Consider the following 57,671-nt stretch of genomic DNA (forward strand, 5'->3'; position numbering starts at 1 on the left):
GATTCTGAACATTTTTTACTATTTCTCATGTAGATTTTAGATTTATTTAGAAATTTTCAAAGAATCTTTTTTCTGAATTTTAGCAGAATCTGCCTTTACAGTGTCTTTCTTAAGAACAGGTTTTTCTACAATTCTATGAGTAGATGTTTTAACACTGATGTCAAAAGATTTTTTACCGAAAATTTTGTCTTGATAATTGATGGCTAAAAAAACAATTGCGCCAACTGGTATAATAAAAAGGAAAATCCAAAGAATAGATTTATTGAAAACATAATCGTCTTCCGTATCTTTTTTCTCCGAAATTACTTTGTTTTCTTTAATTTCTTTTAGGCTAATTTCTTCCAAACCAAAAAAAGCAGGATTTTCTGTAATTTGATTTTTCGAGATTAATTTTATTTCTCCGTTTTCTTCAAAAAAATCTCCTATTGCCTCTACAGAAACGGTTTTCTTGTCTTGTAACTGTTGGTTCCAAGATTGTATAGTTTCTTTAATTTCTGTTTGAACAATAAAAAGATTTTCGCCCGTTTTTTCAGCAATATATTTAGAAAAATCAGAATTAAAAACTTCTGAATTTTTAACAAAAGTAACTTCAAAAGAAGGTGGAAGCAATTTAGCTTCTGCTTCGTCTAAAGTTGCAGATTTTTTCTGGATAGAAAATATACCAAAACCAGGAAGATCTGCACTTCCTTTTTCTTGTAAATAACCGAAAAGATATTGTCCTAAATTCATTTCGGCACAAATTTAATATATTTTCTTGAGTTTTTTCATAAAAAAAAGCTGCTAAAATTCAGCAGCCTTTTCTTTAATTTATCTTATTTAGTAAGCAATTTTTACTACTTCATTATTTATTTTAACAATATAGTTTCCTTTTTTTGGCAGATTAAGTTCTACACCATTTCTAGTAGCTAAAACATTAATTTTTTTCACCATTTTACCGCTAAAATCATAAACCTGAATGTCTAAACTTCCTTTTTGAGAAGTGTATAGTTTCCCTTCCGAAACAAAAGATTTAAAATTTGATTTATTAATATCTATAACACCTAAAGAACTCGTTGTTGTAGGTGTAAAACCATATACAGACGCTAAATAATCTGGCGTTTTATGCGAATTATTCCCAGCTGGAGAATCTGTAAAGATAAAATGCAATTGATTTACTGTTGTTCCTGCAGGCAAAACTCCACCAATATTATTAAAATTATGAGTATTTAAATTAATCGTTCCTGTATAATTTGTCCCATCCCAAGTAAGTTGAGTTGAAATATTAGACCAAGAATCATTATAAAGAGAATTGGTAGAAGTATCTGAAGAATTCAACCAAAGATAAACTCCGATTGGCTGGCTATTAGGATTAAAAAATGCCCAACCATTGGCCGCATCGTTGTATGTTATAGTATAAATTCCAGAATTTGCCGGTGTTTGAATGATTGATAAAGTTGCTTGACTAAAATGAAATGAATAAGCAAAAATCAACAAGAAAACAAAATAAAGTTTTTTCATAGCTTATAATTTTTTAATTAGTAAAATTATAACTTTTATTGCATTTGTTAAAATAAAATTAACATAGATTAAATCAAAGCAATCAAAACGTTTAAATCATTTACAATCAAATAATTACAATTAAAAACAAATAAAAAACATAAACTAAATATATATTTTCATTATCTCTAATTTAATTTCATTATTATCATTTTATCCTAGTCAAGCTCTTTAAATTACAAAATTCTCAAAATTTATTATTGAATTTTAAAACTAAATCCAAGCATAAAATTTCTACCGGCTTGTGAGTAATAATAAGGTCCTTCGTAAACAAAACCGTTGTTCACATATTTCTTATTGAAAATATTGTTCAATAAAAACTGTACGCTTAACTCTTGTTTTGCAATTTTGAATTCGTATTGAGCATTAAAATCTGTCAAGAAATAATCTTTCAGTTGCAATTCCTTCGTTTCGGTATTGTCTAAATATTGTTTTCCAACGTATTGATTGTTAAAATTCAACTGCAATCCTTTTACTGGTTTATACTGTACTATTGCATTGGCAATAATATTTGGAGAAAAAGAAATTTGAGTATTCCCAAGATTTGTTACAGATGTATTTTCTTCAATTTTAAAATCAACATTTTTATTTTGGCTCAAAGTAAGATTACCGATAAGGTTCAATTTTTCTGAAACTTTGGCTACAGTTCCTAGCTCAATTCCAAGTCTATAAGATTTACCCGAATTCATTTTGATAAATTCTCCCACCATATTTATTTGCCCACTTAAAACCAATTGATTTACATAGTTCATGTAATAAGCATTAGCAGTGAAAGATACATTACCAAAAGTTTTTTCTAATCCCAACTCAAAATCGTGTAATTTTTCTGGTTTTGTATTAGGGTTGGCAAACAAATCGTCTCTGTTTGGCTCTCTGTGAGCGTGAGCATAAGACAAGAAAATTTTACCATTTTCAATTTGATAATTCACCCCAAATTTTGGATTAAAGAAATTCCATTTTTGAGATAAATCCATTCCTTCTTCCGCATTAGCATCTATTACATACGTTTTATAATCTATATTTCTGAGTTGTAAATCTCCGAAAAACTCAAATTTATTGAGTTTATAAATTGCTTTTACAAAACCAGAAATTTCATTTTTCAGAGCATTATTTCTATAATATTCGTGCTCGTAAATATTGGTATAAGTAACTCCAGAAACATTACCATAATGCCTACCAAAATATTGATTAACAGCAACTCCGAAATTTAAATTCAAATTTTTGAAATTCCCATACAAATTAGAAACCACACCATAAAAATCATTATCTAACCATTTTTTTCTAATAAAATCTGTTCTGGTAATTGTGTTTCCGTTTTCAGTAATGTCTGGTAAATCATATTTAGAAAACTTAGCGTCTTGTTTATAATTTTCGTAATAACCTTCTCCGTGCGTTAGGTGAAAAGTGGTTTCCTGATTCCATTTTTCAGAGAATTTTTGTTCCCAAAGCAAGTGATAATGATTTTGCCAATAATTATCCGTTTCATTATCATAAAACTTCTCTTTGCCAGTAACAAGATCCGTATATTGACCAGAATAATTAAATTTAGGATTGGTTTCCCAAGTTGCCTTGTCTATTCCGTTCCAAGCTTGGTAAGTTTTTTCTTTTCCTCCGAAAGTTAAAAATCTAATTTTAGTATTTCCTTTTTCGAACAAAGCATTAATATTAAAAGAACGCAATTTAGAAGAAGCTCTATCAATATATCCATCCGAATTAATAAGAGAATATCTCGCCGAAACCGAAAGCATATTATTAAGAATTTTACCTGTTCCTGCTTCGAAAGAATGCTTATAAGTGCTAAAACTTCCTACACTTTGATTGGTCAAAAAATAAGGTTTTGTATCTGGATCTTTCGTCAGAATATTTACACTTGCCCCAAAACTTGCCGTTCCGTTGCTAGAAGTTCCTACACCTCTTTGTATAACAATCTGCGAAGCAGAACTTGCCATATCCGGAATATTCACAAAAAAAGTTCCTTGACTTTCCGAATCGTTATACGGAACACCATTTAGCATCACATTAATACTTGTTCCTGCAGTACCTCTAATCCTGAAACCTGTGTATCCAACGCCATTTCCTGCGTCTGATGTGGAAATTACAGACATTTGATTTTTAAGCAAAATTGGCAAATCTTGTCCCAAATTTTTTGCTCCTAAATCCTTTTGAACATTAATAATTTCTTTGGAAACTGGCAACCTTCTCGTAAAGCTAACCTCCTGAATTTCTTTTATCTGCGTAGAATCTGTTTGTGCAGACAAAATAGAGCTAGCGCCTAGCCCTAAAATAATAAATCCTTTCATTCTGATTTTTTAAAAATTAAACAAATCGAACAAAAGGATGCTACGTGCGAAAAATACATCAAAGACGAATCCATAAACAGCATTACCTGTTCTATGTTCTTTGGGTATAATCTCAGCTTTTTACAGCACCCCTTTTTCTTGCGACAAAGGTAACAAAATTTTTTATTGCGCAATAAAATTCATTCGTAATTTACAAATTCCTAATAATTCCGAAAAGAATAATAAAAATCAATAAAATAAGTAATGTTTTATCTCCAAGTAAAAATTGCCTCAATTTTTGGTACTTTTCCTTATTAAAACTGGTATAAAAAACAATTAAAAAATATGGAATTGCAAGCAAAAACAATGCATTTTGCTTCAATGCTTCTAAAAAATGAAAGTGCAAAAGTTCGTGAAATGCTCTTTGGCTTCCACAACCAGGACATTGGTATCCTGTAATTTTATAAAACGGACAAGAAATAAAAAAATCCTTTTGTTCATAAGGGTTGAGAAAATAATAATAACCCGCTATAACCAAAATTACAACAACAAAAATCCACTTTTTTTTACCCTTGTACATAAAACAAATGTAATTCTAAACTTTATATTTTACAAGATTGATTTAAAAAATATGCTTTATTTATAAAATTTTTTGAAAATATATCCTCTGAAAATTAAAATTTCTTATTTTTGAAAACCTTATAAAAGGATTGATGATTATAAAAATTTGAAAAGCCAGAGAAAATTCTAAATATAACAACTCGTTTAGAAAACAATCAATTTTTCATCAAAACATTAGCTGTTAAATAACAGTAAATCATCTAATTATTAAGTTTAAAAAGACTTCAAAAATTATGAATATTTATCAGGATTACATCCAAGAAATCGAAGAAAGAAAAGCACAGGGACTTCACCCAAAACCTATTGATGGTGCAGAATTGCTAAGCGCAATCATTGAGCAAATTAAAGATTCAGCCAACGAACACAGAGCTGATTCTCTACAATTTTTCATTTACAATACATTGCCAGGTACAACAAGCGCAGCTGGTGTAAAGGCTAAGTTTTTAAAGGAAATCATCCTTGGTGAATCTGTAGTTGAAGAAATCACTCCAACTTTCGCTTTCGAATTATTGTCTCACATGAAAGGTGGACCTTCTATCGAAGTTCTTCTTGATTTGGCTTTAGGAAATGATAAAGCTATCGCAAAACAAGCTGCTGAAGTTCTTAAAACTCAGGTTTTCTTATACGATGCTGATACTGCTCGTCTGAAAGAAGCTTTCGAAGCGGGTAATGTAATCGCTAAAGACATATTGGAAAGCTATGCAAAAGCAGAATTTTTCACTAAACTGCCTGAAGTTCCAGAAGAAATTAAAGTAGTAACTTACATCGCTGCTGAAGGTGATATTTCTACCGACTTATTATCTCCGGGAAATCAGGCACACTCTCGTTCAGACCGTGAATTGCACGGAAAATGTATGATGTCTCCTGCTCAACAGGAAGAAATAAAAGCTTTACAGGCTCAACATCCTGATGCAAGTGTAATGCTTATTGCAGAAAAAGGAACAATGGGTGTTGGTTCTTCTCGTATGTCTGGTGTAAACAACGTTGCACTTTGGACAGGGAAACAGGCAAGTCCTTACGTACCTTTCGTAAACATCGCTCCGATTGTTGCAGGAACTAATGGTATCTCTCCAATTTTCTTAACAACAGTTGACGTAACCGGAGGTATCGGAATCGACCTTCAAAACTGGGTTAAGAAAACAGACGAAAACGGACATCCAGTTCGTAACGAAAATGGCGACATCGTTTTGGAAGAAAAATATTCTGTTGCTACAGGAACTGTTCTTACAATTAATACGAAAGAGAAAAAATTATACAACGGAGAAACTGAATTGAAAGATATTTCAAAATCATTTACTCCTCAAAAATTAGAATTTATCAAAGCTGGCGGTTCTTACGCTATCGTTTTTGGTAAGAAAATCCAGACTTTCGCAGCTAAAACTTTAGGGATTACAGCTCCTCTAGTTTTCGCTCCTTCTAAAGAAATTTCTATCGAAGGACAAGGTTTGACTGCCGTTGAAAAAATCTTCAACAGAAATGCAGTAGGTGTTACTGAAGGTAAATTATTACACGCAGGTTCAGACGTTCGTATAGAAGTAAACATCGTTGGTTCTCAGGACACAACAGGTTTGATGACTTCTCAGGAATTAGAATCTATGGCTGCAACGGTAATTTCTCCAATTGTTGACGGAGCTTACCAATCAGGATGTCACACGGCTTCAGTTTGGGATAAAAAAGCGCAGGCTAATATTCCTAAATTAATGAAATTTATGAACGATTTCGGTGTAATCACAGCTCGTGACCCGAAAGGTGAATATCACGCAATGACAGACGTTATTCACAAAGTTCTTAACGATATTACGGTTGACGAATGGGCAATCATCATCGGAGGAGACTCTCACACAAGAATGTCTAAAGGTGTTGCTTTCGGAGCTGATTCCGGAACGGTAGCGTTGGCTTTGGCAACAGGTGAGGCTTCAATGCCGATTCCTGAATCTGTGAAAGTGACTTTCAAAGGTGAAATGAAAGAGCATATGGATTTCCGTGATGTGGTTCACGCAACTCAGGCTCAGATGTTGAAGCAATTTGATGGCGAGAACGTTTTCCAAGGTAGAATTATCGAGGTTCACATTGGGACTCTTCCTGCTGACCAAGCATTTACATTTACAGACTGGACTGCAGAAATGAAAGCAAAGGCTTCTATCTGTATTTCTGAAGACGATACTTTGATTCAATCATTGGAAATTGCAAAAAGCAGAATCCAAATTATGATTGATAAAGGAATGGACAATAAAAATCACGTTCTTCAAGGATTAATCAACAAAGCAAACAAAAGAATTGAGGAAATCAGAACAGGTGATAAACCAGCTTTGACTCCAGATGCTAATGCTAAATATTACGCAGAAGTAGTTGTAGATCTTGATGTAATCGTTGAACCAATGATTGCTGACCCGGATGTAAACAACGACGACGTTTCTAAGAGATATACTCACGACACCATCAGAGACCTTACTTATTATGGAGGTGAGAAAAAAGTTGACCTTGGTTTCGTAGGTTCTTGTATGGTTCACAAAGGTGACCTTAAAATCGTTTCTCAAATGTTGAGAAACCTTGAAAAGCAAAATGGTAAAGTAGAATTCCAAGCTCCATTGGTAGTCGCAGCTCCTACTTATAATATCATCGATGAATTAAAAGTTGAAGGTGACTGGGAATTATTAGAAAAATATTCAGGTTTTGAATTCAACGATGCAGCTCCAAAAGGCGAAGCTCGTACTCAATATGAAAATATGATGTACCTTGAGCGTCCGGGTTGTAACCTTTGTATGGGTAACCAAGAAAAAGCTGAAAAAGGAGACACTGTTTTGGCAACTTCTACCCGTCTTTTCCAAGGAAGAGTGGTTGAAGATTCTGAACGTAAAAAAGGAGAATCTTTATTGGCTTCAACTCCAGTTGTTGTATTGTCTGCAATCTTAGGTCATATCCCAAGTATTGATGAGTACAAAACAGCCGTTGAAGGAATTAACTTAACGACTTTCGTTCCATCTATCAAAGAATTGGTAACAGTTGGTCATTATTAATAGATTTTAAACTAAAGCCGAAAGGCTTATTAAATATAAATGGAAGATTTCAAAAAAAATCTTCCATTTTTTGTTTTAAAACATTACAATCCATTAAATATTATTAATTTTAGCTTTACATAAAATTCAATATCAAATGTGAATTAATAGGTATTAAAAATTCAAACCATAGACTTTTTTAATATTTTATCAATCCCGTAGGAATAGAATTTGATGAGAAATAATAACATCTTTTTCCTGCCATTTGACTACCAAATGCAAACTTTATGACAAAAAAAATAAATAGATATGACATTCGACATCAACATGATTAAAAAAGTGTATGAGCGCTATCCTGAAAGAATTGCTGCCGCAAGAAAAGCAGTAGGAAAACCTCTTACATTAGCAGAAAAAATTCTTTATGCTCACCTTTGGCAAGGTAACGCAACAGAAGCTTACGAAAGAGGAAATTCTTATGTAGATTTCGCTCCAGATAGAGTAGCGATGCAAGATGCTACTGCGCAAATGGCTCTTTTACAATTTATGCAGGCTGGTAAAACCAAAGTTGCTGTTCCTTCTACAGCTCACGCAGACCATTTAATTCAAGCAAAAATTGGAGCAGATAAGGATTTACAAGAAGCACTAAATAAAAACAATGAAGTTTTCAACTTCCTTTCTTCTATTTGTAACAAATATGGTATCGGATTTTGGAAACCAGGCGCTGGTATTATTCACCAAGTAGTTTTAGAAAATTATGCTTTCCCAGGAGGAATGATGATTGGAACCGACTCTCATACTGTAAACGCTGGGGGTTTAGGAATGGTAGCCATTGGAGTTGGAGGAGCAGATGCAGTTGACGTAATGGCAGGTATGGCTTGGGAACTTAAAATGCCTAAACTTATTGGTGTAAAATTAACCGGAAAATTAAATGGTTGGACTGCTCCAAAAGATGTAATTCTAAAAGTTGCAGGCATTCTTACTGTAAAAGGTGGAACTGGTGCTATTGTAGAATATTTCGGCGAAGGCGCTAAATCAATGTCTGCGACCGGAAAAGGCACTATTTGCAACATGGGTGCAGAAATTGGCGCTACCACTTCTACTTTTGGGTATGATGATTCTATGAGAAGATACCTTGCTGCAACAGGAAGACAAGACGTAGTAGATGCTGCTGATAAAATTGCAGAACATTTAACAGGGGATGCAGAAGTATATGCAGAACCAGAAAAATATTTTGACCAAGTTATTGAAATAAACCTTTCTGAATTAACACCTCATCTAAATGGTCCTTTCACTCCAGATTTAGCAACTCCAGTTGCAGAAATGAAAGACAAAGCAATTGCTAACGATTGGCCTTTGGATATAGAATGGGCTTTAATTGGTTCTTGCACCAACTCTTCTTATGAAGATTTATCCAGAGCAGCCTCTATTGTAGAAGATGCTGTAGCAAAAGGAGTAAAACCAAAAGCGATTTTAGGAATTAACCCAGGTTCTGAACAAGTAAGATTTACCGCAGAAAGAGACGGATTAATAGATACTTTCAAAAAATTAGAAAACACAAGAATTTTCACCAACGCTTGCGGTCCTTGTATCGGGCAATGGGATAGAGAAGGCGCTGAAAAACAAGAAAAAAACTCTATCATTCACTCATTCAATAGAAATTTTGCAAAAAGAACAGATGGGAATCCAAATACCCACGCTTTTGTAGCATCACCAGAAATGGTAGCAGCTGTAGCAATTTCGGGAAGATTAGATTTTAATCCAATTACAGATACTTTAACCAACGAATCTGGTGAACAAGTAAAATTGAAAGAACCAATAGGTTCAGAATTGCCAGCAAAAGGTTTTGCTGTAGATGATAATGGTTATCAGGCTCCCGCCGAAGACGGTTCTTCTGTAGAAGTTATTGTCTCTCCGACATCAGACAGATTACAATTATTAGCGCCTTTCCCAGCTTGGGATGGTAAAAATATTATTGGCGCTAAACTTTTGATAAAAGCTGAAGGAAAATGTACTACAGACCACATTTCTATGGCTGGACCTTGGTTGAAATACAGAGGACATTTGGATAATATTTCTAACAATATGTTGATCGGAGCTGTAAATTTCTTCAACAAAGAAACCAATAGAGTTAAAAATCAATTGACAGGAGAATATAGTGAAGTTCCTGCGGTACAAAGAGCCTACAAAGCTGCTGGCGTACCTTCAATTGTTGTGGGAGACCAAAACTATGGAGAAGGTTCTTCTAGAGAACATGCAGCAATGGAACCAAGACACCTTGGTGTAAAAGCTGTTTTAGTGAAATCTTTCGCTAGAATCCACGAAACGAATCTTAAAAAACAAGGTATGCTTGCATTAACTTTTGTAAATCCTGAAGATTATGATAAAATTCAAGAAGATGATACTTTTGATTTCATAAACCTTGATAATTTCGCACCGAACACTCCACTTCAAATTCTAGTTTCTCACTCAGACGGAACTACAGATACAATTCTTGCTAATCACACATATAATGAACAGCAAATTGGATGGTTCAAAGCTGGTTCTGCTTTGAATTTAATTGCTCAAGAAGCTTAATTTAGAATTCTTTCTAAAATTGATAAAAGAAACCCGCTCTATAATTTAGAACGGGTTTCCTTATTGAATAACAAAATTATTTTTTTATTCCTTTTGCTGCAGCTTCGTCTAAAAACCAATGCAACTCTCCAGAAATTGGCTTAATGATTTGCGAAGGATACAAACTAGGATTATAATCTCCATACAAAACTTCGTGCAAGGCATTCACTTTATTTTCTCCTGAAACCAAGAAAGCAACTCTTGCTGCATGATTAGCAACGGGATGAGTAACTGTAACTCTGTACATATTTTGTGACTCTAACCAAAAGCTTGACGTCCATTTTGAATCTTCAAAAACTACAGGAAAACTAGGAAATAAAGACAAAGTATGTCCATCATCTCCCATTCCGAGAATGATTAAATCGAGACCAAAATCTTTACCTTCAAACCATTTTTTTAGAGTTTTTTCGTAATCATTAGCAGATTCTTCGGCAGATTTTTTCTCAGTATCAAAAAAATGTATTTGACTTGTTTGTACAGGAACGTGATTTAGCAAAGTTTCGTAAGCCATTTTTGCATTACTTCTTTCATCTGAAACAGGCACAAACCTTTCGTCTCCCATAAAAAAGTGCCACTTTTCCCAATCTATTCTATTTTTATATTCTTCAGAAACTAAAATTTCGTGAAGTTTTTTTGGGGTGTTTCCTCCAGACAAAGCTATTGTAAAAGTATCTTTTTTCTTTAAAACTTCATCGGCATAAGAAACAATCCACTCCGCAAACGAAATACTCAATTCTGAAATATCTTTTGAAATATGAAAATTTTTCATTTAAAATTCATTTAAAAATAATTAACTGCCTTTACTAGACCTTTGATTTGAAGTATTAATCCAACTTCTACCGTCTTTGGCTATCATGGCATCAGATTCTTCTGGTCCCCAACTTCCCGGCGAATAATTAGGGAAATCTACAGAAATTCTGTTTTGCCAAGATTCTAAAATTGGCATTACCACTTTCCAAGCAGCTTCTACTTGGTCGTTTCTCATAAATTGTGTAGAATTGCCACAAATTGCATCTAGCAACAAGGTTTCATACGCTTCTGGCTGAGGTTCTTTGAAAGTATCATTATAATTAAAAACCATTTCTACAGGATTAAGACTCATGGTCTGTCCTGGTCTTTTTGCCTGAAACATCAATCGAATATCATTTTCTGGCTGAATGGTAATAATTAATCGGTTTGCTCTCCAAGTTTCTGCAGCTTCTGAAGGAAAAGAATATTTTGGAGTTTCTTTAAACTGAATGATGATAGTGGTGAGTTTTTCGTGCATAAATTTCCCACTTCTTACATAAAACGGAACGTTATTCCAACGCCAATTGTCTATCATAAATTTTACTGCGGCAAAAGTTTCTGTATTAGAATTAGGCGACACATTGGTTTCTTCTCTGTAAGCTTTTACTTGTTTTCCCATCATCCAACCAGCGTTGTATTGCCCTCTCACTGCATATTCTCTAATTTCTTCTTTGTTATAAATTCTAATGGCTTTTAGAACATCTACTTTTTTATTTCGAATTTCGTTGGCATCAAAAGAAACTGGAGCTTCCATTGCTACCATACAAAGCACTTGCAAAATATGATTCTGAATCATATCTCTAAGTGCGCCCGAAGTTTCATAATATTCTCCACGCTCTTCTACACCTACTGTTTCTGCGGCTGTAATTTGAACATGGTCTATGTATTTGTTATTCCAAATAGGTTCGAAAAGTGCATTGGCAAATCTAAAAGCTAAAATATTTTGAACCGTTTCTTTTCCTAAAAAATGATCAATTCTGTAGATTTGCTCTTCATCAAAAAGTTCTTTCAGCAATTGATTAAGTTCTACAGCGCTTTCCAAATCATGTCCAAAAGGTTTTTCTATCACAATTCTACATTTGCTGCAATGATGTGTATCTTGAATTGTTGCAATTCCTTTTGCTATAACTGGGAAAAGCTGTGGTTTCACCGAAAGATAGAATAAAATATTAGGTTTCATTCCCCATTCTTTTTCTGTTTCTTTAATCTTTTTCTCAATTACAGAAAAATCTTTTTTTGCACCTGTTCCAGCATCCATTTGAAGATAAAACAAGTGTTCTTGAAAACTGTCCCAAGGCCCATCTTTTTCGTAAGGCCTTCTGGAGAAAGATTTAATTCCTTCTAAAAGATGACTGCGAAAATCTTGGTCGCTATAATCTGTTCTGCCAATCCCGAAAATTTTAAAATTAGCATCTAAAAAACCATCTGCAAAAAGATTGAATAATGCAGGTGTAAGTTTTCTATGATTCAAATCTCCACTTCCTCCGAAAATAAAAATCAGAGTGGGTGCTATATTTTTTTGGTCTTTATTTTCCATAATCATTATTTAGATTCCCAATCTGTATGGAAAACTCCTTCTTTATCTATTCTTTGGTAAGTGTGTGCTCCAAAATAATCTCTTTGTGCTTGTATCATATTGGTAGCCATTCTTTCTGTGGTATAGGCATCAAAATACGCTAAAGCTGTTTGTAAACCACCTACTGCAATACTGCTTTTGGCAGCATGAGCCACAACTTCTCTTAAACTGCTAACTTTAGAAGTAGCAAGAGTTGCAATTTTTTCGTCTAATAAGATATTGGCTAAATTTGGATTTTTGAGGTAAGCTTCAAAAAATTCTTCCAATAAAGTAGATCTAATGATACAACCACCTCTCCATATTTTTACTACATCTTTTAGAGGAATTTCCATATTTAATTCTTCTGAAGCTTTTACCAAAAGTGCCAAACCTTGAGCATAACTAATAATTACGGCAAAGAAAAGTGCTTCTCCTATTGCATCTACAAAACTTTCTTTATCTACCTCTAAAGCCGAATGTGTTTTAGAATAAATTTTTGATGCAATAACTCTCTCTTCTTTGTACGCAGATAAAGTTCTTAGAGAAACCGCCATATCAATTGTTGGAATAGAAACCCCTCTATCCATAGCATCTTGAGAAGTCCATTTTCCGGTTCCTTTAGCACCAGCTTTATCTAAAATAAGGTCTAGAAGTTCTTTGTTGGTTTCTACATCTTTTTTTAGAAAAATATCTCTGGTAATTTCAATTAAAAACGAATTAAGTTCTCCTTCATTCCATTTTGCAAAAATCTCGTACATTTCTTGATTAGTTAAACCAAGACCTCTATGCAACAAGTCGTAAGCTTCACTTATCAATTGCATAATTGCGTATTCTATGCCATTGTGAACCATTTTCACATAATGTCCTGCTGCATCTTTTCCCATGTAAGCCGTACAAGGCTCTCCATTCACTTTTGCTGTTACCGCTTCTAAAATAGGTTGAACAACCTTGAAAGCTTCCACATCACCACCAGGCATTATACTTGGACCTCTTCTAGCTCCTTCTTCGCCACCAGAAACCCCCATTCCCATAAAATGAAAACCTTTCTCAGAAACATATTTCACTCTTCTTACGGTATCTACGTAATGACTATTTCCTCCGTCTATTATGATGTCTCCTTTTTCTAAATGAGGAATTAAATTATCTATTACTGCATCTACAGGTTTACCTGCAGGAACTAACAACATTATCTTTCGAGGAACCGACAACTGACTTACAAATTCTTCAATTACTGTTACGCCTTTCACTTTAGTTCCTTCGGTAGCTCCTTTTTCTAAATTTTGAGCTTTTTCTGAACTTAAATCAAAACCAACAACACTAAAACCGTGATCTGCTATATTGTACAATAGGTTACTTCCCATAACGCCGAGACCTATCATTCCGAAATCATATTTTTGGCTCATTCTATTATTTTTTAAATTAATCTATGCAAGTTACTTCAATATCAACTCATAACCATTGACTTATGGTAATTTAATAAACAATAATAAAAATTGAATAAACTTTTTCTTTAATTCTGAAAAAATCTGAAACTTACACGCAACCTTTTTAGAATTGAACACTCTTAATAATAAACAAAAACTATGAAAGGATTAAAAATTATGCTGTTTTCTCTTTTATTATTAAGTTGTAGAGAAAACATAGACGAAACAACAATTACAGGAACATGGAAACTAACCGAACAATTAGTTGACCCTGGTGATGGAAGTGGAAAATTTACACCTGTAAGTAGCAATAAAACAGTTACTTTCGTGACGAATGGCACTTATACTTCAAATGGTAGTTTCTGCTCAATCAATACAGATTCTAACCAAAATACAAATGGAAATTACACTTATACAAACTCCGAAAAAAGTATGACTCCATTAAATTGCAATACTACCTTATTCTCTGTAGAAAAACTCAGTATAGAAATACAAAACGGAAATTTAATTATCTCGAACTTTGGATGCATAGAACCTTGTGCCCAGAAATTTGTAAAAATAAAAAATTAGAATTTATGAAAAATTTATTTAAAGCTTTAGGCATTTTCGCCTTGTTTATTGGTTTACAATCTTGTTTAGACAGAGAAAACGTAGAACCTATAGAAATTAATAGAATTAAAATAGACAGTGTGAAAATTCCGCTGCAAACAATGAATTTGTACGACGTACAAACCATCAAAACATATTCTAACTATGGCTCTGGCTGTCATAAATTCTATGATTATGATTACAGAACAGATGGTTTCAATAGATTAATTACATCTTATTCTTATGAAGTAAATGAAAACTGCACTCAAGCAACTTATGTAGGAGCAAGTCAATTTAATTTTAGACCAATAGAAAAAGGCACATATACTTTTAAATTTTGGAACGGAAAAGACACCGCAGGAAATGACCTTTGGATTGACAAACAGATTATTGTACAATAGTTATTAGCAATAAAATTAGTATTTTAGAAAAGTATTAACCTTATTGAATGAATCTAGAGCAGATTATTTCTTCTTGCATACAAAACCAAGCAGTTGCGCAGCGCCAGTTATACCAATATTTGGCTCCAAAACTGTTTGGTGTTTGCCTTAAATATGCCAGAAATAGCGACGAAGCTAAAGATCATTTACAAGAAAGTTTTTTACTCATTTTTAAGAATTTAAAACAATTGTCCGAGAGTTCTAGAATAGATTTTTGGGCAAAAAAAATCACCATTAATTACTGTATTAATCAGTATAAAAAAAATTTAGTTTTTTCTCATCAAGAAGAATTTTCAGAGTTGGAAGAAGAGCAAAAAATAGAAGAAGAAATCCCCATTGAAGAACTTCTAAAACTAATACAAGAATTACCAGACCAATACCGATTGGTTTTCAATTTATATGTTTTAGACAATTACAGCCACAAAGAAATTGCCAAAATGCTCGCCATTTCAGAAGGAACCAGCAAATCTAACCTGAGCAGAGCCAAAATGATTTTGAAACAAAAAATAATGCAACAACAGAAAAATACGCTTTATCATCATGAATAATAAAAAAGACATAGAGCAAATTTTTCAGGAAAAATTAAAAGATTTTGAAGCAACACCTCCTTCAGAATCTTGGGATTTTATTTCCGAAAAACTTCAAGAAAAGGAAGAAAAGAAAAGAATTATTCCTCTTTTTTGGTTTAAAACAGCAGCTACAATTTCTAGCATTGCTGCGTTGGTTATTTTAGGACTTTTCTTATTTACCAATGACGAAAAAAACAGCAAAAACAACCATGAGATTACATCAAATTCTGGTAAAACATCAGAATCTAAACCTATAAATTATAACAATTCTTTAGAATCAAACTCAAATCAAAAAAGTTCGGAACAATTAGAAATAAATCCTAAAAAAGAAATCATTAAGGAATTTAAAAATGATAATTCAAATACTTTTGCTACCAACCAAATTCTTAAAGAAAATGCTAAATCTTTTGAAAAACATTTAGCACAAAAAAAGATAGATTTAGCTTTAGAGAAAGATAAAAATAAAGCAAATACAGAAATAAATTATACAAAAACAGACAACAAAACAACGCTTGAAAATACAAACAATCAAAACATTGCGTTAGAAAAAATGCAACGCAATGATTCTTTGGTTTTAGCAAAAAATGAACCGGAAAACAATGATATTTTAAACAAAAAAATTGAAAAAGAAATTAAAAAAGCAAAGAAAGAAAATAAATTTTCGGTTTCTGCTTTTGCTGCGCCTGTACTTGCTTTTTCGAGCGGAGGTTCTGCTATTGACCAAAAACTAGACAACAATAAAAATGTGTATAACGATAACTTGAGTTTTGGTGTAAATGCTGATTATGCAATTACTGAAAAAATAAAATTAAGAAGCGGAATTCATTATCTCAATTTAAATAATAACACCAAAAATATCAGCTTTGTAAAAACGTCCATTGCTTCTTTAGAAGACCTTTATACGCTTAAAAATGTAAGCCCGAACAATAATTTGAATAATATTATCATTGCAAACAATCAAGTTTCTGCAGATTTGGCAGCATATTATGGCATGAATAATCTTAACAATGGTGAAATTCGTCAGGAATTATCTTTTATTGAAGTTCCTTTCGAAATTTCTTATCCTTTATATTCTAAAAAACTAAAAATAAGCTCCGTAACTGGTTTTAGTACTTATTTTTTAGAAAAAAACAAAATATTTTTAATGTCTGCCAACGGAAATACCGAAATTGGAAAAGCCAATAATATCAACAATATTCATTATAGCGGCAATGTTGGTTTTAACTTTCAATATTTATTAAAGGGGAAATATAATCTATTTTTAGAACCAGTTTTTAAATACCAAATTAACACATATCAATCTGAAACCACCAACGTAAAACCATATTTTATTGGAATTTACACAGGTTTTGTTTATCAATTTTAATCTTCACAAGCTCTCCAAACTGCATCATTCTGAGGAACTGGAGCTGTAATTTCTATATTTTCTTTGGTTACAGGATGTATAAATTCTAATTTTCTGGCATGTAAATTAATTCCACCATCTGAGTTAGAACGTGGCGAACCATATTTTAAATCTCCTTTTATAGAAACACCAGCTTTGGAAAGTTGCGCTCTTATCTGATGATGACGTCCTGTTTCTAAATCTATTTCCAGAAGGAGATAATTATCTAAAGATTGGATGAGATGATAAGTAAGAATTGCTTCTTTTGCACCTTCAGTTGGTTTTGTAAAAATGATAGCTTTATTATTTTTCTCGTTTTTTTTGAGATAATGCACCAATCTTTGTGATTGCGGAATCATTTCTTTGGCTACAACTGCCCAATACGTTTTCTTAATCTCGCGGTTTTTCACCATTTGAGTAAGTCTAGAAAGCGCTTTGGAAGTTTTAGCATAAACTACCAAACCAGAAGTAGGTCTATCTATACGATGAACCAAACCAAGAAAAACATTTCCAGGCTTGTTTTCTCTAACTTTGATAAAATTTTTGATGGAATCCAATAAAGATTCATCGCCAGTTTTATCACCTTGAACCAATTGCCCCACTTTTTTGTTGATAACAAGAAGATGATTATCTTCAAAGAGGATTTGTTCTTTTCCAAAATCTTTATAATTCATCAATCTCTTTTTATATCATTTACATGAAAAATAGTAATTACAAAACCCAATAAAAGCGAAATATTTTTAATTGACAAAAATGTTTCATTTTGTTGTGAAAACATTACTCCTGCTATTGTTCCAATTCCTGATAAAACCAATAAAATCTTTACGGTTTTTCCGCTAAACATTGTTGCTTCTACCATCAACGATAATCCCATCAGAATGTAAAACAACTTTTGATATAAAAAATCATTCGTTTCTACCGAAAAGATTGGCAACCAGCACAATAAAAGACTAATAGCCGTTGCGAAAAATAATAAACCTAAAATTAAAGAATTCAATTTCATTAGTAACTTTCTTCTTGATTAGGAAAAGATACCTCTTTTACATCTTTAACGTATTGAGAAACGGCACCTGTAATTTCGGAATACAAATCTAAATATCTTCTGAGAAATTTAGGCGAAAAACCTTTATTCATACCTACCATATCATGAAATACCAAAACCTGGCCGTCGCAATCTGAACCTGCACCAATTCCTATTGTTGGGATGCTTATACTTTCGGTAACTTTTTTTGCTAGTTTTGCAGGAATTTTTTCCAAAACAACAGCAAAACATCCCAATTCTTCTAATATTTTAGCATCTTTCAGCAGTTTTTCTGCTTCTGCATCTTCTTTTGCTCTTACTTTATACGTTCCGAACTGGTAAATACTTTGAGGCGTAAGTCCAAGATGTCCCATTACAGGAATTCCTGCATTTACTAATCTTGAAACAGATTCTGCAATTTCTTCGCCTCCTTCAATTTTAAGTGCATGTGCTCCAGATTCTTTCATCATTCTAACCCCAGATTCTAAAGCTTTTTGAGGGTCTGACTGATAAGTACCAAAAGGCAAATCTGCCACTACTAAAGCTCTATCTACACCTCTCACTACACATTGAGAATGGTAAATCATTTGGTCTAAAGTTATAGGAAGCGTAGTTTCGTGACCTGCCATTACATTAGAAGCAGAATCACCAATCAAAACGGCATCTACGCCACCTGCATCTACCATTTTGGCAGTTGTATAATCATACGCAGTAAGCATCGTAATCTTTTCCTTGTCGAATTTCATTTTACGCAAGGTTTCTGTGGTTACTTTTTTTATTTCAGAATGTACAGACATTTTGTATTTATTTTTAATTTAATGCTATAAAAAAAAGTCGACCAAAAGCCGACATTTAAATTTTTCAATTTTAAATTCTAAAGAACTACGTGACCTAGTTTTTTTAGTTTTTCGTGGTTTAGAATTTTTATATTTCTGCCTTCTACAGCAATGTAATCGTCTTGTTTAAACTCAGAGATTAATCTAATTGCACTTTCTGTAGCGGTACCAATTAAGTTTGCAATTTCTTCTCTTGTTAGAGAAATTCTGATAAAACCTTCTGGGTCTGTTCCTAATTTCTGCTCTAAAAGTAAAAGAACTTCTGCCAATCTTTCTCTTACTGTTTTCTGTGCAAGGAAAGTTACAGTATTAGAACTTTCTCCCAATTCAAAAGAAATTTTTTGAAGCATGGCATAAGAAAGTTGAGAATCTACTTCTAAAAGGTGTAAAAAAACATCAGTCGGGATAAAAATCGCTTGCAAATCACTCATTGCTTCTGCTGTTGCTTGGTAAGCTTCACCTATCAAAAGTGCTCTATAGCCAATAATATCTCCTTCTTTTATAAATCTTAAGATTTGTTCTTTTCTATTGAACCCTAATTTGTAGAGCTTAGCAGTTCCATTTTCTATGAAATAAACTCCATCTACATTGTTACCTTCCTCAAAAAGAGCTTCTCCTTTATTGAAGAAAACTGTTTTTCTTGCTTCTATGTATTTATTATAATCTTCTTTAGATAAAATCTCTTTGAAAGACTTGTCATTAAAAACACTAAGGAATTTACTTTCTATGAACTGTTGCTTCTCTAACGACATAAGAATTAAGGTATATAGTTATATGATATTAGTCAGCGAAAATACGAATTTTTTAAAATTTATCATAATATATTTTTGTATTATTTTTGCATATTTATTAATTACATGACAGAAAATTGTTTCCACTGCGGACAAGAAATACAAAAAGATAGAATTTCATTCGATGAAAAGGCGTTTTGCTGTAACGGATGCAAATCTGTTTACGAGATTTTAAATGCAAATAATCTAGGAAATTTTTATGAACTCAATAAAAGTTCAGGGATAAGACCAGACGAAAGTTCCACACAGTTTGATTATCTTGATACACCAGAAATTTTTGAAAAAGTGGTAGATTTTTCGGAAGGAAACACCACTGTTATCACTTTCAAAATCCCAGTTATACATTGTAGCTCTTGCATTTGGCTTTTAGAAAGCTTAAGCGACCTTAATTCTAATATAAAATTTTCGCAAGTTAATTTCACAAAAAAAACACTACAAGTTTCATTCAATCAAAACGAATTAAGCTTAAGTGAACTCTCCAAATTTCTTACAAATCTTGGTTATAAACCTGTAATTTCTTTAGAAACCGCAGACAAAAAAGAAGCTCCTGTAGATAGAAGTTTGGTTATCAAAATGGCGATTGCAGGCTTCGCTTTTGGCAACGCCATGATGTTCGCATTCCCCGAATACCTAAACACTGGTTCTGCATCAGATTATTGGCTAAAAGAATATGCTCCTTTTTTTAGATTTTTAACATTTTTATTGGCACTTCCTGTTGTTTTTTATTCTGCATCGGATTACTACAAATCTGCTTGGTTTGGGTTAAAAAATAAAATTGTAAACATAGACGTTCCTATCGTTTTAGGAATTTTGGTGCTTTTCGGAAGAAGCGTTTACGAAATCACTACAGATTATGGCCCTGGATATTTTGACACCCTTTGCGGTTTGTTATTTTTTATGCTGATTGGGAAATATTTTCAAAAAAGAACCTACAGTGCGCTTTCTTATGACAGAGATTACAAATCTTTTTATCCTATTGCTGTAACAAAAGTAGATTTCGAAGGTAAACAGCAAAATATTTTGCTTTCGGAAATTAAAGTTGGCGATAGAATTTTGGTTAGAAATCAAGAAATAATACCTGTAGATGCCGTTTTAATTAACGGAGAAGGAAATATTGACAACAGTTTCATCACTGGAGAAAGTGCTACAATTTCTAAAAATCCGGGAGATAAAATCTTCGCTGGCGGAAAACAAATTGGTTCTATTTTAGAATTAGAAGTAATAAAAACCGTTAACCAAAGCTACCTTACACAACTTTGGAACAAAGAAGCCTTCCGAAAAGAAGAACTTGGACTAGACACCTTGGTAAATAAAATCTCAAAATATTTTACATTCATCATTTTAGGAATTACACTTTTAGCTGGAATTTATTGGTATCAAATAGATTTTGAAAAAATGTTTCAAGTAGTTTCTGCCATTCTTATTGTGGCTTGTCCTTGTGCTTTGGCGCTTTCAACACCTTTTACAATGGGACATATCATGAGAATTCTCGGCAGAAATAAAATGTATGTAAAAGACGCTCTTACCATCGAAAAAATGGCAAAAATAGACACTTTAGTGTTTGATAAAACAGGAACGATAACTTATAACAAAAAAGCCAGCATTACTTTTGAAGGTGAAGAAATCTCTGAATTTGATTTAAAAAACATTAAATCTTTACTCAAAAACTCTAACCATCCGCTTTCTAAATCTCTCTACGAATTTTTAGAAATCGAAGACGATTATTTACCAATAGAAAATTTTGTAGAAATCTCGGGGAAAGGCTATCAAGCTGAATTAAGAGGCAAAAAATACAAAATAGGTTCTGCAAGTTTTACATCGCAACAATCCAAATCATTAGAAACGGCAGTTTACATACAACGTGACGAAGATTTTTTAGGAAAATTCATCTTCAAGAATGAATACAGAGAAGGTTTAGCAGAAATGGCAAAAAATCTTAACCATTACGAAATACACGTTCTTAGTGGCGACAATTCTTCCGAAGAAGATGCTTTGAAAAGCCTAATCCCAAATATTACTCAAATGTATTTTAATCAATCTCCAGAAGATAAATTAGAATACATTAAAGCACTACAAGAAAAAGGCAAAAAAGTTGCTATGCTTGGTGATGGATTAAATGATGCTGGAGCTCTAAAACAAAGCAACATTGGAATTGCCATTGCAGATGATAGTAATTCTTTCACGCCAAGTTCGGATGTTATTATGAATGGCGACGTGCTAACTAAACTTTTTGGTTATTTTTCGCTTACAAAAGATGCAATGACAATTGTAAAAATGACTTTTGCCGTAAGTTTATTGTACAATGTTGTAGGTCTTAGCATAGCTGTTCTAGGCAAAATGTCTCCACTTGTAGCAGCTATTATTATGCCTCTAAGTTCAATAAGTGTAGTTGCATTCACCTCATTATCAACATGGTTAAGAGCTAGGAAATATTTCTAAAAAAACAAATTAAGACAAAAATATCTTATTTAGAATTTTTATAAATTAACTATTTTTAACAAGTTATGACGAAAGTCATCAAAAATCCTTAAATTTGGACACAAAAATCCGTATATATTTGCGAAATAGTGGAAATCCTATACTTAATGATCATTTGCAGCGTTTCATTAGCTGTTGTCTTCCTGATAATCTTTATTGTCAGTGCTAAAAGTGGTCAGTTTGAAGATGATGAATCACATGCTGTGAGAATTCTGTTAGAAGACAAAAATTTTGAAAAACAAGATAAAGAAGATAAAACTGAAGATAAAGAATAAAATTAAAGTGATTAGTTAATATGGAAACACAAAAGTTTAGTTATGACAACAGCATTGTGCGCGCTTTCCTGTATGCCATGGTAGCCTTCGGAGTGGTAGGCTTTTTGGTAGGGTTAATCGTTGCATCATTGCTATTCTTCCCAGAGCTTCCGGAATACATTTTCGGTACTGATGACCCTACAGTTAGCGTTAGCAGTAATATTATGGGATTGGTAAAAACACAAGGGGCATTTGGTTTCGGTAGATTGAGAATGTTACATACAAGTGCTGTAATTTTCGCATTCGTAGGGAACTGTATTTTTGCAGGTGTTTATTACTCACTTCAGAGATTATTAAAAGCAAGAATGTTTAGTGATGTTCTTTCTTGGATTAACTTCTGGGGTTGGCAATTGGTAATTGTATCAGTAGTTATTACTTTCTTAATGGGTATTAATACCTCTAAAGAGTATGCAGAACACGAATGGCCAATCGACATTATGATTGCCGTGGTTTGGATTATCTTTGGTATTAATATGTTCGGTACTATTGCCAAAAGAAGAGTAAGACACTTATACGTAGCAATTTGGTTTTACATTGCCACTTGGGTAGGTATTACAATGTTGCACGTTTTCAACAATTTAGAAGTGCCATTATCATTTACAGGTTGGAAATCTTATTCTGCTTATGCAGGTGTAAAAGATGCATTAGTACAATGGTGGTATGGTCACAATGCAGTAGCATTCTTCCTTACAACTCCAGTACTTGGTTTAATGTATTATTTTATGCCAAAAGCTGCTGAAAGACCTGTATTTTCATACAAACTTTCTATTATACACTTCTGGTCATTAATTTTCGTATATATTTGGGCTGGGCCTCACCACCTACTTTATACAGCTTTACCATCTTGGGCTCAGGCATTAGGAACTACATTCTCTATTGCACTTATTGCGCCATCTTGGGGAGGTATGCTTAATGGTCTATTAACTTTAAGAGGAGCTTGGGATAAGGTAAGAGAAAATCCTGTTCTAAAATTCTTTGTAGTAGCAGTTACGTGTTATGGTATGGCTACATTCGAAGGACCTCTTTTAGCTACAAAAACTTTAAATAAAATTGGTCACTTTACCGATTGGGTAATTGGACACGTACATATTGGTGCTTTAGGATGGAATGGTTTTATGGCTTTTGGTATGCTATATTATTTACTTCCTATCTTATGGAGAACAAAATTATGGTCTGTAAAATTAGCTAACTGGCATTTTTGGTTAGGTACACTTGGTATCATTTTCTACGCAATACCATTGTATATTTCTGGATTCACACAAGGTTTAATGTGGAAACAATTTAATCCTGATGGTACTTTACTATACAAAAACTGGTTAGATACTGTAACTGCTGTAATTCCGTATTATCAAATGAGATTCTTCGGAGGTTTATTATATTTCTTAGGTTCTATATTAATGGTAATAAACTTAATTGCAACTGTTAGACAAGGTTCTTTCCAAAAAGAAGTTCCTGTTGAAGCTCCTGCACTTGCAAAAATTGGAAATGCAAGAAAAGAAGGAGAAGGAAAACACCTTTGGTTAGAAAGAATGCCTCTATATTTATCACTATTAGCTTTCTTAGCATTAGCAGTAGGCGGTTCTATAGAAATTATTCCTACGCTTACAGTAAAAGACAATGTTCCTACGATTGCTTCTGTTAAACCTTACTCTCCACTAGAATTGGAAGGTAGAGACTTATACATTAGAGAAGGATGTAATGCTTGCCACTCCCAAATGATTAGACCATTTAGAGATGAAGTAGTAAGATTTAATGGTAAAAACGGACAATACTCTAAAGCTGGAGAATTTGTTTACGACAGACCTTTCCTTTGGGGTTCTAAAAGAACAGGACCAGATTTACACAGAGAAGGTGGTAAAAACCCAGATACATGGCATTTCAAACACATGCTAAACCCAAGAGTTACCTCTCCAGGTTCTATCATGCCGAGATATCCATGGTTAATCTACAACGAATTAGACAGATCTAAAACTCAAGATAAAATTGCTCTTCTTAAAAATGTTTTCGGAGCTCCTTACTCTGATGCTGAAGTCACTAATGCTAACAAACTAGCTGATGAACAAGCGGCTAAAGTAGTAGAAGGAATCTACTCTGGTGACCCTAGCATTAAAACTGCTATTGAAGATCAAAAAGCGAAAGAGGGTGATAAATTCGTACCACTAGAAAAACGTGAAATTGTAGCGCTAATTGCTTACCTACAAAGATTAGGAACAGATATTAAAACATCTGAAGTAAAAACAGCTAGCAATAATTAATAAATCTTTTATAAAGGAGTTTTTTCGATATGATACCAAGTAATTTTAAAGATATATTAGCCAATGTAGAAAATGCAGGTTTCTACCAAACACTTTCTATGATACTTTTTATCTTATTTTTCGTTGCTACTATTTATTTCGTAATTAGTAAGCCAAAAAAATATTATGAGGATGTAGAAAAAGCTCCTTTAGAAGGAGATGACGAAAATAATCAAGTTCTAAAAAATTAAAAGTCATGAAACATAGAACACCCGTAATTCTAAATATAGTAATAATAGTATTTATCTTAGTTGTATTATTCTACATGTTCGTGCAGAATACCTCTTTCCTATCTTCTCCTTATTTCTGGGGAACTGTAGTAATAGGAGTTATCTTAGCGTTCATAGGAAATGCAATCTCCGGATTAGCAGAAAACGAAAGATTCAAATTAATGACAGCAGATGAAAAAGCTGCTTTCCTTAAAGAAAAAGAAATTCCATTCTTCAAAAGAGTTTATGATAGTGCTTTCAAAAAACAATCTGATGTTGAAGAAAAAGACATCCTTATAGACCACGGTTTTGATGGAATTATGGAGCTAGATAACCAATTACCAAAATGGTGGATAGGTTTATTCTACTTCGGTGTAGCATACGCAGTAGTATATTTATTTGCTTATGGACTTACCGATTTTGCTCACCCAGATAAAGAATACGAAGCAGAACATAAACAAGAAATTGCCTCAGTTGCAGAATGGATGAAAAATACACCTCCTCCAACAATTGATAATGCAAAATACTCTGCAGACAATATTGCAGAAGGCGAGCAAATTTTCAAAACAAACTGTGTCTCTTGTCACATGGAAGGTGGTAAAGGTGGTATTGGACCAAACCTAACTGATGATTATTGGAAAAACCATCCTGAAAAAACATTATTTAAAAATGTTTTCCATATTGTAGAAAATGGTGTAGCTGGTACACAGATGCAAGCTTGGGGTAAAAACGGTGTCCTTACTGGTTTTGATATAGAAAAAGTAGCAGCATACGTTTACCACATCAACCAAGAACAAGCAGACGCTGTAGGAGGCGCAGCTCCTCAAGGAGACAAAGTTACTTGGGAAAAATAATAACGTTTTTTAATTGGTATATTTGTTATAAAAATATGAAAAGTTAATTTTTTATAATAAATAAAATATACAAAATGGCTAATATAGAAGAACAACCACTAGGTACTGGTGCAGTAGTAGAAGCTGAAACATTCAGAGATTCTGTTGCTACAATTGAACAATCCGGAACAAGAAAATGGGTTTATCCCAAAAAACCAAAAGGAAAATTCACTAACTACAGAGACTTAGTAACTCTCTTTTTATTAGCCATTTTCTTTATCCTTCCGTTTATAAAATTAAATGGAAACCCATTTCTCAAAATCAATATTATTGATAGAGAATTTTTTATCATAGGGCAACCATTCTATCCGCAAGATTTCTTTATTCTTGCGTTGGGTGCCATTACATCTGTAGTATTCATTATCCTATTTACCGTAGTTTTCGGAAGAATTTTCTGTGGATGGATTTGTCCTCAAACAATCTTTATGGAAGGCGTTTTCCGTAAAATTGAATATTGGATTGAAGGCGACAGAAATAAGCAAATAAAACTCGCAAACCAACCTTGGACAGGCGAAAAAATCTGGAAAAAAACACTTAAATGGTCTATTTACGTAATTATTTCTTTAATTATTACGCATTGGATGTTTATGTACATTGTTGGCTACCAAGATGTCCTCAAAATAATGCAAGAAGGTCCAGTAGTTTATCCTACAAACTTTATTGTAATGATTATTTTCACGGGTTTGTTTTATTTTGTTTTCGCGTGGTTCAGAGAGCAAGTTTGTACGCTAGTTTGTCCTTATGGTAGATTACAAGGTGTTTTAATAGACAAAGAAACTATTAACGTTTTCTACGACTTCAATCGTGGAGAAAACCGTGCAAAATGGAGAAAAGGAGAAGATAGAAAAGCAGCAGGAAAAGGAGATTGTATAGATTGTAATCAATGCGTGGTAGTATGCCCTACTGGTATAGATATTAGAAACGGACAACAGCTAGAATGCATCAATTGTACAATGTGTATAGACGCTTGTGACGAAGTAATGGTGAAAACTGGACTTCCAAAAGGGCTTATAAGATACGCTACTCAAGATGAAATAGAAAAAGAAGAAAAATTCAAATTTACTACCAGAATGAAGGCTTACAGCGTAGTTCTTTTAGCTTTATTAGGATTTTTGGGTTATCTATTAAACAACAGAGGAACATTGGAAGCTAAATTTATTAAACCTGCAGGAAGTACATACTATGTAAAAGACGGCAGAATTAATAACACCTACAATTATACCTTTCTTAACAAATCTAATAAAGACCATACTGTTACAATAAAAGTAATAAAACCTGCCAAAGGTGAAGTTATTTTCAGTGGAGAAAATGTAATTTTGCTGAAAAGAGATAACCTTCTAAAAGGTACTGTAAATATTAGTTTCCCAGAAGCTGACATTAGCCAGCCAAGACAAAATATCACCATTGGTGTTTATGAAAATGGTAAACTTTTAGATACTTTTGACACCTATTTTGAAGGTCCTTTTAAATTACAATTCTAATATTTAATTTATTTTAAATGAAAAAATTCACTTGGGGGCATGGTATTGCTTTAGCTCTAGCTTGTTTTATAGGTTTTATTCTATATCTCATTTTTATATTCCCGATTGGTAAACAAACTTCTGACTTAGTTTCAGACAACTATTATCAAGACGAACTAGAATATCAAAAAGTAATTGATGCAAAAAAAAATGCAGACCAACTGTCTCAAAAACCATTTTTTGCACAATTGCCTTACGGAATAAGAATTGCTTTTCCTAAAGAAACCATAGATGCTGGTCAACAAGTTCATTTTGAACTTTACAGCACCAATGATAAGGAAAAAGACAAAAAACAAAACGTAAACTTAGATAGCAATAATTCTTTTTTAGTCCCAAAAGAAATGTTAAGTACAGGTTCTTACACTTTAAAAGTTAGATGGAAAAAATCTGATATTGATTATCAAGTAGATTATGAATTAGTATGGAAATAACCCTAATTTTTGCAGCTCTTGGTTTAGGCTTCGCATCTGGTTTTCATTGCCTTGGTATGTGCGGTCCAATTGCGCTTTCATTAGGTTTGTCTAAAAAACAACAAGTAAATTTTCATCTCCAAAATCTTACTTATCAACTTGGCAGAATTCTTACTTATAGTTTTCTAGGAGCAATTGTAGGAATTGTAGGCGAAGGATTTCAGTTGGCAGGATTTCAAAAATACATCAGCATTCTTGCAGGCATACTTCTCATCACAATGGCATTATTTTCATTTGGTGGAGATTTCACCTCAAAAATCCCAGCAATTAGCAATGCTCTTTTAAAAGTTAAAATTAATTTAGGAAAACTCCTCAGAAAAACAGATTATTCTTCTCGTTTTTTAACAGGTATCTTGAACGGATTTTTACCATGTGGAATGGTTTACATGGCACTAACAGCAAGTTTAGCTGCAGGTGGAATTTGGCAAAGTTCAACTTTTATGGTATTTTTCGGGTTAGGAACATTTCCTTTTATGTTTGCCGCTGTTTTATTTGGCAACATCTTAAATGCAACGGTTAGAAATAAAATTTTGAAAATTGTTCCAGTTTTTATGTTGATACTTGGTGCACTTTTTATTTTAAGAGGAATGGAACTCGGGATTCCTTATGTTTCTCCCAAAAAAGAAGCTCTAAAAGTAGAAAAACACATGAATAGTGATAAAAATTCAAACGAAAATTGTCATTAATTTTCACATTCTTGCTTTCAATAAATTTTACTTTTTTTGAAAAAACATTTGGTTAATTAAAATTAATTTCTACATTTGCATCAATAATTCATCCAAAAAAGGATAATTTTAAATAAAAAATGAACAATAATATCCAATATAACAACGCTTGCAAGACATCTATGATGGTTTGTTGTGCTTGTATGCAAAAAAGCATTTGTTGTATCGGATAATACACTTTAGATAAATAATTTATCAATATACCTAACTCTTCCGATACCTTTGGAAGAGTTTTTTATTTTAATTCAATCTCAAAAAAAATTACAAAAATTAATTGATATGAAAAATAACATGAACAATAAGCCAGCTAAAAAATGTTGTATGAAATGTACTCCATTAAAAAACTGTGTCTAATTGTTATTGCTCATTTTATTTTTTTAAAGGCTTTACGACACAGCGTAAAGCCTTTTTTTATTCACTAAAACAAAACTAGATATGATTTCAACATTAACTTCAACCGATACTTTAGAATCAAAATTATTGAAACTAGAAACAAAAATTGGAAACACTCCAATATTGAAAATTGAGGGTTTCCATGAAAACAAAAACGTTCAAATCTTTGCTAAATTAGAATGGAAGCAACTTTCCGGAAGTGTGAAAGCCAGAGCTGCATACAATATCATCAAAAATGCAATTTTGGAACATAAAATTACGCCAGACAAGACTCTGTTAGACGCTTCAAGCGGAAATACTGGCATTGCCTATGCTACAATAGGCAAAGAATTAGGATTAAAAGTAACAATACTACTTCCGGAAAACGCTTCTACAGAACGCAAGCAAATTTTAAAATCTTTAGGCGCAGAAATTATTTACACTTCAAAATTTGGAGGAACAGACGAAGCTCAAGATGCAGCAAAAGATTTAGCCTACAGAAATCCTGAAAAATTTTTCTACGCAGATCAATATTCCAACGACAACAACTGGAAAGCACACTACAACGGAACGGCTGTAGAAATTATTAATGAAAAACCAGAAATAACTCATTTTGTAGCAGGTTTGGGAACTACAGGAACTTTTGTAGGAACCTCTAGAAAATTAAAAGAGTACAATCCAGAAATTAAAACAATTGCTTTGCAACCAGATTTTGCATTGCATGCTTTGGAAGGATGGAAACATCTGGAAACCGTAACTATTCCCAAAATCTACGACGAAAGCATTGCAGACGGAATTATAGAAGTTAACACTCTTATTTCTCATCAATATATTGCAAAATTTTATGAATATTATGGCTTCCCTATCAGTCCTTCATCTGCCGCAAATATTGCCGGAGCTGTACATCTTTCAAAACAAATAGAAAAAGGAACCATCATTACTGTATTACCAGACAATGCAGATAAATATGGTGAATTAATTAAAAAAATCATTTAAAATGTTAATACTGAACGAAAATATAAAACAACAACTTCAAGAAGACGCTTTTAGAACTTTCCCTGATGAATGTTGTGGTTTTTTCTTTGGAAATGAACAAGGAGAAGAAAGAGAAATAACGGAAATACTAGTTGTAGAAAACGCAAAGAGCGGAGATAAGAGAAGAAGATTCGAAATTACTGCTAAAGATTATCTAAATGCAGAATTGTACGCAGAAAAGAAAAGCCTTACACTACTTGGCATTTATCATTCTCATCCAAATCATCCATCTATACCTAGCGAACACGATAGACTTGCGGCTCAACCTTTTTTCTCTTACATAATTATTTCGGTAAATGAAAAAGAAATACCATCAATTCAATCTTGGATACTAAATGACAATTTTCAGTTTGAAGAAGAAAAAATTGTAGAAATTAAATCTGTAACACCTTAAAAATAAATAAAATGGCAACAATTATTATACCTACACCATTAAGAAAATTCACCAATCAACAATCAAAGATTTCGGTAGAAGGAAATACCATAAAGGAAGCATTAGATGATTTAACACTAAACTATCCTGACGTTAAAAGAAATCTGATAGACGAGAACGGAAAAATAAGAGGATTTGTAAATATTTTCTTAGAAGACGAAGACATTAGAAGCTTAAAAGAAGAAGAAACAACAATTGAAAAAAACTCCACAATTAGCATTATTCCTGCAATTGCGGGAGGAAGTGGAGAAGAAGAAACAATATTTTCTAAAGAAGAATTAGCAAGATACAACAGACACATCATCATCCCAGAATTTGGGTTAGAAGCTCAAAAAAAATTAAAAGAATCAAAAGTATTGGTAATTGGTTCAGGAGGTCTAGGCAGTCCACTTTTATTATATCTAGCAGCCGCAGGAGTTGGCACTCTAGGAATTGTAGATTTAGATGTAGTAGATGATAGTAACTTACAGAGACAAGTTTTATTCGGGATTGAAAATATTGGACAACCAAAAGTAGAAGCTGCAAAAATTAGATTGAAACAACTCAATCCATATATTAAAATAAAAACTTACAATACACAATTTACATCAAAAAATGCTTTAGAAATTATAAAAGATTATGATGTAGTAGCAGACGGAACAGACAATTTCCCAACAAGATATTTGGTAAACGACGCTAGTGTACTTGCAGGAATACCAAATGTGTACGCTTCAATTTTTCAATTTGAAGGACAAGTTTCTGTATTTAATTACACAGATAAAAATGGTATAACAGGACCAAATTATAGAGATTTATATCCTACCCCGCCAGAGCCAGGATTAATACCCAATTGTGCAGAAGGTGGTGTTTTAGGTGTTTTACCTGGAATTATTGGTTCTTTACAAGCCAATGAAGTAATAAAAGTGATAACAGGAGTTGGAGAACCTCTCAGTGGAAAATTTTTTGTATTTGATGCACTAACTTTCGAAACAAGAACTTTAAAAATCTCCAAAAGGAATAATTCTCCAGCAATAAAAAAACTTGTTGACTACGAATTATTCTGCGGTGTAAAAGCTATAGAAACACCAATAAAAGAAATTTCAACATTAGAATTAGAACATTGGATAAGCAATGGTGATGATTTTCAAATAATTGATGTAAGAGAACCTTCTGAATACGAACAAGTGAATATAGGAGCTCACTTAATTCCTTTAGGCGAAATTTTAGAAAGAAGCAACGAAATAGATAAAAACAGAAAAGTTGTTATCCATTGTAGATCTGGAGCAAGAAGCGCAAAAGCAATAAGACAACTTGAAGAAAAAGGATTTGAAAATCTTTATAATCTAAAAGGGGGAATTCTGGCTATAGAACAAGAAACTCTTTTGCCATTAGCAATTCAATCTTAAATTATTTGAAATAGATTTTGCTTAAATTTTGATATTAAACCTAAAAAACATCAAAACTATAAAATTTATTTCAAAATTGGCGCTGTGGCCGAGAGGTGAGGCAGAGCTCTGCAAAAGCTACTACATCGGTTCGAACCCGATCGGCGCCTCAAAAAAAAATATAAAAAAAACAGAACAACCCCATTATTTTTATAAAATTTAACATAAAAAATGTATTTATTAATTTTTTACCCCTATATTTGCATGGTAATTAAATGAAAAAAATAAAAATGACCTCTAAATTACAAAATACAAACATCAATCAAAAGTCTATTCAGAATTGCGCATACCAAATGCAGCAAAGATTTTGCTATTGTATCGGAAGTTAAATTTTTAAAAACAAAAAATCTAAATATTATATCAACTCTTCCGATTGTTTGGAAGAGTTTTTTTTATAAATAACTTTAATAAAAAGACACACCTTAAATAAAATATTATGAAATCAGTAAAGCCAAATTTAGAAAACCTTAAAGAAACTTTCCCTCTGGTAGAGATTTTTTTAGAAGGAAACATCACTTTCAAAGATTTGATTGACACGATTGATTACCAATACAAAGTACCTTACAAATTGATAAAAGCAGATGTAGAATACTCTGGCAAAAACAATTATGGTAATATTCTTTTGCAACTGCAAGGTGAAGAAGAAATTAATGAAACAGCTTTTCAGTTTTTCAGAAAAAATAAAATTAAAACTGTAATTAAAGGATATGAATGAATGTGATACTCCCCTTTAATTTTATTAAAAACCACCGAAAAACTTCGGTGGTTTTGATTTTTATAACGTTAAAAATTACATTTCTAATCAATCATTTCAAATCTAGCATATTCTGCTACAATTTTTGGCAATTTTATACCGCCTTCTACTTGATTATTCTCTAACAAAGCCGCCATAATTCTTGGCAACGCCATTGCAGAACCGTTCAAAGTGTGAGCTAATTGAGTTTTTCCATCACCTTTTATTCTACATTTCAATCTATTCGCTTGGAAAGTTTCAAAATTAGAAACCGAAGAAACCTCTAACCATTTTTCTTGCGCCGCACTCCACACTTCAAAATCATAAGTCATGGCAGAAGTAAAACTCATATCGCCACCACACAATCTTAAAATTCTGAAAGGCAATTCTAAATCTTCTAAAATAGATTTTACATGAGCTACCATTTCTTCTAAAGCTTCATAAGAATTTTCAGGTTTTTCAATTCTTACAATTTCTACTTTTTCAAACTGATGCAATCTGTTCAAACCTCTCACATGAGCTCCATAACTTCCTGCCTCTCTTCTATAACATTGAGAAAATGCAGTGTTTTTAACTGGCAGTTCTTTTTCATCCAAAATTACATCTCTGTAAATATTGGTAACAGGAACTTCGGCAGTTGGGATTAAATATAAATCATCCAAACCAACATGATACATTTGCCCTTCTTTATCTGGCAACTGACCTGTACCGTAACCAGAAGCCTCATTTACAACATGTGGCGGATTTACTTCTAAATAACCAGCATCAGTATTTTTATCTAAAAAATATTGAACCAAAGCTCGTTGCAATCTCGCTCCTTTTCCTAAATAAACAGGAAAACCAGCTCCAGCGATTTTAACACCTAGTTCAAAATCAATCAAATTATATTTTTTCGCCAATTCCCAATGCGGAATCGCACCTTCACCGAGACCGTGAACCTCGTGAGATTGATAAATCACTTCATTATCATCAGCAGAAACTCCCGCAACTACTTTTTCGTAAGGAATATTCGGAATAAGATATAAAACATTCAATAATGAAGCTTCAATTTCCGAAAGTTTTGTGGTAAGTTCTTTAGACGATTCTTTGTATTGCGCGGTTTTAGACTTAGCAGCTTCTGCTTCTTCTTTTTTCCCTTCTTTCATCAAAAGTCCTATTTCTCTCGAAATTTTATTAATTTCCGAAAGCTGGGAATCTAAATCTTGTTGCGTTTTTTTTCTTAAATCATCTAGTTGAATGGCTTCTTCTACCAATTCTGGATTCTTAAAATTTCTTTTTTTAAGACCTTCTACTACGCGTTCTTTTTGTTCGCGCAAAAAACTTACTTGTAACATCTTATTTGATTTGAGATTTATAATTTGGGATTTGAGATTGAGCTTTTTTTGAATTAAATATTAAAATTCAAACCTCTAACACCAAATGATTAATGCAAATTTACGGATTTTATTTTACGATTTTAACAATATTAGCTTCATCGCCGACTTTAGTGAATTCCAATTGATTATTATACCAAATTTTCGACACTTTAAACTGAGTAGGCTCAGATGAATACTGAATCTTTATAGTATCAACATCCGTTACTGTAGCACTATTCACCGTTTTACTTAAATTGATATAAAATTCGGATTGATAAGTTTCCGGATATTCGCCAGCTGTAGTTTGTAGCAATTTTGTAGCTCCAGAAGCATAATCTACATAAGAAACACCATCTGTATCTTCTTTAATAGAAAAATTAGAAATTGTTTTCAGTGCAGTATCAGGGTCATTCAAATCTTGAAGCGTAACAGTGGTATAAGCATCTGTATTATCAGTATTGAGTAAATCTACACCATTACTATCTGAAATATACAAATTTATAATTTGGTCAATTTTTTGCAAATCACCTTCATCTTCTCCTCTACATGAGAAAAGAAGAAAAACAGGAATGAAAAGAAGAAAAAATCTAGAATTCATTTTACAAAGATAATTTTTTCAAGTTTTAGAACCATCATAAACTATATAAAAATAAGAAATCAATTGAAAAATTCCGATTAAAAATAAATTGCATAAACTAAGCCACGCAACTCCTTCTAAACCGAAATTTAGAATCACTGGCTTTATGAAAACAACTAATGAAATTACTGATATAGAAGAAGCAATTAAATTGTAATTCGATTTTCCTTTGGATGAAAGCAAATACCCGAACGGCGTTCTCAAAAATAAAACACCAACAGCTGCAACAAGTAAAATCCTAAAAACAGCAGTGTTTTTATAATAATCACCTCCAAAGAATTTTAAAATAAATTCGCTGAACGAAAATCCAAAAACGAGAATTAATATCGAAATTGGCAACATTAATTTCCAGAAATTATAAAGAAAATCTAATTGAAATTTATTATTCTGATGGTTTTCGCAAAGTTTTGGATACGCTGTTTGAAAAAACAAAGCCGAAAGAAAAAACAAATTAAATGGTATCACAGAATAAATTCTATACTGCGCTACAGCTGTATTATTGAGAAAAATTCCTATAAAAAAAACATCTAATAAAAAAATAAGTTCCGAAATTTGATTGGTAAGCGCCATAGAAATACTAAATCTCCAAAATTCTTTTTGGGTAAAATCTGCAAATATTTTTTTACTAAAAGAAAATTTAAACCTATGAAATAACAAAACCACAAAAGGAGACAAACAAAGACTAAAAATATAACCATTCACTCCAAAAAAGTATGAAAAAAGTACTGCAGACAACAAGGAAATTAAATTGAATATCAAATCCAACTGTCCGAATTTCTTATTATTATGCCTTCCTCTAATTTCTGCTTTAGCTTGGTCTAAAAGGAAAAAACCAAAAAGCCTAACACTAAAAACAGATACAATTAACAACTGATTGCCTTTGCCAAAAATAACAAAAGCCAAAAACAGCATAATAAAATTTACCAAAAAATTCAGCAATAATCCGTAAGAAAATGAATATTGTATTACTTTCTCTTTTTCTAATTTATCTTGAGCAATTGCGGCAAACCTTAGTGTACCGTGAGAACTTCCCAACCCAATGAACGGAATAAAAAACCCCAAATAATTCAGCCCATACATCACCCATCCAAAATCTGATTGAGATAAAATTCTCGCCATAAAAAGAGTAAGTAAAAAAGCAGAAATCTTAGATACAAAAAAAGAAGATGCTACCCAAGCCCCACTTTGCTGAAAAAAATTTTTTATAAACTGAATCATTTTTTTAGGATTAAATCATAGATTTCAGAAAATTTTTTGGCGATTATTTTTTTAGAAAAATTCTGCAAAACATAATTTCGAATTTCATCTGGTCTCCCAAAAATCTTTTTGTTGTCCAAAATATCTTTCATCACAACTAACAGCTCATTTTCATTATTTTTTTCAATTAAAATTCCTCTACTCTCATCTACAGTTTCGGGAATGCCACCCACTCTAGTTGCAATTACAGGAATACCCGAAGAAAAAGCTTCTAAAAGTACAATTCCTTGAGTTTCCATATCACTGAAAAGCAAGAAGCAACTAGCATCTTTCATTTTTTGAGCTACTTCATGGTGAGCAATCATCCCAAAAACCTCTGTAAAAGCTTCGGCGTTGTACTTTTTCACCCAATTTTTTAGCTCTTCTACATTTCCATCACCGCCAATTTGTAACTGAAAATAAGGATGCGTTTCGTATAGTTTGGACGCAACTTTTATTATCTTTTCAGGATTTTTTAGCGGAATTAAATTTGAAATATGTAAAAAAATAAATTCGTTTTTTTGCCCATTATTCATTGAAAACAAATCTGTATCAATCACATTACCAATCACTTCTATCGGCTTCTTAATTTCTAAATTTTTTAATCCATTTCCTAAATTTTCTGAAACAGGTATTATCAGTTCTGCTTTTTCAGCAATTTTTTGGGCAATGAACTTTTTTGCTTTTGACAATTTATTTTGATTAACACTTAAAAATGCAGACCAATGCTCAGTTATCACAAATGGAACTTTATATTTTTTCTTTAAATAAACTGCAAAAAGCATATTATTATGAAGAACATTTCCGTGCACCAAATCTGGCTTTTCCACTCTTTTGAATCCCAATTGATAAGCTTTCATCCTGCGATAAAAATTCAATAAAGGATTTTTAGAATTTTTATAATAAACTATCAAAGTTCTAATTCCATTAATCACTTTATCATCAAAAATAAACTTTTCATTTTGGGTAGAATCACCTATTGCATGGAGAATCTCAACATCATGAAGCAATGAAACGGCTTCGGCATGACGTTGAACAAAATTTCCATTCGTGGGTTCTAATTTATTAGGAAACCAAGACGAAATGAAAAGCACTTTAAATCTTTTATTTGAATTCAAAAAATTATGATTTCCACAAATTTAAAGAAAACTTTCAAGGAATTTTAATTTTGACTAAAGTCAATTAGATTTTAATTAAAAAGTCGGACTAAAGCCCGACTCTAATTATTTTTATTTAATAAAACTTGCCCAACTTCTCTTGAAAGGAAGTAAAAAATCTGAAAGATAATTCACATAAGTATCTTTAGAAAAATCGAAAACCTCCACTTCGTCAGAAATTTCACCATTTCTTACAGCACTTCTAAAATCTGTAAGTTTTAGGGTTTTAATTTCACCATTTTCTCTGTAACAAGCCTTCATTCTATCAAAAATTCCCAATTGATAAGTAGCTTCTATCTCTCTCATTAAACCATTAAGAGAATCCATAGAACAGCCAGAAGCTTGTACTTTTTCTTCATCTACAGTGATGACAATGAATTGTTTGTAATCTATTTTAAATGAAGACGTTAATCCTTTTCCGTGAGCGTTCCAAGTGGGAAGAAAATCGTATAATTTTTCTGTAATTTCTTTTACTTCTTTAGCGGTTAAAGCTCTTGAAGCAGGATAAATAATGACTTTAAAATCATTAGTTTCTACTATTGTTGATTCTTCTATTTTCATAAAACTGTTGGATGTTAGATGCTGGATGATGGACGACTTCTAATATCTAGCATCCAGCAAAATTCTATAAATCTTCTGCTTCTGCAATCAATTCTACAATATCTTTTACTTCTACTTCTGTATTTTTATTAAAGTGTTTTACTCCATCTGTCATCATCGTATTACAGAAAGGGCAGCCTGTTGCAACTACGTTTGGCTGTAAAGCTAAAGCTTCTTCTGTTCTTTCGATATTAATGTCTTTATTTCCTTTTTCTGGTTCTTTAAACATTTGTGCTCCTCCTGCTCCACAACACAATCCGTTAGATTTACAACGTTTCATTTCTACTAATTCGGCATCTAATTTTTCCAGCAAAATTCTCGGTGCTTCGTATTCGTCATTAGCTCTACCTAAATAACAAGGGTCGTGGAACGTGATTTTTTTACCTTTAAAATTCCCTCCTTCAATTTTCAATCTTCCTTGTTCCATCAATTGTTGAAGCAATTGTGTATGATGCATCACTTCGTAATTACCACCCAAACTTGGGTATTCATTCTTCAAAGTATTAAAACAATGCGGACAAGCCGTTACGATTTTCTTTACTTCGTAAGCATTTAGAATTTCGATATTGGTAAGTGCCATCATTTGGAAAACAAATTCGTTTCCGGCACGTTTTGCAGGGTCGCCAGTACAAGATTCTTCTTGCCCCAAAACAGCGAATTCTACACCAACTTTATTCAAAATTTTAGCAAATGCTTTGGTAATTTTTTTGGCTCTATCATCAAAACTTCCTGCGCAACCTACCCAAAAAAGAACTTCTGGAGATTTCCCTTCGGCAGCATATTCTGCCATTGTTTTTATTTTTAAATCCATTTTATTGTAAAATGTATTATGTATTAATGTAAAATGTATTTTAAATATTTTCAAGAAAGTACATTGTACTTTTTACTTGAATACTTTATACAAAAATCTAACTTTCGTTTGCCCAATTTAATCGGTCTGCTTGGTTGTATTGCCAAGGCGCAGCGTTGTTTTCAACATTCGTCATCATCATATTAAGTTCTTGTGGCGCAGCAGATTGTTCCATTACCAAGAATCTACGCATTTCAAAAATTATTGATAATGGGTCTATCAAAACCGGACAAGCTTCTACACAAGCATTACAACTTGTACAAGCCCAAAGTTCTTCTTTGGTGATGTAATCGTTCAAAAGTTTTTTGCCATCATCTATAAATTTTCCGTTTTTGTTGATATTTTTACCTACTTCTTCAATTCTGTCTCTTGTGGACATCATGATTTTACGTGGTGAAAGCTTTTTTCCTGTAATATTTGCCGGACAAACAGCAGTACATCTTCCACATTCTGTGCAGGAATATGCGTTTAATAATTGAACTTGATTCAAATCAAAAACATCTTCAGCTCCGAATTTCGCTGGCGCTTCTGCTCCTTCTGGTTGAGCAGCGTAAGGATCTGCATTAGGATCCATCATCAACTTAATTTCTTTGGTTACAGAATCCAGATTATTAAATTTTCCTTTTTTCTCCAAATTAGAATACCAAGTGTTTGGGAAAGCAAAAATGATGTGTAAATGTTTAGAATAATAAAGATAGTTCATAAAGAACAAAATCCCAACAAAATGAAACCACCAAGCTGCTTGTTCTATGAAATGGAGTGTTTCTAAACTAAAATTTTTAAAAAAGAAAAATAAATGTTTTGAAATTGGAAAATTATTTGTGAAATGCTGAACATTCCATTGCGCATCGGCGTAATAATCTGCCGCATTCATTTTGAAGAACGCCATCATCAAGCAGAATTCTATCACTAAAATCCAATTGGCATCGTGTTTTGGCCAACCTTTTAATTCAATAGAGCTTAATCTAGGGATTTTAATACCATTTCTTCTGATGAAAAATGCCACAACTGCAATTACTACTAATGCGGCTAAAACTTCTAGAGTTGCTGTGAAAATTCCATAAAAAGTATCTCCGAAAATGGTTGATAAAAATCTATGAGTACCGAAAATTCCGTCAACAATTATCTCGATTAATTCAATATTGATAATTACAAAACCTACGTAAACAAACAAGTGAAGAATTGCCGCAACTGGACGTTTCTTCATTTTGCTTTGCCCAAGAGCAACTTTCGCCATTACTTTCCATCTTTCCAAAGGATTGTCTGAGCGATTAATTTCTCTTCCTAGTTTTATATTTCTGTAGATTTCTTTAAGACTTTTAAAAAAAAGCCCGAAACCTGCTATCAATAAGAGAAGGAATAAAACATTATCTAAATATTGCATGCTAAAGTTTTTGTTTCCCTCAAAAATACAATTTTTATTTTTTACCGAAAACAGAAATATTTATGTAACGCTTAGGATTTTCTTTAATGTCTTTAATTAAAATATTGAGATTGTTAGAAGTATCGCTCAAATTATTGTAAAGCGCTTCGTCTTTTGCCAATTTACCTAAACTTCCCTTTCCATTTTCAATGCCCGCAAGTACATCGTTAAGCTTACCAGAAACTTCAGACAATTTTTCTACGGTTTGATTAAGTTTTTTAGTATCAATATTTTCGGCTACTTTACCATATTTATCTACCGCTACTTTAGCAGATTTCATGGTTTCGTTTGCATTAGAAACTACTTCTTCAATTCCTTTTTGATTGTTAGAAATAAGTTTGTTTGTATTATCCGAAGTTGCTTTAAAAGATGCTACCGTTTGATTAAGACTAGACAAAAGCATTTTGATTTCTCTTCTGTTTTGTTCGTCTAGAATTTTATTAGTAGAAGCAATAGCAGAATCTACTTTTGTTAAAACACTTTGTAATTGGTCTTTTACAGGACCTACTTGAGACGAAAGACTATTCATTAAAGAAGATTGATAAGCGCCTTTTAATGTATCTCCATCTTTTGCCAACGGAGCATTGTCGTACACCAAATTAACTCTCATTTCTTTGCCAGACATAATACCTGGTTCAAAAATTTCAGCTTTAGAACTTTTAGAAAAATGATATTCTTTATCTACTAAAAGCTTTACCACAAAATACAATTTACCATCTTTGCCTGTCTGAGGAATAATTTTTTCTACTTGTCCTACTTTTAAACCGTTTATAGAAATTGGATTAGACTGTTCTAATCCTTCTACATTATCAAACTTTGCGTAATAAATATTATCTGTTGTAAAGAAACTTCTACCTTTCATAAATTGGAATAGGAAAAAAAATCCTACAATTGCTAATAATGCGATAAGCCCTGCTTTTATTTCTCTTGTAAATTTCACTATATTCTTTTTATAATGCGCAAATATACTACTTTTAAAAATTATGTTTTGTTACAAAATCTACATATTATTATTAAAAAAAGCGACTTTCAAAAAAAGTCGCTTTTAAAAATTCTATAAAATTCAGATTATTTTGCTTTAGAAGCTTTTTCCCAAACTTCAATTCTATAATCATCAATTTTTGCATTATCTTGTAAACTCTTCATTAGAGATTGACCAAACATCTGAGCATTTTGCTGTTGCATTGCTTGCATAATTTGTTTTACATCTCCTGGTTGTTTGTTTGTAGTTACAGATTTTTTAGTAACAACATAAACCCCTGTGAAACCTTCTACCGGAGCAGAAACTTTATTATTAGCAATACCAAATGCTGCACCTGCTACTTTTGGTTCCATACCACCTCCTACATTTGGAGAGAATAGATTCACTTGTGCACTTTGCTTAGTTGTTCCAAATAATTTTGCTACAGCATCAAGATTTCCTGCTTTTGCAGCATTAATTTTCTCAATTATTTTTTTAGCTAAAAGCTTATTCTTAACAATTGGTTCTATTTGTTCTCTAACAGATTCTGGGTCTGCAATACCAGCTTCTTGTTTTCCATTTAGATATGCTACAATATAATCTCCGTTTCCAGTTGTGAAAATATTACTATCTCCTTTATTTCTTTCTCCATTAAAAGCCCAAGCTAGAACTTCTTCGTCTTTATCTGTTCCTAAACCTGAAATCTGCCCTTGGAATCTCAATAAAGATTTTGGATTTTGGAAATTGTAATTTTTCTTTTTAGCCGCATTAGAAAAATCGTTAAAGCTTTTCCCTTGTATAGATTGTATAAATGTATTGGCTTCAGTATAAACTTTGTTTTCAGTCTCTTTAGAAGCTTTAATATCTTTTGCTAAGTTCGCAATTTTATAAACCGGCATTTTGTTTTCAATAACAATTACGTGATAACCAAATTGAGTTTCCACAACTCCTACAGCACCTTTTGGAGCAGTATTTACAAAATCTTGAAAAGGTTTAACAAATTGTTTTTGACCAGGTAAATTCCATCCAACAATACCACCTTGCTGAGCAGAACCTTTATCTGAAGACTCTGGTAAATATTGTTGAAAAGAGGCAGGATCTGCTTTTACTTTTGCAGCAATTTCATCTGCTAATTGCTTAGCTTGTTCTTTTGTTTTTGTAATACTTTTATCTTGCTTAGCAATATCACTTCCTACAAAAGAAATTAATATATGTTTTGGTTGAGTAGCTTCACCCTTGCTCACCAATTTAGTAACATAATATTTATCTGAAGACTTATAAGGCCCGAAGAATTGACCTGGAGCAGCAGATTTCACAAAACCTTGAGCTTCTTGAGGCACTTCTTGGTCTGAAACATAACCATATTTAATTTGAGCTTCAGAATTCAACTCTACAAACATAGAATCGCTTGGCGTATTTTTAAAACTTTCTAAACCGTTTCCGTTATCTACTCCTACATTGTATAATTGATTAATTTCTTTAAGTACCAAAGCATCATCCGCAGCACTTGGCTTCGCAGGGAAAAATACAACACCTAAATTTCTTGTAGCTGGCGACTTAAACATCACAGGATGTTTTTGAATATAATCTGCCAAATCTTTTGTAGTAACTGTTACAGGATTTTTAGCAGCAAAAGCAGCATAATCTACTTTTACAAAATCAATATTTGCTAACTGGTCTCTTTGTTTGATAAGTTCAGAAGCTTCTTTTTTATTTGCAGTAACGGCAGATGAAACATTAGCAAAAAGTTGTCTTGCCATCATTCTATATTCGATAGATTTTTTAACTTTCAACCACTCGTTGTATTGGTTTACATCTTTTTGTTGTAATTCTTCAATCTGTTTTTTAATTTCAGCTACCTTAAAGTTTCCTTTCTCATCATAATTTTGAGGAGCACTTTGTATAGAAAACATTGGATCGAACTGAAGTTGGCTCCAGAAAATCTCATCGGTAAGTTTTAAACCCATTTTTTCAAACTGCTGTTTGATAAGTTTAGACTGTACCAAAGTTTGCCAAGCTTGTTCTTCCAAACCTTGCTGTGGACGCCCTTGAGACTGTTGTTGCAACAAACCTAATTGGTCATTAAATTCATCTCTTGTGATTTCTTCACCATTTACCTTTCCTAAAATATTGGGGTCTTTACCAAACATTTTGTCCATACTATCAGGATTTACCAAAAAAGCTAAAAGCGCTATGAAAATCATTCCTAATAATAACCAAGGTTTCTTTCGTATTGAAGCTGTAATTGACATTTTATATATATGTATTTAAAATCAGTGTGCGAAAATACACAATTTTAATATAATATAGAAATTTTATCACTCATTTTCAAACCTATAAAAAGGAAAAAAAGGAAAATTTGTCAAATTTAACTCTTGGCATAACTATTGCGCCATTATACAAACCAAGTATTACAGCATAGACAAATTAATTTTTGACTATAGAAATCGTATACTTTTGACTAAAAAATGACAATTTGTCATTTTTAAAATTTTTACAATTATGATTGAAATAGAAGATATCGCATTTGAAAACTTATTAGAAGATGGCTTCAGTATTGTAGCAGAAGAAGACACTACAGAAACCTCTCAAGAAAAAGCTCAAAATATATTCCCAATACTTCCCGTTCGAAATATGGTTATGTTTCCACGCGTAGTAATTCCTATTACTGCCGGAAGAGAAAAATCTATCAAATTACTCGAAGATTCTCACAAAATTGGAGACATGATTGGCGTTGTAAGTCAAAAATTTTCTAATCTCGAAAGTCCTACAGAAGAAGATTTGTACCAAGTAGGAACAATTGCTAAAATTATCAAAATTATTAAATTACCAGACGGAAATATCTCTGCAATCACTAGAGGAATTCAAAGATTTAAAGTAAAAAACTACGTCCAAACAGAGCCCTATTTTTTAGCAGAAATTGAAAAATTAAAAGATTCTTCCACCAAAAAGAAAGAAGAATTTGAAGCTTTAATAGACAACATTAAAGACTTGGCTATCAAAATAATAGAACTAGACCCAAATATCCCAGGAGCTGCAAATTTCGCCATTAGAAATATTGATAATCCTAAAGATTTACTTAATTTCATCTGTACCAACGGAAATTTTGGCTCAGAACAAAAACAAAAACTTTTAGAAGAAAAATCTTTGATGAATCGTGCAAAAAAATGCTACGAATTAATGCACGACGATTTCAGAAAATTAGAATTAAAAAACCAAATTCATCAAAAAACTTCTAAAGACCTTGACAAACAACAAAGAGAATACTTTCTAAATCAACAAATTAGAACCATACAAGAAGAATTAGGCGGCGGAACAGAAACTGATATTGAAGAGTTAAAAGCAAAAGCAGAAAAAATCTCTTGGAACCCAGAAATTGAAGAACATTTTCAAAAAGAACTGAAAAGATTACAACGCCATAATCCTAATGCTCCAGATTATAATGTACAGAGAAATTACCTAGATTTTTTTACAGATTTACCTTGGAACAACCTCTCAAAAGATATTTTTGACATTCCAAAAGCGGAAAAAGTACTCAACAAAGACCATTTCGGACTAGAAGACATCAAGAAAAGAATTTTAGAACACATGGCTGTTTTAAAACTCAAAAAAAACATGAAGTCTCCAATTTTATGTTTAGTAGGGCCTCCAGGAGTTGGTAAAACTTCTCTAGGAAAATCTATTGCTGATGCTCTTGGCAGAAAATATGTAAGAATGAGTTTGGGCGGTTTGCACGACGAATCTGAAATCCGCGGACATAGAAAAACCTATATTGGTGCAATGGCAGGAAGATTGCTTCAATCTATAAAAAAAGCAGGAACTTCTAATCCTGTAATTGTTTTAGACGAGATTGACAAATTAGGACAAGGCATACACGGAGACCCAAGTTCTGCACTTTTAGAAGTTTTAGACCCTGAACAAAACAATAATTTCTATGATAATTTCTTAGAAATTGGTTACGACTTATCAAAAGTGATGTTTATTGCAACTGCCAATTCACTTTCTACAGTTCAAACTCCGCTTTTAGACAGAATGGAAATCATTCAACTTTCTGGTTATACCATCGAAGAAAAAGTAGAAATTGCAAAAAGACACCTTATAAAAAAACAAATGGAAGAAAATGGTTTAACACCAGATTCTTTCAAACTAGGAAATAAAGAAATTGCACACGTTGTAGAAGCGCATACCAGAGAAAGCGGCGTAAGAAGATTAGAAAAACATATTGCAAAAATTGCACGTTGGGTAGCTTTACAAATTACCATGGAAAAAGATTACAATCAAAAAATTTCAATTGATAAAATTGATGAAATTTTGGGTGTCCCGATTCCAAAAAATTTTTCTGAAATGACGGATGTTCCAGGTGTGGTAACAGGCTTGGCTTGGACTTCGGTTGGTGGAGATATTCTTTATATAGAAAGCATTCTTAGCAACGGAAAAGGAAATCTTAGCATGACCGGAAACCTCGGAAATGTAATGAAAGAAAGTGCTACTTTATCTTTAGAATACATCAAAGCAAAACATAAAGATTTAGGAATTGACAGTGAAGATTTAGAAAAGAAAAACATCCACGTTCACGTTCCTGAAGGCGCAACTCCAAAAGACGGACCAAGTGCCGGAATTGCAATGTTTACGTCTATGGTTTCTAGTTTTACCAACAAAAAAGTAAGACCACACATCGCAATGACAGGAGAAATAACACTTCGAGGAAAAGTTTTACCAGTTGGCGGAATTAAAGAAAAACTTCTTGCCGCCGTAAGAGCAGATGTAAAAGAAGTAATATTGTGTGCAGACAACAAAAAAGATGTAGAAGAAATCAACCAAAAATATCTGAAAAACATGAAAGTTCATTATGTAAAAACAATGAACGAAGTGGTAGAATTAGCTATTGAAAAATAACGACAAAGCAAAATTTATACAAAACCTCATCTATTTTTGGTGAGGTTTTATTATTTTTAAACAAAATTTAGAAAAATGAAACCGCTGTCTCTTCCTTTCATATCAAAATTAGCTTTAGCCATTATAAGCATTATAGGAATTGGATATTTAATTAAACTAGGAGAAAGCATACTTGCTCCTTTTTTTCTTGCCTTTTTATTAGCTCTTTTATTTTTGCCACTCTCTAACTTTTTAGAAAAAAAACTATGGTTTCCACGTTCTGTTTCCACCATATTTTCTTTGCTCATTTTGCTTTTCACTATTTATGGACTTTTCTATTTTTTTGCGACACAACTTTCTAGTTTCAGTAAAGATTTACCGCATCTGGAAAGACAATTTACCGTTCTTTTTAACGATTTACAAAGATGGATTTCTAAAACATTTGATGTAAACACCAACGAACAATTCAAATACATGAACGAAGGTCTCAACAAGTTACTTTCTTCATCCGGAATTATTATTGGTTTCACTTTAAGCGTTTTCTCATCGGGATTAGGATTTCTGTTTTTCTGTGTTATCTTTTTCATCTTTATCTTAAATTACCGAAGAATTCTCAACCGTTTTATTGTAAATGTTTTTGATGAAAAACACAAAAGTAAAGTTGAAGACACTGTTTTGGCAGTTCAAAATATGATTAAACAATACATCACAGGATTAATTATTCAAATCATTATTGTTTCTGTACTTACATCAATTTCATTAAGTATTCTCGGTATAAAATACGCAGTTCTTTTGGGTGTTCTCACAGGAATTTTAAATGTAATACCATATTTGGGAATTTCAATTTCTGCACTTATCGCTTGTTTTATTTCATTTGCAACGGGCGAAGCTTCTACCACAGTTTACGTTTTTTTAGGATACATTGGCGTTCATGTTATTGATGGAAATTTAATTCTTCCTTTTGTTGTAGGTTCTAAAGTAAAAATTAATGCCCTTTTCTCTTTTATTGGAATTATTGTTGGCGAACAATTTTGGGGAATTGCAGGAATGTTTCTTTGCATTCCGGCTTTAGCAATTTTGAAAATCATTTTCGAACGTGTAGAAAATCTTCACGCTTGGGGGAAACTTCTTGGCGAAGACGAAAAACCTCTCAAAAAGAAAAAAAGAATAAAAATCTCCGAATCCATTACGATAGAAGAGAAAAATTAACTTCAATTATTTTACAAAATACTGTAAATCTGAAACTTGTATTGAAAATCAACTTTACAAAAACTAAAAATTTCATTTACAAACTTTACAAAAAATTCCTTCTGAACTTTGAGTATCAATAATCTAAAACCTCAAAGTTATGAACTCAAACCTTAAAACTGCGGCATTATTCTTCGCCGTAACCATTAGTGTAATTGCGTGCAAAAAAAGCGAATCTTCCGAATACGGAAATCCAGAAATTTCAGATAGTTCGTCTGTTGCTATTTCATCAGACAGCATTTCTATGGCTGCAACTCAAGAAGTAGAAGGCAAAAAATTCATCAAAACAGCTCAAGTAAGCATGGAAGTAAAAGATGTTTACCAAACTACCATTGGCGTTGAAAAACAACTGAAAGAAATGGGCGGCTTTGTAACGAAAAGCGAATTGCATTCTAACATTATTTCCGAAGAAAATTTCCCAATAAATGATAACGAAGCTAAATTAGTGAGAGAATTCGGGCAAGTAAACGATATGGAAGTAAGAATTCCTACTGTAAAATTGGGAGAATTTTTAGAATTTGTAAATAAATCTAACCTGTTTCTTCATACCAGAAATATAACCGCAGAAGATGTTTCTGCAAATATTATGATGGCAAATTTAGAAGAAAAAAGAATGAAAAAAACGGAAAATAATATTCAAAAAATTAAAAGTAATGCCGAAAAAGTAAACTTAGCAGACAATAATCTTTCCGAACAAAACAACCAAAAATTAGCAACTTACAACCTTAGCGATAACCTGAAATACAGTACTGTAAGTCTTTATTTAAAAGAGCCATCTACCAGAATTTCTACAATTGCGATTACCAATACCAAAAACTTCGACAATCAATATCGCTACAATTTCTTTTACGATGTTAAAAATGCAATTATTAAAGGATTTTATTTAACTCAAGAAATTATTGTAGGATTATTTACCATTTGGCCTCTCATTTTAATTATTGGAATTAGTTTTTATTTCTGGAAAAGAAGAAAAACTAATTCAAAAGAAATAAAACTAGAAAATCAAGAATAAATTCCCCTTCTCGCAGATTCGGCTAATTAAATAGACGAAAATTGGCAAAATCTGCGAGAATTTTTAAAAAAAAAAATTTGTGTTACAAAATCAAAACTTTCTCTTCAAAATCTCTGGTTTCTTTTCGTACAAATGCAAAATTAACTCACCGAAAAGCGTATTAGCCCAAGCAAACCAACTTCTGGAAAAATATTTCGGATTGTTTACATCAAAAGATTCGTGGATAAAACCAGTTCCTGCGTGAGTATTTTTTATAATTTTTAAACAATAGAAAATTTCTTCGTCATCATCCGTTGTCAAAGCTTGCATAATTAAACCAAGAGGCCAAATTTTATTTTCGCCAACGTGAGGGCCGCCAATTCCTTTTGCAAATTTCCCTTCATTAAACCAAGGATTGCTTTTGCTCAAAGAAAATTTTCGGGTATTTTTATAAATTTCATCGTGATAAGAAGTATATCCCAAATAAGGAATCGATAGCAAATTCGGAACATTGGCATCGTCCATAAAAAGAGCATTCCCGAAACCATCAATCTCTAAAGCGTAGATTTTACCAAAATTTTGATGCTCAAAAACTGCATAATTCCTAATCGCACCGTCCACTTCATTAGCCATTGCAGTAAATTGACTATCAATATTTAAACTAGGAAATTGAGTGGCGAAAATTTCAGAAATTTGTCTTAACGAAACTACCGCAAACATATTTGAAGAAATTAAATACGGATAAAAAGTAGCATCATCAGAAGGACGAAACATAGAATGAATCAGTCCGTTTTTATGAGTAGGATTTCCGTAACCACTACCAAATTGTGTATCGAGAGGATTTCCGTTGCCTCGCTGAAATTTATAAGGACCTTTATTTTCTTTTCGTTGTTGTTCTCGGAAAGTTTTCAGAATCAAAAGCATGGCATTTCTCCAATCTTCATCAAAAATAGAAGCATCTCCCGTTGTTTTCCAATAATGATAAGACAATCTCATCACATAACACAGAGAATCTACTTCCCATTTTCTTTCGTGAACGCCAGGTTTCATTTCGGTAAAATCGTTTTTCCACTCACTAATTTTCTGATTATCATCATAAAAAGCATTAGCATAAGGATCTAGCAAAACAAATTCTACTTGTTTGTTAATTACACCTTTTATTAAATTTTTGAGTTTTTCATCTTCTTTTGCCAAACTCAAATAAGGAAAAACTTGCGCCGAAGAATCTCTCAACCACATTGCATCAATATCACCTGTAATAACGTAAGTGTAAGGTTTTCCGTTTTTTTGATAATAATTAACGGTAGTATCTAAAGTATTGGGAAAACAATTTTCAAAAATCCAAGCCAACTCTTCGTCAGCAATAGATTTTTTAACTTTTTTGATGGCATTTTCTACCGATTTAGAAACAAATTTTCTTTTGGAAAGTTCAGGTCTTTGAGAAACAAAATCATTCAATTCAAAAAAATTGAAACTTGTTGGCATCATTGCGAAGCCAAAACCAAGACTAGAATTCTTGATAAATTTTCTTCTGGAAAGCATTTTATTTTAACTAAAATTTATTATTTAAAATTAGTAAAATAAAACTGAATCGTAGTAATTTTACTTTAAAATTAAAACCATGAAAAATACTTTCACAATCATCTTTATATTTCTATTTTGCTTAATATTTGGTCAAGAAAAAATAAAAATTGTTGACTCCGAAAACAACCAGCCTATTTCTTATGCAAAAATATTTTTCAAGGGCAAAGATTATTATAAAAATTCTGAAGAAAACGGAGAATTTACACTCTCTGAAAACGAAGAAATTGATAAAATAGAATGTTTTGGATATGAAGATTTTTTAGTAAAAACTTATCAAAATGTTTACTCATTAAAACCAAAGTATAAGGATATTGAAGGTGTAGAAATAATTAAACAAAAAAATCAAAACTCATTTACTTTAGGTAAAATAATTAGAAGCACCAATCATTCTTTTCTTGCATCAAAAAACACTTGGACTATTGTAGATTTATTTAAAAACGATGAAAATACCTTACAAAAAGCATTTATTAAGAAGATAAAATTTTTGAGTAAAGTTGTTGATATGAAAACTCCCGCAAAAATCAATCTCGTCTTCTACAAAAATGAAAATGGAAAGCCAAGTAATGAAATTTGGAAAAATTTTGTAGTTTCATGTGAAAAAGGAAAAAAGATTAATGAAGTTAGTTTTGAAAAAAATCCTATTCTATTTCCTAAGGAAGGCATTTTTATCGGTTTTGAATGGATTATTAATGAAGAAAATTCTTACACCCAAAAAGTTACCTATGATAAAAAAAATTTAAGAAATGAAACTTTTATAAACCCAGAAATTTACTGCCAAAAATCTGAGAAAAATGAATTGTATGTTAAAATAAAATCAATTTGGATGAAGATTAATCAAAAAGAAAAATATAATCATCTTTCTATTGAAATAGACCTCACAGATTAAAATCATGTTAAATAGAGTCTCTAAATTTTTAGGGACTTTTATTTTTCCGTAAATTTGCAATTGAGAAAATTCGATGTATGAGGTTGAATTTAATGTAAAATTAAAAAAAATATAAATTATGTTGCCAAAAATAAACCCAGAAAATACAACTGCTTGGAAAGCGTTAAATGAGCATTTTGCAAATAACGATTTTGAATTGAGAAATTTATTTCAAAATAATCCGGAACGTTTCAATCAGTTTTCTGTGAAAAGAGACAATTATTTATTCGATTTCTCTAAAAATTTAATAGACCAAAAAGCATTTGACTTATTGCTTCAATTGGCTGAAGAAACGCAATTGAAAGCTGCTATCAACGCAATGTTTTCTGGAGAAAAAATTAACGAAACCGAAAAAAGAGCCGTTCTACATACTGCTTTGAGAGATTTTTCTGATAAAGAGACTCTCGTGGACGGAGAAAATATAAAACCTGCCATCAAAAAAGTTCTAGACCAAATGAAGGCTTTCTCTGAAAAAGTAATTTCAGGACAACACAAAGGATTCAGCGGAAAAGAAATTACAGATGTTGTAAACATCGGGATTGGTGGTTCAGATTTAGGGCCTGTAATGGTGGTTTCTGCGCTTAAACATTTTAAAACTAGATTAAATGTACATTTCGTTTCGAATGTAGATGGAAATCATATTGTAGAAGTCGTAAAAAACTTAAATCCTGAAACTACGCTTTTCATTGTAGCGTCTAAAACTTTCACTACTCAAGAAACCATGACGAATGCACATTCTGCTAAAGATTGGTTCTTAAAAGCAGGAAAAGAAGAAGATGTTGCAAAACATTTCGTGGCTTTATCTACCAATATTGCTGCTGTAAAAGCATTCGGAATTGCAGAAGAAAACGCTTTTGAATTCTGGGATTGGGTTGGCGGAAGATATTCGCTTTGGAGTGCCATTGGTCTAAGTATTGTTTTGGCTGTTGGTTATGAAAATTTCGAAAATTTATTAAAAGGAGCTCACGAAACAGATGTACATTTCCAAACAGCAGATTTCAAAGAAAACGTTCCTGTTTTGATGGGACTTTTGGGAATTTGGTACAGAAATTTCTTCGATGCTAGTTCTTATGCTATTTTGCCTTACTCACAGTATTTAGATAGATTTGCAGCATATCTTCAGCAAGGAGATATGGAATCTAACGGAAAATCTGTGGACAGAAACGGCGAATATGTAACCTACGAAACCGGACCAATTATTTGGGGAGAACCAGGAACAAATGGACAACACGCTTTCTATCAATTAATTCACCAAGGAACAGAACTTATTCCTGCAGATTTTATTGCTTTTGTGAAATCTTGCAACCAAGTGTCTGACCATCAACCAAAATTATTGGCAAATTTCTTTGCTCAAACAGAAGCTTTAGCTTTTGGTAAAACAGAAGAAGAAGCAAAAGCAGAATTGATAAAAGAAGGAAAATCTGAAGAAGAAATTGCAAAATTAACAAGATATAAAACTTTCGCAGGAAACACACCTACTAATTCATTCTTTATTAATGAATTAACGCCTTTCTCATTAGGACAATTAATTGCTCTATACGAACACAAAATTTTTGTACAAGGTACTATTTGGAATGTATTTAGTTTTGACCAATTTGGAGTAGAATTAGGAAAAGTTTTAGCAGGAAAAATCCTTCCAGAACTTACTGATAATGAAAAAGTAAGCTCTCACGATTCTTCTACTAACGGATTAATTAATTACTTCAAAGAAAATAAGTAAATTTGAAAAATAAATCTAAAAAAAATAAAAAGTAAAAAATGGCTCAAATCTTAGACGGACTAAAAGTTTCTGGCGAAATAAAGCAGGAAATAAAAGCCGAAGTTGAAAAAATTAAAGCATCGGGAAAAAGAATTCCTCATTTGTCTGCAATTTTAGTTGGAAACAACGGCGCTAGCAAAGCGTATGTAAACAGTAAAGTGAAAGACTGTGCAGAAGTAGGCTTCGAATCTTCTTTGTATAAATTCCCTAGCACAGCTTCGGAAGCAGAGCTTTTAGAAAAAATTGAAGAGCTAAATAACGACCCTAATGTAGATGGTTTCATCGTGCAATTGCCTCTTCCTAAGCAAATGGATCAGGAAAAAATTATCATGGCTATTAATCCTAAAAAAGATGTAGATGGTTTCCATCCGGAAAATTTTGGGAGAATGGCTTTGGAAATGGATACTTTTTTGCCGGCAACTCCGTTTGGAATCTTAACTCTTTTAGAAAGATACAATATTGAAACCAAAGGAAAACACTGTGTAATTATTGGAAGAAGCAGAATTGTAGGAAGACCAATGTCTATTTTGATGGGAAGAAAAGATTTCCCTGGTAATTCTACCGTCACACTTACGCACAGCTACACTCCTCATATTGAAGAATTTACAAAAAATGCAGATATTGTAATTACAGCATTAGGTGACCCTCATTTCTTAAAAGGAGAAATGATAAAAGATGGCGCTGTAGTAGTAGATGTTGGGATTACAAGAGTAGAAGATAATACTGAAAAAGGTTATCATTTGGCTGGTGATGTAGATTTTGAGAGTTGTGCAGAAAAAGCAAGTTGGATAACTCCTGTGCCTGGTGGTGTAGGACCAATGACCAGAGCGATGCTAATGAAAAACACACTATTAGCATACAAACACACAATTTATAAAGATTAAGTCGAGGTTTGAGATATGTTTTGCGAGGTAAATATTTTAAAAAAAATCTCGGAAAGCAAAACTTGAAACTCTGAACTCTGAAAAAATGAATTTAACACAAGAAATATTATTAAAAGAAGGAAAAATGCTCCCAGTGATGGAGCATTTTTACACTTTACAAGGAGAAGGAGCTCATACAGGAAAAGCAGCTTATTTTATTAGATTAGGCGGTTGCGACGTTGGTTGCCATTGGTGCGACGTGAAAGAAAGTTGGGATCCCGAACTCCACCCTTTAATGGATGCTACAGAAATTGCAGAAATTGCAGCAAGTTATTGTAAAACCATCGTTCTTACTGGAGGTGAACCTTTGATGTGGAATTTAGACATTTTAACCAAAAAATTAAAAGAATTGGGTTGCACCATTCATATTGAAACATCTGGAGCGTATGAAATGAGCGGAATTTTGGATTGGATAACACTTTCTCCCAAAAAGACAGGTTTGCCAAAAGAAGAAATCTATAAAGTCGCTAACGAACTGAAAGTCATAATGTTTAATAATCACGATTTTACTTTTGCAGAAGAACAAGCAGCTAAAGTTTCAGAAAACTGTAAGCTCTATATGCAAAGCGAATGGAGCAAAAGAGACGAAATGTATCCTAAAATTACAGATTTCATTTTGGCACATCCCAATTGGCAAGCTTCGGTTCAAACGCATAAGTATCTAAATATTCCTTAAATTAGCTTTTTATTAAAGAATGCAGCGGTTAAGATATTCCAGATATTTAAAAACAATAGTCATTATATCAGATATTTTGATTATTGCTGCTGTGTACATTTTTTTCTTTTTATACAGGAATAATTTTGAAATCGCAAAAGCGAAAACCGAAGAAAATATACTTTCTTTATTACTTCTAAGCTTGTTTTGGATTCTTTTGAGTGGCAGAACAAAACTTTATGATATTCCTAGAAATTTATTTTTTGGAAAATATTTAGAAAGAATTTTCACTCATATTTTTTTATTTCTCATTGGCATTGCTCTATTGGCAAAAGTAAGCAATAATGATTTTCTTAAATACGAAAAATATTGGCTTGTTGTTACTTTTTCAACCATTTTATTTTTAGTAAAAACTTTTATTTTTTATACTTTAAAATACATTAGGTCTTTTGGTAAAAACCACAGAAATGTAATGTTTTTAGACGAAAATCCTTCAACTGAAGTACTTAAAAACACACTTATAGAAAAGAAAGACTTAGGCTATCTTATATTTGAATTTAAAGGAGATTCTACGAATTTAAAAGAAATAAAAGAATTCTGGAAAGAAAACGGAATTCACACCATGTTTGTTCCTTCGGAAAGCAATAAAGACCAAAAACTGAAGGATAAAATTCTGAAAGAAGCGGAACTGAATAAAGTACGAATTTCTTTAGTCCCTAATATTTCTCACAACAATTATTTCCAGTACGATTTTGGGTATATAGACACTCAGCCTATTTTAACTCCGGCAAAATTCCCTTTAGACAATTACACAAATACTTTTTTAAAAAGGCTGATTGATATTTTTCTTTCAATATTTATTTTAGTATTTATTGGAATTTGGCTTTTCCCTATTATTGCTTTACTAATTAAACTAGAAAGCAAAGGCAAAGTTTTTTTTAAGCAAGAAAGATATGGTTTCCACGACCAAATTTTCCCTTGTTTTAAATTTAGAACAATGGTAGAAAATAGTGAATCTTGTACTAAAACTACTTCTAAAAACGACAAACGAATAACAAAATTTGGTCATTTTTTAAGAAAAACAAGTTTGGATGAATTGCCTCAATTCTTAAATGTTTTGAGAGGAGAGATGTCTATAGTAGGTCCCAGACCGCACATGATTTTGGTAGATGATTATTACAAACCCAAAATAGGTAAATATCCGATGAGAAGCCTTGTAAAACCTGGCATCACGGGTTTGGCGCAAGTAAATGGGCTTAGAGGAGAAAACGGTAATATGGACATAGAAATGAAAAAAAGAATCTTAGCAGATGCTTACTACGTGAAAAACTGGAGCATAATACTAGATTTAGTAATAATTATAAGAACAATATTTCTACTTATAAAAGGCGATAAAAAAGCTTTTTAACAATTAATTAAAATTCTATAAAAACAGTTAATTCAAAAAACTGTAATTTCGCATCGTTATGTTAAAATTTTTAAACGCAATAGGAGAATACTTTTTACTCTTAGGGAAAGTAGCAAAGAGACCACAAAAAAGAAAGGTTTTCTCAAAAATATTATTGAGAGAAATAAATGACTTGGGTGTAAATTCTTTTGGTTTAGTGCTATTTACCTCAATATTTGTTGGTGCTGTAGTTGCTATACAGATGTACAATAATTTTAGAAACTCTAGTATCCCAATTCCTATGTCTTTTGTAGGATATGCTACCAAAGCAGTATTAATTCTAGAATTTGCTCCAACTATTATTTCTGTAATTCTTGCCGGTAAAGTAGGCTCATACATCACCTCAAGTATAGGAACAATGAGGGTAACAGAACAAATAGACGCATTAGACATTATGGGTGTAAACTCTGCAAACCTATTAATTCTTCCCAAAATTATAGCAAGTGTTATTTTCAATCCACTTCTTATCGCGATAAGCATCGTGTTTGGTATTTGGGGCGGATATTTAGCTGGAGTTGGAACAGGAAACTGGTCTGCAGCAGATTACATTACAGGCATACAAATGTACATGCCAACGCATTTTATATGGTATGCGTTTTTCAAAACGGCAGTTTTTGCATTTCTAATCGCTACCATCCCTGCATATTTTGGATACAATGTAAGTGGAGGCTCATTAGAAGTTGGTAGAGCGAGTACACAAGCCGTTGTATGGACAATTGTTGCTGTAATTATTACGAATTTAATTCTAACCCAAATGTTCTTAAGCTGATGATAGAAGTACAAAATTTAAGAAAAAGATTTGATGACGCTGAAGTCTTAAAAGGAATCTCTACAACTTTCGAAACAGGTAAAGTAAATTTGGTGATAGGACAATCTGGCTCTGGAAAAACTGTATTTCTGAAATCTTTATTAAACGTTTACGAACCTACAGAAGGGCATATATTATTTGACGGAAGAGACATTGTAGGAATGTCTCGTACGGAAAAAGAAGCATTAAGATCTGAAATTGGAACGGTATTTCAGGGGAGTGCTTTGTTTGACTCTATGACCGTTCAAGACAACATTATGTTTCCGCTAGACATGTTTACCAATCTTACTTTCACCGAAAAGAAAAAAAGAGTAAGAGAAGTAATGGGACGAGTACATCTTGAAAAGGCTGAAAAAAAATTCCCTTCAGAAATTTCTGGCGGAATGCAAAAACGTGTTGCCATAGCAAGAGCAATTGTTAATAATCCGAAATATTTGTTTTGTGACGAACCAAACTCTGGTTTAGACCCCTATACATCTAATATTATTGATGATTTAATCTCAGAAATTACAAAAGAATACAACACCACAACCATTATAAATTCGCACGATATGAACTCTGTGATGACAATTGGCGAGAAAATTGTATATCTAAGACATGGGATTAAAGAATGGGAAGGAACTAAAGACATTATTATCACTTCAGACAATAATCATCTTATAGATTTCGTTTATTCTTCAGAACTTTTTAAAGAGCTAAGAGAATATCTCATTAAAATTAATAAAACGAGTATAGAGAACATTATAACAAAAATAGACAATGAAACAGATTAAAAAAATTATCAGCACAGCTCTTGTCTCGGCATCTTTGATGTCTTTTGCACAAGTAAATTTAGGCGTTAAAGCAAACTTGCTTTACAGGTCAGACAGCCCAACTTGGACGAATATTAAAAACGGAACAACAACCGTTTATAACGAAAAAGGGAAAAACAGTGTAGGCTATAATTTTGGACTTTCAGCTAAAATAAACACTCCTTTTGGAATCTTCCTACAACCAGAACTTTATTACACCACTTTCAAAAACGAATTCACAGACCCTGTAACCAATACTACAATTAAAGCTAAAAGCAACAGAGTAGATTTACCTGTTTTAGTTGGATATAATATTTTAGGGAAAATGTTAGGAATCTACGCAGGTCCTGTAGCATCTTATAATTTATCTACAGACAATCAATGGAATGATTTCAAAGAAAACGCAACCAAAGATTTTACAGTAGGTTATCAATTTGGTGCGCAAGCTACCATTTCAAAACTGGTTTTTTCTGCCAGATATGAAGGCGCTTTCAGCAAAGACCAAAGAGAATTTATTGATAATAATACCAACACAACTGTAAGATACGATGGCAGACCTAATCTGCTCATATTTGGTATAGGATATAATTTTTAAATTCATTAAAAATAAAAATTAATAAAGGCGTAGAATTTATTTTCTACGCCTTTATTGTTAAAACTATTATCTGTAGCTTGTTGTTAGTTGTTGTCTTTTATTTGTTGCTGAGCGAGTTCGGCGGCTTGTTTTTCTAGTTCAATTTTTTCTTGTTGTAATTTTAGAAATTCTTTTCTTTTTTGTTCCGCTTTCATTGCCGAGCCTTTACTTACATAGCCTACTACTCCACCGAATATCAATCCAATACCAACTCCTCCCAAAATACCCATCAAATGAGATAATTTTAGCTGTTCTACATCAAAATCTGTAGTAAGATAAAATAGCAAAACAGATAAGACAAGCAGTATTACTCCTATAATTGATAAACTCTTCATAATAAGTTATTTAAAATACTAAACCTTCTCAAATTTAATCATTTTTTTGAGAAGGTTAAGTATAGATTTCAAAAAATTTTATAATTTTCCCCCTGCTGCTTTGTAATATTCTAATGCTGTTGGTAAATTTTTATC

Annotated in this window: 53 protein-coding genes and 1 tRNA gene (2 of these 54 cut by a window edge); 30 read left to right on the plus strand and 24 right to left on the minus strand. The window is 32.3% G+C overall.

Annotated elements, in window-relative coordinates; translation table 11 throughout:
* The 5 genes from QM746_RS01020 to QM746_RS01040 all read right to left on the minus strand — a co-directional run.
* Positions 1–29, minus strand: partial view of an acyl-CoA thioesterase gene (locus QM746_RS01020; protein ID WP_414982511.1) — the 5' end (the start) only. 484 nt of this gene lie to the left of the window's left edge; only the first 29 of its 513 coding nucleotides appear in the window; its start codon is at positions 27–29; the stop codon falls past the left edge of the window.
* 13 nt (positions 30–42) lie between these two features.
* Entirely contained in the window at positions 43–729 is a 687-nt protein-coding gene (locus QM746_RS01025) for a hypothetical protein (RefSeq protein WP_414982512.1), read from the minus strand.
* An 87-nt stretch (positions 730–816) separates the two neighbouring features.
* Complete coding sequence (locus QM746_RS01030) at positions 817–1,497, minus strand: T9SS type A sorting domain-containing protein (RefSeq protein ID WP_414982513.1); 681 nt, start codon at positions 1,495–1,497, stop codon at positions 817–819.
* Between the two features lie 236 nt (positions 1,498–1,733).
* Positions 1,734–3,836, minus strand: coding sequence for a TonB-dependent receptor (locus QM746_RS01035; protein WP_414982514.1), 2,103 nt, complete (start codon positions 3,834–3,836; stop codon positions 1,734–1,736).
* 190 nt (positions 3,837–4,026) lie between these two features.
* Positions 4,027–4,395, minus strand: coding sequence for a DUF2752 domain-containing protein (locus QM746_RS01040; RefSeq protein ID WP_414982515.1), 369 nt, complete (start codon positions 4,393–4,395; stop codon positions 4,027–4,029).
* Between the two features lie 274 nt (positions 4,396–4,669).
* On the opposite strand from QM746_RS01040, the gene QM746_RS01045 reads away from it, so the two are divergent.
* Entirely contained in the window at positions 4,670–7,453 is a 2,784-nt protein-coding gene (locus QM746_RS01045) for a bifunctional aconitate hydratase 2/2-methylisocitrate dehydratase (protein WP_414982516.1), read from the plus strand.
* A 288-nt stretch (positions 7,454–7,741) separates the two neighbouring features.
* Positions 7,742–10,006, plus strand: a complete 2,265-nt coding sequence (locus QM746_RS01050) for an aconitate hydratase (protein WP_414982517.1) — start codon at positions 7,742–7,744, stop codon at positions 10,004–10,006.
* Between the two features lie 76 nt (positions 10,007–10,082).
* Here the strand turns inward: QM746_RS01050 and pgl are convergent, their stop codons facing one another.
* From pgl to gndA, 3 genes are read right to left on the minus strand one after another with little or no spacing between them, the layout of a single operon-like run.
* Positions 10,083–10,814 carry a 6-phosphogluconolactonase gene (gene pgl, locus QM746_RS01055; protein WP_414982518.1) on the minus strand — a complete coding sequence of 244 codons (732 nt, stop codon included), beginning with the start codon at positions 10,812–10,814 and terminating at the stop codon, positions 10,083–10,085.
* Positions 10,815–10,835: 21 nt separating this feature from the next.
* Positions 10,836–12,371 (minus strand): glucose-6-phosphate dehydrogenase, encoded by a 1,536-nt coding sequence (gene zwf, locus QM746_RS01060; RefSeq protein ID WP_414982519.1) that lies wholly within the window; start codon positions 12,369–12,371, stop codon positions 10,836–10,838.
* Positions 12,372–12,376: 5 nt separating this feature from the next.
* Complete coding sequence (gndA, locus tag QM746_RS01065; RefSeq protein ID WP_414982520.1) at positions 12,377–13,792, minus strand: NADP-dependent phosphogluconate dehydrogenase; 1,416 nt, start codon at positions 13,790–13,792, stop codon at positions 12,377–12,379.
* Between the two features lie 180 nt (positions 13,793–13,972).
* On the opposite strand from gndA, the gene QM746_RS01070 reads away from it, so the two are divergent.
* The 4 genes from QM746_RS01070 to QM746_RS01085 are packed head-to-tail and all read left to right on the plus strand — an operon-like array spanning position 13,973 to position 16,776.
* Positions 13,973–14,383, plus strand: coding sequence for a hypothetical protein (locus QM746_RS01070; RefSeq protein ID WP_414982521.1), 411 nt, complete (start codon positions 13,973–13,975; stop codon positions 14,381–14,383).
* Positions 14,384–14,388: 5 nt separating this feature from the next.
* On the plus strand, positions 14,389–14,802 hold the full coding sequence (locus QM746_RS01075) for a hypothetical protein (RefSeq protein ID WP_414982522.1): 414 nt from the start codon (positions 14,389–14,391) through the stop codon (positions 14,800–14,802).
* 47 nt (positions 14,803–14,849) lie between these two features.
* Positions 14,850–15,389: an RNA polymerase sigma factor gene (locus QM746_RS01080; RefSeq protein ID WP_414982523.1), complete on the plus strand. Its 540-nt coding sequence runs from the start codon at positions 14,850–14,852 to the stop codon at positions 15,387–15,389.
* The gene (locus QM746_RS01085; protein WP_414982524.1) at positions 15,382–16,776 is read left to right on the plus strand and encodes a hypothetical protein; all 1,395 of its coding nucleotides are present in this window, start codon (positions 15,382–15,384) and stop codon (positions 16,774–16,776) included. The genes QM746_RS01080 and QM746_RS01085 overlap by 8 nt, the downstream gene beginning before the upstream one ends.
* On the opposite strand, the gene QM746_RS01090 is transcribed toward QM746_RS01085, so the two are convergent.
* The 4 genes from QM746_RS01090 to QM746_RS01105 all read right to left on the minus strand — a co-directional run bounded on the left by QM746_RS01090 (position 16,773) and on the right by QM746_RS01105 (position 19,403).
* Positions 16,773–17,468, minus strand: coding sequence for an RluA family pseudouridine synthase (locus tag QM746_RS01090; RefSeq protein ID WP_414982525.1), 696 nt, complete (start codon positions 17,466–17,468; stop codon positions 16,773–16,775). The genes QM746_RS01085 and QM746_RS01090 overlap by 4 nt on opposite strands.
* Positions 17,468–17,797: a hypothetical protein gene (locus QM746_RS01095; protein WP_414982526.1), complete on the minus strand. Its 330-nt coding sequence runs from the start codon at positions 17,795–17,797 to the stop codon at positions 17,468–17,470. Before QM746_RS01095 ends, QM746_RS01090 begins: the two co-directional genes overlap by 1 nt.
* Positions 17,797–18,612 carry a 3-methyl-2-oxobutanoate hydroxymethyltransferase gene (panB, locus tag QM746_RS01100; protein ID WP_414982527.1) on the minus strand — a complete coding sequence of 272 codons (816 nt, stop codon included), beginning with the start codon at positions 18,610–18,612 and terminating at the stop codon, positions 17,797–17,799. Before panB ends, QM746_RS01095 begins: the two co-directional genes overlap by 1 nt.
* Before the next feature lie 77 nt (positions 18,613–18,689).
* On the minus strand, positions 18,690–19,403 hold the full coding sequence (locus tag QM746_RS01105; RefSeq protein ID WP_374364980.1) for a Crp/Fnr family transcriptional regulator: 714 nt from the start codon (positions 19,401–19,403) through the stop codon (positions 18,690–18,692).
* 105 nt (positions 19,404–19,508) lie between these two features.
* Between QM746_RS01105 and QM746_RS01110 the strand changes: the two genes are divergently transcribed.
* From QM746_RS01110 to QM746_RS01170, 13 genes are all read left to right on the plus strand, one after another.
* Positions 19,509–21,881, plus strand: coding sequence for a heavy metal translocating P-type ATPase (locus QM746_RS01110; protein WP_414982528.1), 2,373 nt, complete (start codon positions 19,509–19,511; stop codon positions 21,879–21,881).
* Between the two features lie 146 nt (positions 21,882–22,027).
* The gene (gene ccoS / locus QM746_RS01115; protein ID WP_414985104.1) at positions 22,028–22,195 is read left to right on the plus strand and encodes a cbb3-type cytochrome oxidase assembly protein CcoS; all 168 of its coding nucleotides are present in this window, start codon (positions 22,028–22,030) and stop codon (positions 22,193–22,195) included.
* A gap of 20 nt (positions 22,196–22,215) precedes the next feature.
* Positions 22,216–24,489 carry a cytochrome-c oxidase, cbb3-type subunit I gene (gene ccoN / locus QM746_RS01120; RefSeq protein ID WP_414982529.1) on the plus strand — a complete coding sequence of 758 codons (2,274 nt, stop codon included), beginning with the start codon at positions 22,216–22,218 and terminating at the stop codon, positions 24,487–24,489.
* A gap of 29 nt (positions 24,490–24,518) precedes the next feature.
* A complete protein-coding gene (locus QM746_RS01125; protein ID WP_414982530.1) occupies positions 24,519–24,719 on the plus strand; it encodes a CcoQ/FixQ family Cbb3-type cytochrome c oxidase assembly chaperone in 201 nt (66 codons plus the stop codon).
* Between the two features lie 5 nt (positions 24,720–24,724).
* On the plus strand, positions 24,725–25,591 hold the full coding sequence (locus QM746_RS01130) for a c-type cytochrome (RefSeq protein WP_414982531.1): 867 nt from the start codon (positions 24,725–24,727) through the stop codon (positions 25,589–25,591).
* Positions 25,592–25,665: 74 nt separating this feature from the next.
* Positions 25,666–27,111: a cytochrome c oxidase accessory protein CcoG gene (gene ccoG, locus QM746_RS01135; protein WP_414982532.1), complete on the plus strand. Its 1,446-nt coding sequence runs from the start codon at positions 25,666–25,668 to the stop codon at positions 27,109–27,111.
* Positions 27,112–27,128: 17 nt separating this feature from the next.
* On the plus strand, positions 27,129–27,581 hold the full coding sequence (locus tag QM746_RS01140; RefSeq protein WP_414982533.1) for a FixH family protein: 453 nt from the start codon (positions 27,129–27,131) through the stop codon (positions 27,579–27,581).
* Entirely contained in the window at positions 27,572–28,306 is a 735-nt protein-coding gene (locus QM746_RS01145) for a sulfite exporter TauE/SafE family protein (RefSeq protein WP_414982534.1), read from the plus strand. The genes QM746_RS01140 and QM746_RS01145 overlap by 10 nt, the downstream gene beginning before the upstream one ends.
* Positions 28,307–28,780: 474 nt before the next feature.
* A complete protein-coding gene (locus tag QM746_RS01150) occupies positions 28,781–29,713 on the plus strand; it encodes a PLP-dependent cysteine synthase family protein (RefSeq protein ID WP_414982535.1) in 933 nt (310 codons plus the stop codon).
* A gap of 1 nt (position 29,714) precedes the next feature.
* Complete coding sequence (locus tag QM746_RS01155; RefSeq protein WP_414982536.1) at positions 29,715–30,146, plus strand: Mov34/MPN/PAD-1 family protein; 432 nt, start codon at positions 29,715–29,717, stop codon at positions 30,144–30,146.
* Positions 30,147–30,157: 11 nt separating this feature from the next.
* A complete protein-coding gene (gene moeB, locus QM746_RS01160) occupies positions 30,158–31,570 on the plus strand; it encodes a molybdopterin-synthase adenylyltransferase MoeB (RefSeq protein WP_414982537.1) in 1,413 nt (470 codons plus the stop codon).
* A 78-nt stretch (positions 31,571–31,648) separates the two neighbouring features.
* Positions 31,649–31,719: transfer RNA gene (locus QM746_RS01165), tRNA-Cys, on the plus strand.
* Positions 31,720–32,045: 326 nt separating this feature from the next.
* A complete protein-coding gene (locus tag QM746_RS01170) occupies positions 32,046–32,324 on the plus strand; it encodes an NIL domain-containing protein (protein ID WP_374364964.1) in 279 nt (92 codons plus the stop codon).
* Between the two features lie 83 nt (positions 32,325–32,407).
* Here the strand turns inward: QM746_RS01170 and serS are convergent, their stop codons facing one another.
* The 9 genes from serS to QM746_RS01215 form a co-directional block, all read right to left on the minus strand.
* Positions 32,408–33,676 (minus strand): serine--tRNA ligase, encoded by a 1,269-nt coding sequence (serS, locus tag QM746_RS01175; RefSeq protein WP_414982538.1) that lies wholly within the window; start codon positions 33,674–33,676, stop codon positions 32,408–32,410.
* A gap of 109 nt (positions 33,677–33,785) precedes the next feature.
* A complete protein-coding gene (locus QM746_RS01180) occupies positions 33,786–34,295 on the minus strand; it encodes a hypothetical protein (protein ID WP_414982539.1) in 510 nt (169 codons plus the stop codon).
* Between the two features lie 18 nt (positions 34,296–34,313).
* Positions 34,314–35,552: an oligosaccharide flippase family protein gene (locus QM746_RS01185; protein ID WP_414982540.1), complete on the minus strand. Its 1,239-nt coding sequence runs from the start codon at positions 35,550–35,552 to the stop codon at positions 34,314–34,316.
* Positions 35,549–36,688, minus strand: a complete 1,140-nt coding sequence (locus QM746_RS01190) for a glycosyltransferase (protein ID WP_414982541.1) — start codon at positions 36,686–36,688, stop codon at positions 35,549–35,551. The genes QM746_RS01185 and QM746_RS01190 overlap by 4 nt, the downstream gene beginning before the upstream one ends.
* Before the next feature lie 111 nt (positions 36,689–36,799).
* Positions 36,800–37,288, minus strand: coding sequence for a hypothetical protein (locus QM746_RS01195; protein ID WP_374364954.1), 489 nt, complete (start codon positions 37,286–37,288; stop codon positions 36,800–36,802).
* A 64-nt stretch (positions 37,289–37,352) separates the two neighbouring features.
* Entirely contained in the window at positions 37,353–38,138 is a 786-nt protein-coding gene (locus QM746_RS01200) for a (Fe-S)-binding protein (protein ID WP_414982542.1), read from the minus strand.
* 97 nt (positions 38,139–38,235) lie between these two features.
* Positions 38,236–39,561 (minus strand): 4Fe-4S dicluster domain-containing protein, encoded by a 1,326-nt coding sequence (locus tag QM746_RS01205; RefSeq protein WP_414982543.1) that lies wholly within the window; start codon positions 39,559–39,561, stop codon positions 38,236–38,238.
* Positions 39,562–39,595: 34 nt separating this feature from the next.
* Positions 39,596–40,540 (minus strand): MlaD family protein, encoded by a 945-nt coding sequence (locus tag QM746_RS01210; RefSeq protein WP_414982544.1) that lies wholly within the window; start codon positions 40,538–40,540, stop codon positions 39,596–39,598.
* Positions 40,541–40,668: 128 nt separating this feature from the next.
* A complete protein-coding gene (locus QM746_RS01215) occupies positions 40,669–42,813 on the minus strand; it encodes a SurA N-terminal domain-containing protein (RefSeq protein ID WP_414982545.1) in 2,145 nt (714 codons plus the stop codon).
* Positions 42,814–43,063: 250 nt separating this feature from the next.
* Between QM746_RS01215 and lon the strand changes: the two genes are divergently transcribed.
* The 3 genes from lon to QM746_RS01230 all read left to right on the plus strand — a co-directional run bounded on the left by lon (position 43,064) and on the right by QM746_RS01230 (position 47,696).
* A complete protein-coding gene (gene lon / locus QM746_RS01220) occupies positions 43,064–45,457 on the plus strand; it encodes an endopeptidase La (protein WP_414982546.1) in 2,394 nt (797 codons plus the stop codon).
* Between the two features lie 75 nt (positions 45,458–45,532).
* Positions 45,533–46,645: an AI-2E family transporter gene (locus QM746_RS01225; RefSeq protein WP_414982547.1), complete on the plus strand. Its 1,113-nt coding sequence runs from the start codon at positions 45,533–45,535 to the stop codon at positions 46,643–46,645.
* Between the two features lie 139 nt (positions 46,646–46,784).
* A complete protein-coding gene (locus QM746_RS01230; RefSeq protein WP_414982548.1) occupies positions 46,785–47,696 on the plus strand; it encodes a DUF4349 domain-containing protein in 912 nt (303 codons plus the stop codon).
* Positions 47,697–47,786: 90 nt separating this feature from the next.
* Here the strand turns inward: QM746_RS01230 and QM746_RS01235 are convergent, their stop codons facing one another.
* Positions 47,787–49,217, minus strand: coding sequence for a glycoside hydrolase family 125 protein (locus QM746_RS01235; RefSeq protein ID WP_414982549.1), 1,431 nt, complete (start codon positions 49,215–49,217; stop codon positions 47,787–47,789).
* Positions 49,218–49,296: 79 nt separating this feature from the next.
* Between QM746_RS01235 and QM746_RS01240 the strand changes: the two genes are divergently transcribed.
* The 8 genes from QM746_RS01240 (at position 49,297) to QM746_RS01275 (ending at position 57,162) form a co-directional block, all read left to right on the plus strand.
* On the plus strand, positions 49,297–50,145 hold the full coding sequence (locus QM746_RS01240) for a hypothetical protein (RefSeq protein ID WP_414982550.1): 849 nt from the start codon (positions 49,297–49,299) through the stop codon (positions 50,143–50,145).
* Between the two features lie 118 nt (positions 50,146–50,263).
* Positions 50,264–51,904: a glucose-6-phosphate isomerase gene (gene pgi, locus QM746_RS01245; protein ID WP_414982551.1), complete on the plus strand. Its 1,641-nt coding sequence runs from the start codon at positions 50,264–50,266 to the stop codon at positions 51,902–51,904.
* Between the two features lie 38 nt (positions 51,905–51,942).
* On the plus strand, positions 51,943–52,827 hold the full coding sequence (gene folD, locus QM746_RS01250; protein WP_414982552.1) for a bifunctional methylenetetrahydrofolate dehydrogenase/methenyltetrahydrofolate cyclohydrolase FolD: 885 nt from the start codon (positions 51,943–51,945) through the stop codon (positions 52,825–52,827).
* Between the two features lie 85 nt (positions 52,828–52,912).
* Complete coding sequence (locus tag QM746_RS01255) at positions 52,913–53,542, plus strand: 7-carboxy-7-deazaguanine synthase QueE (protein WP_374364745.1); 630 nt, start codon at positions 52,913–52,915, stop codon at positions 53,540–53,542.
* Positions 53,543–53,561: 19 nt separating this feature from the next.
* Positions 53,562–54,929 (plus strand): exopolysaccharide biosynthesis polyprenyl glycosylphosphotransferase, encoded by a 1,368-nt coding sequence (locus QM746_RS01260; protein ID WP_414982553.1) that lies wholly within the window; start codon positions 53,562–53,564, stop codon positions 54,927–54,929.
* A 58-nt stretch (positions 54,930–54,987) separates the two neighbouring features.
* Positions 54,988–55,737 (plus strand): MlaE family ABC transporter permease, encoded by a 750-nt coding sequence (locus tag QM746_RS01265; protein ID WP_414982554.1) that lies wholly within the window; start codon positions 54,988–54,990, stop codon positions 55,735–55,737.
* Positions 55,737–56,549 carry an ABC transporter ATP-binding protein gene (locus tag QM746_RS01270; protein WP_414985105.1) on the plus strand — a complete coding sequence of 271 codons (813 nt, stop codon included), beginning with the start codon at positions 55,737–55,739 and terminating at the stop codon, positions 56,547–56,549. Before QM746_RS01265 ends, QM746_RS01270 begins: the two co-directional genes overlap by 1 nt.
* Positions 56,536–57,162, plus strand: coding sequence for an outer membrane beta-barrel protein (locus QM746_RS01275; RefSeq protein ID WP_414982555.1), 627 nt, complete (start codon positions 56,536–56,538; stop codon positions 57,160–57,162). Before QM746_RS01270 ends, QM746_RS01275 begins: the two co-directional genes overlap by 14 nt.
* 83 nt (positions 57,163–57,245) lie before the next feature.
* On the opposite strand, the gene QM746_RS01280 is transcribed toward QM746_RS01275, so the two are convergent.
* Both QM746_RS01280 and QM746_RS01285 read right to left on the minus strand, forming a co-directional pair.
* Positions 57,246–57,536: a hypothetical protein gene (locus tag QM746_RS01280; RefSeq protein WP_414982556.1), complete on the minus strand. Its 291-nt coding sequence runs from the start codon at positions 57,534–57,536 to the stop codon at positions 57,246–57,248.
* A gap of 78 nt (positions 57,537–57,614) precedes the next feature.
* On the minus strand, positions 57,615–57,671 hold the 3' portion of the coding sequence (locus QM746_RS01285) for a M48 family metallopeptidase (RefSeq protein ID WP_414982557.1). Its footprint extends 750 nt past the window's final position; 57 of the gene's 807 nt are visible here — the last part of the coding sequence; its start codon lies off the right edge, out of view — the gene reads right to left on this strand; the stop codon is at positions 57,615–57,617.

It is taken from the genome of Cloacibacterium sp. (assembly GCF_047601505.1).
Classification (GTDB): Bacteria; Bacteroidota; Bacteroidia; order Flavobacteriales; family Weeksellaceae; genus Cloacibacterium.

What these genes read in the sequence shown, in the direction of transcription:
- QM746_RS01025 (WP_414982512.1), bottom strand. Translation starts at nt 729, where the DNA reads ATGAATTTAGGACAATATCTTTTCGGTTATTTACAAGAAAAAGGAAGT.
- QM746_RS01030 (WP_414982513.1), bottom strand. Translation starts at nt 1,497, where the DNA reads ATGAAAAAACTTTATTTTGTTTTCTTGTTGATTTTTGCTTATTCATTT.
- QM746_RS01035 (WP_414982514.1), bottom strand. Translation starts at nt 3,836, where the DNA reads ATGAAAGGATTTATTATTTTAGGGCTAGGCGCTAGCTCTATTTTGTCT.
- QM746_RS01040 (WP_414982515.1), bottom strand. Translation starts at nt 4,395, where the DNA reads ATGTACAAGGGTAAAAAAAAGTGGATTTTTGTTGTTGTAATTTTGGTT.
- QM746_RS01045 (WP_414982516.1), top strand. Translation starts at nt 4,670, where the DNA reads ATGAATATTTATCAGGATTACATCCAAGAAATCGAAGAAAGAAAAGCA.
- QM746_RS01050 (WP_414982517.1), top strand. Translation starts at nt 7,742, where the DNA reads ATGACATTCGACATCAACATGATTAAAAAAGTGTATGAGCGCTATCCT.
- pgl (WP_414982518.1), bottom strand. Translation starts at nt 10,814, where the DNA reads ATGAAAAATTTTCATATTTCAAAAGATATTTCAGAATTGAGTATTTCG.
- zwf (WP_414982519.1), bottom strand. Translation starts at nt 12,371, where the DNA reads ATGGAAAATAAAGACCAAAAAAATATAGCACCCACTCTGATTTTTATT.
- gndA (WP_414982520.1), bottom strand. Translation starts at nt 13,792, where the DNA reads ATGAGCCAAAAATATGATTTCGGAATGATAGGTCTCGGCGTTATGGGA.
- QM746_RS01070 (WP_414982521.1), top strand. Translation starts at nt 13,973, where the DNA reads ATGAAAGGATTAAAAATTATGCTGTTTTCTCTTTTATTATTAAGTTGT.
- QM746_RS01075 (WP_414982522.1), top strand. Translation starts at nt 14,389, where the DNA reads ATGAAAAATTTATTTAAAGCTTTAGGCATTTTCGCCTTGTTTATTGGT.
- QM746_RS01080 (WP_414982523.1), top strand. Translation starts at nt 14,850, where the DNA reads ATGAATCTAGAGCAGATTATTTCTTCTTGCATACAAAACCAAGCAGTT.
- QM746_RS01085 (WP_414982524.1), top strand. Translation starts at nt 15,382, where the DNA reads ATGAATAATAAAAAAGACATAGAGCAAATTTTTCAGGAAAAATTAAAA.
- QM746_RS01090 (WP_414982525.1), bottom strand. Translation starts at nt 17,468, where the DNA reads ATGAATTATAAAGATTTTGGAAAAGAACAAATCCTCTTTGAAGATAAT.
- QM746_RS01095 (WP_414982526.1), bottom strand. Translation starts at nt 17,797, where the DNA reads ATGAAATTGAATTCTTTAATTTTAGGTTTATTATTTTTCGCAACGGCT.
- panB (WP_414982527.1), bottom strand. Translation starts at nt 18,612, where the DNA reads ATGTCTGTACATTCTGAAATAAAAAAAGTAACCACAGAAACCTTGCGT.
- QM746_RS01105 (WP_374364980.1), bottom strand. Translation starts at nt 19,403, where the DNA reads ATGTCGTTAGAGAAGCAACAGTTCATAGAAAGTAAATTCCTTAGTGTT.
- QM746_RS01110 (WP_414982528.1), top strand. Translation starts at nt 19,509, where the DNA reads ATGACAGAAAATTGTTTCCACTGCGGACAAGAAATACAAAAAGATAGA.
- ccoS (WP_414985104.1), top strand. Translation starts at nt 22,028, where the DNA reads ATGATCATTTGCAGCGTTTCATTAGCTGTTGTCTTCCTGATAATCTTT.
- ccoN (WP_414982529.1), top strand. Translation starts at nt 22,216, where the DNA reads ATGGAAACACAAAAGTTTAGTTATGACAACAGCATTGTGCGCGCTTTC.
- QM746_RS01125 (WP_414982530.1), top strand. Translation starts at nt 24,519, where the DNA reads ATGATACCAAGTAATTTTAAAGATATATTAGCCAATGTAGAAAATGCA.
- QM746_RS01130 (WP_414982531.1), top strand. Translation starts at nt 24,725, where the DNA reads ATGAAACATAGAACACCCGTAATTCTAAATATAGTAATAATAGTATTT.
- ccoG (WP_414982532.1), top strand. Translation starts at nt 25,666, where the DNA reads ATGGCTAATATAGAAGAACAACCACTAGGTACTGGTGCAGTAGTAGAA.
- QM746_RS01140 (WP_414982533.1), top strand. Translation starts at nt 27,129, where the DNA reads ATGAAAAAATTCACTTGGGGGCATGGTATTGCTTTAGCTCTAGCTTGT.
- QM746_RS01145 (WP_414982534.1), top strand. Translation starts at nt 27,572, where the DNA reads ATGGAAATAACCCTAATTTTTGCAGCTCTTGGTTTAGGCTTCGCATCT.
- QM746_RS01150 (WP_414982535.1), top strand. Translation starts at nt 28,781, where the DNA reads ATGATTTCAACATTAACTTCAACCGATACTTTAGAATCAAAATTATTG.
- QM746_RS01155 (WP_414982536.1), top strand. Translation starts at nt 29,715, where the DNA reads ATGTTAATACTGAACGAAAATATAAAACAACAACTTCAAGAAGACGCT.
- moeB (WP_414982537.1), top strand. Translation starts at nt 30,158, where the DNA reads ATGGCAACAATTATTATACCTACACCATTAAGAAAATTCACCAATCAA.
- QM746_RS01170 (WP_374364964.1), top strand. Translation starts at nt 32,046, where the DNA reads ATGAAATCAGTAAAGCCAAATTTAGAAAACCTTAAAGAAACTTTCCCT.
- serS (WP_414982538.1), bottom strand. Translation starts at nt 33,676, where the DNA reads ATGTTACAAGTAAGTTTTTTGCGCGAACAAAAAGAACGCGTAGTAGAA.
- QM746_RS01180 (WP_414982539.1), bottom strand. Translation starts at nt 34,295, where the DNA reads ATGAATTCTAGATTTTTTCTTCTTTTCATTCCTGTTTTTCTTCTTTTC.
- QM746_RS01185 (WP_414982540.1), bottom strand. Translation starts at nt 35,552, where the DNA reads ATGATTCAGTTTATAAAAAATTTTTTTCAGCAAAGTGGGGCTTGGGTA.
- QM746_RS01195 (WP_374364954.1), bottom strand. Translation starts at nt 37,288, where the DNA reads ATGAAAATAGAAGAATCAACAATAGTAGAAACTAATGATTTTAAAGTC.
- QM746_RS01200 (WP_414982542.1), bottom strand. Translation starts at nt 38,138, where the DNA reads ATGGATTTAAAAATAAAAACAATGGCAGAATATGCTGCCGAAGGGAAA.
- QM746_RS01205 (WP_414982543.1), bottom strand. Translation starts at nt 39,561, where the DNA reads ATGCAATATTTAGATAATGTTTTATTCCTTCTCTTATTGATAGCAGGT.
- QM746_RS01215 (WP_414982545.1), bottom strand. Translation starts at nt 42,813, where the DNA reads ATGTCAATTACAGCTTCAATACGAAAGAAACCTTGGTTATTATTAGGA.
- lon (WP_414982546.1), top strand. Translation starts at nt 43,064, where the DNA reads ATGATTGAAATAGAAGATATCGCATTTGAAAACTTATTAGAAGATGGC.
- QM746_RS01225 (WP_414982547.1), top strand. Translation starts at nt 45,533, where the DNA reads ATGAAACCGCTGTCTCTTCCTTTCATATCAAAATTAGCTTTAGCCATT.
- QM746_RS01230 (WP_414982548.1), top strand. Translation starts at nt 46,785, where the DNA reads ATGAACTCAAACCTTAAAACTGCGGCATTATTCTTCGCCGTAACCATT.
- QM746_RS01235 (WP_414982549.1), bottom strand. Translation starts at nt 49,217, where the DNA reads ATGCTTTCCAGAAGAAAATTTATCAAGAATTCTAGTCTTGGTTTTGGC.
- QM746_RS01240 (WP_414982550.1), top strand. Translation starts at nt 49,297, where the DNA reads ATGAAAAATACTTTCACAATCATCTTTATATTTCTATTTTGCTTAATA.
- pgi (WP_414982551.1), top strand. Translation starts at nt 50,264, where the DNA reads ATGTTGCCAAAAATAAACCCAGAAAATACAACTGCTTGGAAAGCGTTA.
- folD (WP_414982552.1), top strand. Translation starts at nt 51,943, where the DNA reads ATGGCTCAAATCTTAGACGGACTAAAAGTTTCTGGCGAAATAAAGCAG.
- QM746_RS01255 (WP_374364745.1), top strand. Translation starts at nt 52,913, where the DNA reads ATGAATTTAACACAAGAAATATTATTAAAAGAAGGAAAAATGCTCCCA.
- QM746_RS01260 (WP_414982553.1), top strand. Translation starts at nt 53,562, where the DNA reads ATGCAGCGGTTAAGATATTCCAGATATTTAAAAACAATAGTCATTATA.
- QM746_RS01265 (WP_414982554.1), top strand. Translation starts at nt 54,988, where the DNA reads ATGTTAAAATTTTTAAACGCAATAGGAGAATACTTTTTACTCTTAGGG.
- QM746_RS01270 (WP_414985105.1), top strand. Translation starts at nt 55,737, where the DNA reads ATGATAGAAGTACAAAATTTAAGAAAAAGATTTGATGACGCTGAAGTC.
- QM746_RS01275 (WP_414982555.1), top strand. Translation starts at nt 56,536, where the DNA reads ATGAAACAGATTAAAAAAATTATCAGCACAGCTCTTGTCTCGGCATCT.
- QM746_RS01280 (WP_414982556.1), bottom strand. Translation starts at nt 57,536, where the DNA reads ATGAAGAGTTTATCAATTATAGGAGTAATACTGCTTGTCTTATCTGTT.